The 57,671-nt window shown below is 62.1% G+C and carries 41 protein-coding genes and 2 pseudogenes (2 of these 43 cut by a window edge); 23 read left to right on the top strand and 20 right to left on the bottom strand.

Annotation, left to right across the window (positions count from 1 at the left end; all coding sequences use genetic code 11):
- A protein-coding gene (locus GVL61_RS12550; RefSeq protein WP_159980518.1) for a TonB-dependent siderophore receptor crosses the window boundary here: on the top strand, nt 1–675 show its final stretch. The gene continues 1,443 nt to the left of window position 1, outside the view; only the last 675 of its 2,118 coding nucleotides appear in the window; the start codon falls outside the window, past its left edge; its stop codon occupies nt 673–675.
- A gap of 184 nt (nt 676–859) precedes the next feature.
- Here GVL61_RS12550 and GVL61_RS12555 read toward each other — a convergent pair whose 3' ends face one another.
- The gene (locus GVL61_RS12555; protein WP_159980658.1) at nt 860–1,837 is read right to left on the bottom strand and encodes an endonuclease/exonuclease/phosphatase family protein; all 978 of its coding nucleotides are present in this window, start codon (nt 1,835–1,837) and stop codon (nt 860–862) included.
- A gap of 199 nt (nt 1,838–2,036) precedes the next feature.
- Nucleotides 2,037–4,376, bottom strand: coding sequence for a TonB-dependent receptor (locus GVL61_RS12560; protein ID WP_159980520.1), 2,340 nt, complete (start codon nt 4,374–4,376; stop codon nt 2,037–2,039).
- A gap of 345 nt (nt 4,377–4,721) precedes the next feature.
- Between GVL61_RS12560 and GVL61_RS12565 the strand changes: the two genes are divergently transcribed.
- The gene (locus tag GVL61_RS12565; protein ID WP_235037673.1) at nt 4,722–6,965 is read left to right on the top strand and encodes a TonB-dependent receptor; all 2,244 of its coding nucleotides are present in this window, start codon (nt 4,722–4,724) and stop codon (nt 6,963–6,965) included.
- Nucleotides 6,966–7,107: 142 nt separating this feature from the next.
- Here GVL61_RS12565 and GVL61_RS12570 read toward each other — a convergent pair whose 3' ends face one another.
- Together GVL61_RS12570 and GVL61_RS12575 are read right to left on the bottom strand one after the other, a co-directional pair.
- Entirely contained in the window at nt 7,108–8,028 is a 921-nt protein-coding gene (locus GVL61_RS12570) for an SDR family oxidoreductase (RefSeq protein WP_159980522.1), read from the bottom strand.
- A gap of 234 nt (nt 8,029–8,262) precedes the next feature.
- Nucleotides 8,263–9,258 (bottom strand): rod shape-determining protein, encoded by a 996-nt coding sequence (locus GVL61_RS12575; protein ID WP_159980524.1) that lies wholly within the window; start codon nt 9,256–9,258, stop codon nt 8,263–8,265.
- 304 nt (nt 9,259–9,562) lie between these two features.
- Between GVL61_RS12575 and rnk the strand changes: the two genes are divergently transcribed.
- The 6 genes from rnk (at nt 9,563) to GVL61_RS12605 (ending at nt 23,095) form a co-directional block, all read left to right on the top strand.
- Nucleotides 9,563–9,964: a nucleoside diphosphate kinase regulator gene (rnk, locus tag GVL61_RS12580; protein WP_235037665.1), complete on the top strand. Its 402-nt coding sequence runs from the start codon at nt 9,563–9,565 to the stop codon at nt 9,962–9,964.
- A gap of 225 nt (nt 9,965–10,189) precedes the next feature.
- Nucleotides 10,190–12,316: a TonB-dependent siderophore receptor gene (locus GVL61_RS12585; protein WP_200845004.1), complete on the top strand. Its 2,127-nt coding sequence runs from the start codon at nt 10,190–10,192 to the stop codon at nt 12,314–12,316.
- A 667-nt stretch (nt 12,317–12,983) separates the two neighbouring features.
- Nucleotides 12,984–18,467 carry an Ig-like domain-containing protein gene (locus tag GVL61_RS12590; RefSeq protein ID WP_159980528.1) on the top strand — a complete coding sequence of 1,828 codons (5,484 nt, stop codon included), beginning with the start codon at nt 12,984–12,986 and terminating at the stop codon, nt 18,465–18,467.
- Nucleotides 18,468–18,505: 38 nt separating this feature from the next.
- The gene (locus GVL61_RS12595; RefSeq protein WP_235037666.1) at nt 18,506–19,738 is read left to right on the top strand and encodes a TolC family protein; all 1,233 of its coding nucleotides are present in this window, start codon (nt 18,506–18,508) and stop codon (nt 19,736–19,738) included.
- Nucleotides 19,735–21,915, top strand: a complete 2,181-nt coding sequence (locus GVL61_RS12600) for a type I secretion system permease/ATPase (protein ID WP_159980530.1) — start codon at nt 19,735–19,737, stop codon at nt 21,913–21,915. The genes GVL61_RS12595 and GVL61_RS12600 overlap by 4 nt, the downstream gene beginning before the upstream one ends.
- A complete protein-coding gene (locus GVL61_RS12605; RefSeq protein ID WP_159980532.1) occupies nt 21,905–23,095 on the top strand; it encodes an HlyD family efflux transporter periplasmic adaptor subunit in 1,191 nt (396 codons plus the stop codon). The genes GVL61_RS12600 and GVL61_RS12605 overlap by 11 nt, the downstream gene beginning before the upstream one ends.
- Here the strand turns inward: GVL61_RS12605 and GVL61_RS12610 are convergent.
- Both GVL61_RS12610 and GVL61_RS12615 read right to left on the bottom strand, forming a co-directional pair.
- Nucleotides 23,092–24,618, bottom strand: coding sequence for an MFS transporter (locus GVL61_RS12610; protein ID WP_159980534.1), 1,527 nt, complete (start codon nt 24,616–24,618; stop codon nt 23,092–23,094). The genes GVL61_RS12605 and GVL61_RS12610 overlap by 4 nt on opposite strands.
- Before the next feature lie 189 nt (nt 24,619–24,807).
- Nucleotides 24,808–25,386, bottom strand: coding sequence for a TetR/AcrR family transcriptional regulator (locus GVL61_RS12615; protein ID WP_159980536.1), 579 nt, complete (start codon nt 25,384–25,386; stop codon nt 24,808–24,810).
- 76 nt (nt 25,387–25,462) lie between these two features.
- Here GVL61_RS12615 and GVL61_RS12620 point away from each other — a divergent pair, with 76 nt between their 5' ends.
- Nucleotides 25,463–26,203: a siderophore-interacting protein gene (locus GVL61_RS12620; RefSeq protein WP_159980538.1), complete on the top strand. Its 741-nt coding sequence runs from the start codon at nt 25,463–25,465 to the stop codon at nt 26,201–26,203.
- A 74-nt stretch (nt 26,204–26,277) separates the two neighbouring features.
- Entirely contained in the window at nt 26,278–27,123 is an 846-nt protein-coding gene (locus GVL61_RS12625) for a hypothetical protein (protein ID WP_159980540.1), read from the top strand.
- Between the two features lie 44 nt (nt 27,124–27,167).
- Here the strand turns inward: GVL61_RS12625 and GVL61_RS12630 are convergent, their stop codons facing one another.
- Nucleotides 27,168–27,866 (bottom strand): pirin family protein, encoded by a 699-nt coding sequence (locus GVL61_RS12630; protein WP_159980542.1) that lies wholly within the window; start codon nt 27,864–27,866, stop codon nt 27,168–27,170.
- A gap of 114 nt (nt 27,867–27,980) precedes the next feature.
- Between GVL61_RS12630 and GVL61_RS12635 the strand changes: the two genes are divergently transcribed.
- On the top strand, nt 27,981–28,910 hold the full coding sequence (locus GVL61_RS12635; RefSeq protein WP_159980544.1) for a LysR family transcriptional regulator: 930 nt from the start codon (nt 27,981–27,983) through the stop codon (nt 28,908–28,910).
- Between the two features lie 10 nt (nt 28,911–28,920).
- On the opposite strand, the gene GVL61_RS12640 is transcribed toward GVL61_RS12635, so the two are convergent.
- Nucleotides 28,921–29,817, bottom strand: a complete 897-nt coding sequence (locus tag GVL61_RS12640; protein WP_159980546.1) for a pirin family protein — start codon at nt 29,815–29,817, stop codon at nt 28,921–28,923.
- 66 nt (nt 29,818–29,883) lie between these two features.
- Complete coding sequence (locus GVL61_RS12645; RefSeq protein ID WP_235037667.1) at nt 29,884–31,620, bottom strand: diguanylate cyclase; 1,737 nt, start codon at nt 31,618–31,620, stop codon at nt 29,884–29,886.
- A gap of 321 nt (nt 31,621–31,941) precedes the next feature.
- On the opposite strand from GVL61_RS12645, the gene GVL61_RS12650 reads away from it, so the two are divergent.
- The 5 genes and pseudogenes from GVL61_RS12650 to GVL61_RS12670 all read left to right on the top strand — a co-directional run.
- The gene (locus tag GVL61_RS12650) at nt 31,942–32,688 is read left to right on the top strand and encodes a MucR family transcriptional regulator (RefSeq protein ID WP_159980550.1); all 747 of its coding nucleotides are present in this window, start codon (nt 31,942–31,944) and stop codon (nt 32,686–32,688) included.
- A 264-nt stretch (nt 32,689–32,952) separates the two neighbouring features.
- Nucleotides 32,953–34,638: an acid phosphatase gene (gene acpA / locus GVL61_RS12655; protein WP_159980552.1), complete on the top strand. Its 1,686-nt coding sequence runs from the start codon at nt 32,953–32,955 to the stop codon at nt 34,636–34,638.
- Nucleotides 34,639–34,787: 149 nt separating this feature from the next.
- On the top strand, nt 34,788–35,408 hold the full coding sequence (locus GVL61_RS12660) for a LysR family transcriptional regulator (protein ID WP_159980554.1): 621 nt from the start codon (nt 34,788–34,790) through the stop codon (nt 35,406–35,408).
- A 69-nt stretch (nt 35,409–35,477) separates the two neighbouring features.
- Nucleotides 35,478–35,690 carry a hypothetical protein gene (locus tag GVL61_RS12665; RefSeq protein ID WP_159980556.1) on the top strand — a complete coding sequence of 71 codons (213 nt, stop codon included), beginning with the start codon at nt 35,478–35,480 and terminating at the stop codon, nt 35,688–35,690.
- Between the two features lie 259 nt (nt 35,691–35,949).
- Nucleotides 35,950–36,086: pseudogene (locus GVL61_RS12670) on the top strand (IS3 family transposase); the annotation flags it as partial.
- Nucleotides 36,087–36,263: 177 nt separating this feature from the next.
- Here GVL61_RS12670 and GVL61_RS12675 read toward each other — a convergent pair.
- The 8 genes from GVL61_RS12675 to GVL61_RS12710 all read right to left on the bottom strand — a co-directional run bounded on the left by GVL61_RS12675 (nt 36,264) and on the right by GVL61_RS12710 (nt 45,249).
- Entirely contained in the window at nt 36,264–36,821 is a 558-nt protein-coding gene (locus GVL61_RS12675; protein WP_159980558.1) for an ankyrin repeat domain-containing protein, read from the bottom strand.
- On the bottom strand, nt 36,821–38,470 hold the full coding sequence (locus GVL61_RS12680) for a catalase (protein ID WP_159980560.1): 1,650 nt from the start codon (nt 38,468–38,470) through the stop codon (nt 36,821–36,823). Before GVL61_RS12680 ends, GVL61_RS12675 begins: the two co-directional genes overlap by 1 nt.
- Before the next feature lie 274 nt (nt 38,471–38,744).
- Nucleotides 38,745–39,776 (bottom strand): 4-hydroxy-2-oxovalerate aldolase, encoded by a 1,032-nt coding sequence (gene dmpG, locus GVL61_RS12685; RefSeq protein ID WP_159980562.1) that lies wholly within the window; start codon nt 39,774–39,776, stop codon nt 38,745–38,747.
- Nucleotides 39,773–40,717 (bottom strand): acetaldehyde dehydrogenase (acetylating), encoded by a 945-nt coding sequence (locus tag GVL61_RS12690; RefSeq protein WP_159980564.1) that lies wholly within the window; start codon nt 40,715–40,717, stop codon nt 39,773–39,775. The genes dmpG and GVL61_RS12690 overlap by 4 nt, the downstream gene beginning before the upstream one ends.
- Nucleotides 40,718–40,723: 6 nt before the next feature.
- Nucleotides 40,724–41,500, bottom strand: coding sequence for a 2-keto-4-pentenoate hydratase (locus tag GVL61_RS12695; RefSeq protein ID WP_159980566.1), 777 nt, complete (start codon nt 41,498–41,500; stop codon nt 40,724–40,726).
- Nucleotides 41,501–41,562: 62 nt separating this feature from the next.
- Nucleotides 41,563–42,417: an alpha/beta fold hydrolase gene (locus GVL61_RS12700; protein ID WP_159980568.1), complete on the bottom strand. Its 855-nt coding sequence runs from the start codon at nt 42,415–42,417 to the stop codon at nt 41,563–41,565.
- Between the two features lie 34 nt (nt 42,418–42,451).
- Nucleotides 42,452–43,402, bottom strand: a complete 951-nt coding sequence (locus GVL61_RS12705; protein ID WP_159980570.1) for a 3-carboxyethylcatechol 2,3-dioxygenase — start codon at nt 43,400–43,402, stop codon at nt 42,452–42,454.
- On the bottom strand, nt 43,399–45,249 hold the full coding sequence (locus GVL61_RS12710; RefSeq protein ID WP_235037675.1) for a bifunctional 3-(3-hydroxy-phenyl)propionate/3-hydroxycinnamic acid hydroxylase: 1,851 nt from the start codon (nt 45,247–45,249) through the stop codon (nt 43,399–43,401). The genes GVL61_RS12705 and GVL61_RS12710 overlap by 4 nt, the downstream gene beginning before the upstream one ends.
- A 24-nt stretch (nt 45,250–45,273) precedes the next feature.
- Here GVL61_RS12710 and GVL61_RS12715 point away from each other — a divergent pair, with 24 nt between their 5' ends.
- On the top strand, nt 45,274–46,077 hold the full coding sequence (locus GVL61_RS12715; RefSeq protein WP_159980574.1) for a helix-turn-helix domain-containing protein: 804 nt from the start codon (nt 45,274–45,276) through the stop codon (nt 46,075–46,077).
- A gap of 89 nt (nt 46,078–46,166) precedes the next feature.
- On the opposite strand, the gene GVL61_RS12720 is transcribed toward GVL61_RS12715, so the two are convergent.
- The 3 genes from GVL61_RS12720 to GVL61_RS12730 form a co-directional block, all read right to left on the bottom strand.
- A complete protein-coding gene (locus tag GVL61_RS12720) occupies nt 46,167–47,540 on the bottom strand; it encodes an amidohydrolase family protein (RefSeq protein WP_159980575.1) in 1,374 nt (457 codons plus the stop codon).
- Nucleotides 47,541–47,867: 327 nt separating this feature from the next.
- Nucleotides 47,868–48,368: a response regulator gene (locus GVL61_RS12725; protein ID WP_200844768.1), complete on the bottom strand. Its 501-nt coding sequence runs from the start codon at nt 48,366–48,368 to the stop codon at nt 47,868–47,870.
- Nucleotides 48,369–49,193: 825 nt separating this feature from the next.
- Nucleotides 49,194–50,672: a hypothetical protein gene (locus tag GVL61_RS12730; RefSeq protein ID WP_235037668.1), complete on the bottom strand. Its 1,479-nt coding sequence runs from the start codon at nt 50,670–50,672 to the stop codon at nt 49,194–49,196.
- Between the two features lie 236 nt (nt 50,673–50,908).
- Between GVL61_RS12730 and GVL61_RS12735 the strand changes: the two genes are divergently transcribed.
- The 6 genes and pseudogenes from GVL61_RS12735 to GVL61_RS12765 all read left to right on the top strand — a co-directional run.
- Nucleotides 50,909–51,289, top strand: coding sequence for a beta-propeller fold lactonase family protein (locus GVL61_RS12735; protein WP_159980579.1), 381 nt, complete (start codon nt 50,909–50,911; stop codon nt 51,287–51,289).
- Nucleotides 51,290–51,663: 374 nt separating this feature from the next.
- Nucleotides 51,664–52,281, top strand: a complete 618-nt coding sequence (locus GVL61_RS12740) for a sugar dehydrogenase complex small subunit (protein ID WP_159980581.1) — start codon at nt 51,664–51,666, stop codon at nt 52,279–52,281.
- A complete protein-coding gene (locus GVL61_RS12745) occupies nt 52,274–53,899 on the top strand; it encodes a GMC family oxidoreductase (RefSeq protein WP_159980583.1) in 1,626 nt (541 codons plus the stop codon). Before GVL61_RS12740 ends, GVL61_RS12745 begins: the two co-directional genes overlap by 8 nt.
- Before the next feature lie 20 nt (nt 53,900–53,919).
- The gene (locus tag GVL61_RS12750) at nt 53,920–55,320 is read left to right on the top strand and encodes a cytochrome c (protein WP_235037676.1); all 1,401 of its coding nucleotides are present in this window, start codon (nt 53,920–53,922) and stop codon (nt 55,318–55,320) included.
- Nucleotides 55,321–55,426: 106 nt separating this feature from the next.
- Nucleotides 55,427–56,758 (top strand): annotated as a pseudogene (locus tag GVL61_RS24970) (carbohydrate porin).
- 117 nt (nt 56,759–56,875) lie between these two features.
- Nucleotides 56,876–57,671: the 5' portion of a carbohydrate porin gene (locus GVL61_RS12765; RefSeq protein WP_159980589.1), read on the top strand. The gene runs 512 nt beyond the window's last position; 796 of the gene's 1,308 nt are visible here — the first part of the coding sequence; the start codon lies at nt 56,876–56,878; the stop codon falls past the right edge of the window.

Here is a 57,671-nt window from a genome sequence, read left to right on the forward strand (position 1 = left end):
TTTTTCAGCTATACGGAAAGCTTCCTGCCGATCGCCGGCGCCGACAGCAACGGCGACGCCTTCAAGCCGCAGACAGGAACCCAGTTCGAGGCCGGCGTGAAGTGGCAGCCGGAGCGCAATACACTTGTTACCGCCACGGCCTTCCACATCAAGGAACGCAATCGCGTCCTTTACCTGCCCAACAATGTCATCGCCCAGTCCGGCGAACTGACGACCAAGGGCTTCGAAGTGGAAGCGAGCCACACCCTGCCCGGCAATTTCGAACTGCTGGTCAATTACGGCTACAACCAACTCAAATCCGAGGTAAACAGCAGCCTCGACTATATGCCGCGCCACACGGCTTCGATCTGGTCGAGCAAGACCTTCGGCGTTTCGGACAATGCGCAGCTACGGCTGGGCGCGGGCGTGGTATATAGCGGCAAGAGCAAGTCGACAGGCCAGATCGATCCCTACGGCCTCAACCCCGCCATCCCCGATGACCAGCTTTACACGGTTGTCACGCCCTCACGCACGACGGTCGATGCGCTGGCTGAGATCAACTGGAACAGCTGGCGTTTCGCGCTGAACGCGACGAACCTGCTCAACAACAAGTACTACGCCTCGTGCCTCGCGCGCGGCGACTGCTTCATGGGCGCGCCGCGCAATGTCATGGCCACGGTCGGCTATCGCTTCTGATCCTTTGCCTTGCGATGTCCCGCGCTTCCGCGAAATCAGGAGCGCGGGATTTCGTGAATGGCAAAAAAACTTCACACAGCTGGCACCAACGACGCAAGGGCAGCGCTCCTCGCCTCATCCCCGCCAGCGTGACACCACGCATCTTCGCTGGAGCAAAGTTGCGCCAGACCAGCCTCTTGCTCAGCTACCGGACGGTGAGATGAGACTTCTCCTGCCAGGTCAGCCTGTAGGTAACGAGGAACCCGTCGTGGTCGGACAGCTCCGGGCCGTTCGGCCCCCCGTCGAACAGGGCTTCCACCCGGATCGGGGCGATATCGACGTTTTCGCCGGCCTCGAAGAACTGGAGGTCCTGCGTATCGACCCACGGTGCATCGCCGTCCCACGACATGCGTACGTCGCACGCCGAGCCAGGCGCCATGCAGGCACGGTGAACCAGCTCCATAGGCTGGTAGCGGGTGAAGTTGTCCCAGCGCCCCTGCGAATGCCGCATGTTGAAGTCGCCACCGAAGACGATCGGGAAGCGGTCATCGTGGCTCCGGTCGATGAAAGCGGAGGCCTCGTTCGCTTGCCGCGTATGGGCTTCCAGATTGCGGAACAGAGGCGCTTTGGACGCCAGTCGCGAATTCATGTGCGTGTCGTAGAGGTCAACCGGCACCGGCACGCCGGGGATCACGATACGGGCCAGCATGACGCCCTTGTTGGCAAGGCAATCGATCCCGGCGCACGACCGGCGTCCATAGGCCTGCCCCCGCGTGAGCTGCACCGGATAGGATGACGCGATCACCAACCCGCTGCCGGTCAGCCGAATTCCCAGTTCGCCCCGCCGCATATTGGCGCGGCCCGGCAGCTTGTCATTGAACATCCTGACATGCGGAGCCGTGCGCCGGGGCCCCGGAACGATCGCCGGATATCCCGTGGCGAGCACGGCCTTCTTGGCCGCGCCGCTGAACACCTCCTGAAACATGACGACGTCGGGCGCCTTGCCCGCCGCACGCAGCGCAGCCAGATGCTCGCCGATCCGGCGCAGGTCATCCGCACGGCCGGACCGCGCCGGCCAGCCAAGGCCCTCGACATTGTACGTGAGCACCGACAGCGTGGTCGTCCGGGTCACCCCGTCGGCTGCCGTTTCGATACGTGCCGGGGGAGCCTGCCCGGGCGCCATATGGCGCAGCGGCGGCGGTGTACCGCAACCGACGACAAGCAGGCATAATACCGCCAGCGCGGGTCTGATGATTCCAACAATGAACACCGGCCATGCTTAGCGCGCAATCGAAAGCAGGAACAGACCGGGCATGGATCCCGGCTCTTCCCCGCGGTTATAGGCGGGGAAGAGCCGGGAATGGCGCCAGCGGGCCGCTCGCTTAGAAGGTGAAGCCGATGGTTCCGAAGACCTGCCGCGGTGCGGAAGAGTGGAACACAACAATGCTACCCGCAGCGTCGTCCGGCGCGAACACACTGTTGTCGAAGTTCGACGCATAGCGCTTGTTGGTCAGGTTCGTGACGTTCAGCGACAGCTTCGCACCCTTCAGGACGCCGATCGTGCCGAAGTCGTAACCAAGGCCTATATCGAACGTGGTGTAACCGCCGAAGCTCTGGTCATTGGTGTAAGTGTAGTAGCGGCGGCCGGTATACTTGCCCTGCAGCGAGGCCGAGAACCCGGCCTGCTTGAGCGTTATCACGCTGGCAAACATCTCCTTGGGCGTATCCACCTGCTGCTTGCCCGCGGTGGCCTTGAGCACGCAAGTGGTCGTGCACCAATTGAGGTCCTCATCGTAGGTAGACTTGTTGTACGAGGCCGAATTGTACCAGTTCAGCCACGGCAGCGGCTTCCACAGCACGCCCAGTTCGACGCCCTTGCTCGTGACGCTGCCGGCGTTGTGGAAGGAATTGCCGCAGCCCGGGTTCTGCTGCTGGTTCGTCGGGCACGGGTTGTACTGCAGCAGGCGGTTGCGGAAATCCACCCAGTAGCCGCTCAAGGCAACCTGCAGCGGGCCGCTGACATAGCGATAGCCGCCTTCGAAACTACGCGAAGTCTCGGGCTTAAGTGTCTTGCCCTGTGCGTCCCAAACGGTCTGCGATACCGACTGCGGACCGAGCTTGAACCCGCCCTGGAACATGGCGATGTTCTCGGCGTAGCTTGCGAACAGTTCATGCCGGGGCGCCACCTGCCAGTGCAAGCCGACTTCCGGGAGGAAGTAGTCCTTGGCGGTCAGCGAGCCCGTCGCGAACTGGCTCGACGCCGGCGGCGGCGCCTTGGCGATACCCGGCAGAGCCTCGGCGTCTGAGCGCGAATACGTGCCTTTGAAGCCGAAATCGATGGTCAGCGCATCGTCGAACAGCTTCACGGTGTCCTGAACGTAGAACTGGCGCGTCTTCCACTTCGTTTCCTGCACCCACTGGGCCGTATCCGGCTGCCCCTTCAGATACTGGCCCAGATCGAACGGCCCGGTGACATTGCTCCAGATGTAGCGCGCGGCGCTGCTGGTGTTGTCTTCCAGCCAAAAACCCGCCTGAAACTGGTTGAAGCCAACATCCCAGGTCAGGCTACCCAGCCCGCCGGTGCGGTTGATAGTATAACGCGTGTCGCGGATCTGCACCGGCACGTCGTCGGCGGTGGAAGCCGTGCCCTGCTTGGACCAGCCGACGATCCAGTTGTTGCCCGCACCCTTGTTCGTGTGATGGTACACCTGCAGGTGCGCGCTGAGGGACTTGGCGATCTCGAAATCGCCGGCAAGGTACAACAGGTTGTCCTTGCGCAGGATCTGGCCATTGGTGAAAGTAACGTCGGAGCGCTTTTCCGGCGCAGTCGAGTTGACGCACTTGGTCGGCGCGGTCGGCCCCGTAACCGAGCAGTAGGCGCGGTCGAGATAAGACTGCCAGTCCGGTGCATAACCGGCCCAGTCCCAGCCGAGGCGGCCCTGCATGTCTTTCGACAGATAGGCGTCATCGGCCTGGTTGGTACGCGAAAGATCGGCGAAGGCCGTGATCGTGCCGCCGGTGAATTCGTACTTGAGCTTGCCGTTGAACTGCTTGCCCGTCGACTTGTTGTAGGCGCGCTGGTTCACGAACAGATCCTGTTCGCTGTACTGGCCCGAAAGATAGGCAGAGAAACCGCCATGTTCGCCGGTGTCGAAACGCACGAACGTACGCAGAGTATCCTCGCTGCCGAAGGTCTGGCTGGCGGCCAGGCCCATCTCCTGCTTAGGATCGCTGCTAGTGTAGATCAGCGCGCCGCCCAGGTTGCTGGTCGATGCGATGGCAAGGCCCGCGATCCCGGTTGCCAGATCGGCACGGCCGAGGTTCTCCGATATCAGGGCACGGCTGATGGTGAGGCCGTTGTAATTGTTGTAGGCGCCGTCGCCCAGCGGCATGCCGTCGAGCGTATAGCCAAGGTGCGTGGTGCTGAAACCGCGCACCTGGAGGGACAGCGACTGCTCATTGACGCCCAGCGCGTCGATCGACTGCGCGCTTACGCCGGGCAGGAAGTTCAGCGCCTTCTGGACGCTGGTGCCGGGCGGCAACACCTCAAGGTTCGACGGCACAAGCGTCGAAACCGAGCGGGTCTGGCCACTGCCGATGACAACGATATCCCCGAATTCACTGTTGTCCGTCTCGCCGGGCGCGGCATCCTGCGCCTTTGCTTGCGCGGATACTGAAAAACTGGCTGCAATCGCCAACGCGACAACGGATTTCTGTAACACTCACGCCCCCATATATTTGAAAAGCGCCGCATGGACTTCTGAGTCCGCGGCGCCGGGACGCGCCTATTCCACCGGATGATGACTCTTTCGCTACAGTTCAGAAATATAAGAGCAAAATTCCAAAACCGTACAGGGAACAGCAGCCACTTCGACGAAACGCAGTCACGCACCTGTTGCCGCAAAGTCACGGGGGCGACCGCTGTTTGCCTGGCCCGCCCGCAAGTCATCGAAATGCCATAGGCCATTCGTACCCGGCACTCAGGCTTTGCAATAAACTGGAAATGTTCCGTGCAAATGAGAGTGCTCGCCAAGAAGACCCTCCACCTCACCTGCGGCCTTGCCGCCATGAGCGTGTCAACCGCGGCTCTGGCACAGGAAGCGGCCCCGGCCGATACCGGCCTTGGCGACATCGTGGTAACGGCTGAGCGCCGCACCGAGAACCTTCAGCAGGTTCCGGTTTCCGTAGGCGTGGTCGCAGGCGACCAGCTGCGCAATTTGCAGGCTGGCGGCGACGACATTCTCGCCCTCTCAGGCCGCGTCCCGGGTCTCTATGCCGAGACCACGACGGGCCGCATCTTTCCCCGCTTCTACATCCGGGGCCTGGGCAACATCGACTTCTATCTCGGCGCTTCTCAGCCGGTTTCGATCATCCAGGATGACGTCGTGCTGGAACACGTCGTCCTGAAGTCCAACCCGGTCTACGACATGGACCAGGTGGAAGTGCTGCGTGGCCCGCAAGGCTCGCTGTTCGGCCGCAACACCACGGCGGGCATCATCAAGTTCGATTCGATCAAGCCCTCCACCGATCGCTGGAGCGGCCGCTTCAATGCCAGCTACGGCGAATACGGCTCGGCCTCGATCGACGCCGGCGTGGGCGGACCGATCATCGCGGATACTCTCGCCGTGCGCGTCTCGGGCCTTTACCAGCGCCGCGACGACTGGGTCGACAACGTCTACGACGGCCCCAGCGCCGACGGCACGGTGTCCCCCAAAAAGAACGCCATGGGCGGCTTCGAGGAACGCGATGCCCGCGTCCAGCTGCTGCTGGCGCCGCAGGGCAGCGCGTTTTCGATGCTTACCAGCTTTCATGCCCGCAAGTACGATGGCACCTCGACGATCTTCCACCGCGCTGCGCTGAAAAAGGGTTCGAACGACGCCAGCGCCGAACCGCGCGACAAAATCGGGCTCGACGAAGCGCACGACAACCCGCAGGCCTATGACACTTACGGCGCCTCCAACCGGATCGCGCTCGATTTCGGCGGCGTCACCCTGACCTCGATCACGGCCTGGGAAACCACTTCGGGCTATAGCCGCGGCGATACCGACGGCGGCGCGGCGGCAAACTATCCGGTCAACGGCGTGCCCAACGGCTACGGCGAATCCCAGGGTAACTTGCGCGATCTCGACCAGCTGACCCAGGAACTGCGCCTGTCGAGCAACGGTGATACCCGCTTCAAGTGGCAGGTCGGCGCAATGTACTTCGACGAGCGCAACATCACCGACTTCTACCAGCGCGCCTTCTTCCTCACCCCGCCTGCGAACAACCCGAACAACTGGGTGCGCCTGCGCAACCAGAACACCAGTTGGGGCTTGTTCGGCCAGGCGAGCTACGAACTGGCGCCGGGCCTGACCGTGACCGCCGGCGGGCGCTTCACCAACGACACCAAGAAGACCCGCCTGCTCAAGACCGCGAACCGTGTCGACGGCTCGGTCAGCTACACCGGCCGCCGCTACGTGCGCCTTTCCGACGAACAGCCAAGCTGGGATGTCAGCGTGCTGTATGAAGCCAGCCCGGAAGTCAGCCTCTATGCCCGCGTGGCACGCGGTTTCCGTGGCCCGACCATCCAGGGCCGCTCGGCCGTGTTCAACTCGGACTTCACCACAGCGGATTCCGAGACGATCCTCTCGGGTGAGGCCGGCATCAAGACCAGCCTGCTGGGCAACCGCGTGCGCTTCAACCTCTCGGGCTTCGCATACCGAGTGAAGGACATTCAGCTCAACGGCAACGACAGCGACGGTAACGGCGTGCTGTTCAACGCCGACAAGGCGCAGGCATACGGCCTGGAAGCCGAACTGGAAGCCCGCCCGATCCCCAACCTCTCGCTCACGGCGGGGCTCAGCCTGCTGCACACCGAGATCAAGGACAAGAACGTCTACGCGCAGGTCTGCGCGCTCAACGGCGTGGTCGTCTGCACGGTGCAGGACCCCACCATCACCGTGGCCGGTCGCGGCGTCTTTGCGCAGATCGACGGCAATCCCCTGCCCAACGCACCCAAGTATACCGCCAATGTTGCGGCGCGCTACGACGTCCCCCTCGGCAATGGCGGCTCGCTTTTCGCCTCGACCGACTGGACCTTGCAGGGATACACCAACTTCGTGCTCTACAAGACCGCCGAGTTCTACTCGCGCGGCGACTTCGAAGGCGGCCTCAAGATCGGCTACACGGCCCCCGGTGGCCGCTACGAGATCGCAGCATTCGCGCGCAACATCACCAACGAGAAGAACCTCAAAGGCGTAATCGAAAACTATATGGCAGCTGTGTTCAACGAACCGCGCGTCATCGGCGGATCGCTTTCGGGCAAGTTCTGAGCCAGAACGGACGTTCGTGATATCGCTTAGGGCTTCTTACTCAAATACGTAATCGAAGGTTGGCGGGGCTGTGAAGCAGTCCTCGCCAACCTTCGACTTATGCGTTCATCACGACATGGAACCCTGACACAAGTTTTATCGTCTAGCGGAATACGGCGCCCGTCAGCCTTTCGGAAGCGGTCCAGAGCTTCGCGGCAACCTCAGCGTCGAGTGCCTGCCTTTCGATGTTGCCCGGCCCCGGCGGTCCCTTCAGTTCTTTCCAACCTTGCGGCCCGAAATACTGCCCGCCTGTCACCTCCGGCATGGTTGCCGCCATCAACTGCGGTAGAGCGCCCTGCGCAGCCGAATGGCCGATCACGTTTATTGCCATCCCCCCGAGCCAAGCCATCAACCCGCCCCCCGCCGCCGGTCCATTTGCGATCAGATCGGTGCTGGCGGCTCCTAGATGCGCAGCAACGCTGGTCAGTTCCCAGCCATTTTCGGCGCTGCGCCGGTCAAGCTCGAGCGCGAACATCAGCATCGCCAGCTTGGTCTGCGAATAGACCGGCCATGGCCTGTAACCCTGTTCGTACTGCAGATCGCCCAGCCGGATCTTGCCGCTGCGATGCGCCATGCTGGAAAGTTGCACGACGCGCGCTTTCGCCGCAGTCAGTAATGGCAGCAGGCGGGCGGTGAGAGCGAAGTGCGAAAGATAATTCGTGCCCAACTGCATCTCGAAGCCATCGACGGTGGTCTCACGCTTGGGCAGCGCCATGACGCCCGCGTTGTTGACCAGAATATCGATCGGTCGCCCCGCCGCCAGCATCCGCCCGGCAAATGCCGTCACCGACGCAAGGCGGGCGAGATCCGCGATCTCGAACCGGACCTGAGCATCTTCATGGCGGCTGCGGATCAGCGCCCCGGCAGCCCGACCTTTTGCTTCATTGCGGCCGACGAGGATCACCTCGGCGCCCGCGGCCGCCAGTTCCAGCGCCGTCTCCAGTCCAAGGCCGCCGGTCGCGCCGGTGACGATGGCCAGCTTGCCGGATTGGTCCGGAATATCCTTCGTGGTCCAGGTTGCCATTGTTGCTATCCTTCGCATCGAGCAAGGATTGGAGTGCATCGGTTGGCGGACGATAAGGCGCCCCGACATATTCCACACGGCCGCTTTCATCGCCTTGCGACGTACTATGGCTCAGGCGTTCGTCTCACGTCTTTGCGCGTAGCGAGCATCGATCACGATGCATCGTAGCGAGTTCACCCGATGGTCACCCGGTGGATGAACGGCGACAACCGCAAGGTTGCCTACCCCCGCAAGTTAATTCAGCAATACGTGTTGCAGGCCCCTGGCAACGCAGCGTTCCGAATATTCAGCGATGATCACCGGCAGGCCGGTTTCTGCCTCTATCATGTCCTTCAAGCACGGCGTGGCAGCGCCTCCCCCGGTGAGCACCACGCCATGAGCATGGATATCTTCACTGAGTTCCGGCGGTGTCATATTGAGTACGGTACGCACGACATCGACGATCTGTCCCGCATGCTTCTCCATGACCCCATCGAATTCGACGAGCGGAATACGGAACAACGCCGGCGCCATCGACACGAGGCTCCGCCCCTTGATCTCAGCAACGGCCTCGAGGCCCGTATTACGGCGCTTCCCATATTCCTGCTTGATCTGGTCGGCCACATGCTCGCCGATCAGGAATTTGTGCCGAAAACGCAAATGGTCGGCGATAGCCTGATTGAGCGCTACGCCGCCCACCCGCACCGAGCGCGTAAGGCAAATACCGCCGAGCGACAGCACGGCAACTTCCGTGGTCCCCGCACCGCATTCGACGATCATCGTTCCACTCGCCTGGAACACGGGCAGCCCTGCCCCCACGGCTGCGGCAAATGGCTCGGAAACAAGCCGGACGGCGCCCAGGCCCGCATCGCGGGCTGCGGTCGAAAGCGCACCGCGCTCCGCCGATGTTGCGTCAGCCGGGACGCCAATGACAGCGCCCGAGCCGACCATGCGTTTGCGGCCAAATGCCCGGTTGACCGCGTATCTGAGCAAATGAGTTGCCGTATCGATGTCCTGAAGCACTCCTCGGGACAAGGCACGCCTTACCGCAAGACCACCGGAAGTGCGCCCGACCATCGCCTGGGCGGCCGTGCCTGCCGCAAGCAGACGGGGCACTCTGTCGAAATTCTCGAAGCAGCACAACGAAGGCTCGTCGAACACTATTCCGTCGTCACGGCGGATGACCCGCAGATTCGCTGTCCCGAAATCGATTGCGAGTTCAGGCCGCCGCCAAGGGAAAATTGATACCACCTGCCGTCACTAGCAATGAAACAGACGCTTGTCGCCCAGAACCGCCAATGCCCGCCCAGCCAGCAACCGTGCGCGTGCAAGCGGGCACCGGCCTTGACTTGTCTCACTGTCATGGACATGATTTTATCCATGCAGCCTCATGTTGTTGATTTTCGATTTCGCCACCATGGGGGGCAACTTCTCGCGGGAGATTAGCCCCGGGTTCTGGTGCGGCACGCCCCGGACTCGGGGCCAGTTCTCGACATTTTGATGAGCCGGGCTGCCGCCTGGTGCCCATCGTCCCACCTGCAGAGAAGCCGCATTCATGATTACCAACACCGGTGGCCGTCGGCCGCCCATCCAGATGATCGATTCCGAAGCAGACGCCTTGGCCAGTCTGGCGATAGCTGCAGAAGGCCGACTTCCCCAGGCAAGCGAACTGCTTCTCAAGGAAATAGCCCGGGCGACAGTCCGTAAGGCGGGTCAGGTTGCAACCAATGTCGTCACGATGAATGCAACCGTTCATTTTGTCGACAAGGCGAATGACAGATGTCACGTCTATCAGCTCGTCTACCCCAAGGAAGCTGACATCTCGGCGGGACGGATTTCCATCCTGACGCCAGTTGGTGCCGGGTTGATCGGGTTGCGCGAGGGGCAATCGATCCTGTGGCCGGATCGCGATGGGCGGGAACGCACGCTCGAAATCGTGAAGGTTACCCCGCCATAGGACGGCTTACGCTGAAATCGGCGAAAAAGGGAGCCTATGTTGAAAGCCGGCAACACCTCAGGCTGAAATTTCGGCATTGATACTTATATTATTGCAAGTGATTCGCAGTCGCTTAACAGTAAGCACTCCCTGCGGTGCGCATAAGGCTCCCGTGGTGAATAAGGTTACTTGAGAATGGCGGCTTTCCTTAATTCTCGCGTGAGCCTGACAGCCCTTATGGCGGGCATGGCAACGATCATTCCCGCAGCTGCGAATGCCCAGACCGAGAGTTCCCAGACCGAGACGGCCATTCTCGAAACAACCAGGCAGGACGATGGCGCGATCATCGTTTCCGCCCCCCGCTTCGTGCCCCAAGGTGCGCTAACGGCCAGCAAGACCAATACGCCCCTCATTGAAACCCCGCAGTCGGTTTCGGTCGTGTCGCGCGACCAGATCGATCTGCTCAACTTCATCGATGTCCAGCAAGCGGTCCGCTACACTTCGGGCATCGTCGGAGAGAACTACGGGCCCGACCTGCGCTTCGATTTCCTGACGCTGCGCGGGTTCATCCCTGTTCAATATATCGACGGATTGCAGGCCCCGGTCAGCTCGACGATTTCCAACGTCGGGGTCGATCTCTACGGTTTCGAGGCCGTGGATATCCTCAAGGGGCCGTCGAGCGTGCTCTACGGAACCACCCCGCCGGGCGGCATATACAACCTGACCAGCCGCCGCCCCTCGGACCGGACCAGCGGCGAGTTCCAGGTGAAGTACGGGACCGACGATTTCAAGCAGGCCGCCGGCACGTTCACCGGCGCCTTGGCCGAAGGGCTGACCGCACGGGTCACCGGCCTTTACCGCGACCGTGACAGCCAGACCGACTATGTAAACGCCAGGCGCGCCTATGTCGCCCCTGCGGTGAGCGCGGAACTTGGCCCCGACACCCGGCTGACGTTGCTCGGATACTACCAGTGGGACCGCGTCGAGGGCGACACCAACGGCTTTCTGCCCGCGGTCGGCGTGCTGGTCGACAATCCGGTCGGCAAGGTGAAGCGCAGCATCAACCTGGGCGAGCCGGATTACAACTTCTACCAGCGCCGTCAGTGGGGCATGGGTTACGAGTTCACCCACAACTTCTCAAGCGCGCTGAAGTTCACGCAGAATCTGCGCTGGGGTGAATACCACGAGTACCAGCAGATCATTTACGGCGCATCGTTGGGGGCGGACAACCGTACCGTGACCCGCAACAACTTCCCGTTCCAGGACGACACGCTGCAGTTCACCGTAGACAGCCGCTTCGACCTGAACTTTGCCACCGGCCCGGTGGAGCACCATGTACTCGCCGGTTTTGACTACCGCAATTACCGCGAGGCCTCGGCCTTTGCGTTCAGCAGCGGCGGCACGATCGACCTGTTCGATCCCGTGTACAGTCCCGGCATCTACTCCGCGCCGTCCACGCTGTTTGCATCCACCGACCAGCGCCTGAAGCAGAAGGGTGCGTATGTTCAGGATCAGGCCCGTATCGGCGATTTCATCCTGACGCTGTCTGGCCGGCAGGACTGGATCAAGATCGACAACTATGCCGCGAATGCAGCAATTCCCGTGGACAAGCAGGACAAGTTCACCTGGCGTGCGGGCGCTACATATGTGACGCAGGCTGGCATCGCGCCTTACGTCAGCTATGCCACCTCTTTCCAGCCTGTCGTCGGCCAGACCCTCGGCGGCGATGCCTTCAAGCCGACGTCAGGCAAGCAGTGGGAAGCCGGCGTCAAATACGACGCCCGCTCGCTCGGCGACAACATCAAGCTGTTCGCCACAGCTGCGGTTTACCGTATCGAGCAATCGAACGTCCTCACCGTCGACCCCGCAAACGTCCTTTTCCAGGTGCAGACCGGTGAAGTCGTATCGAAGGGCGTGGAGCTCGAACTCGTCACGCGCATCAACCAGCAACTGAGCATCAACGCGTCCTATACTTATTCGGACGCAAAAATCACCCAGAGCAACAACCCGGCCGAACTCGGCGCACGGCTTGCAGCGCAGCCCAAGCACAAGGCCTCGATCTTCGTCGATTACACCCACACGTCGGGCATCGGCGCCGGTGCGGGCGTACGTTACCTCAGCGACAGCAACGGTGTCGTGGCGCTGCCGGGTTCCTTCATCACGGCTGGCGGCGTGAGCCTTCCCTCCACCTTCACGAGCCCGTCGACTACGTTGTTCGATGCCACTCTGCATTACGACATTCCAGGATGGCGCTTCGCCGTCAATGGCAGCAACATCTTCGACAAGCGGTACGCCGGCCGCTGCACCGGTGAAGTAAGCTGCTTCTTCGGCCAGAGCCGGCAGATCATCGGCACCGTCACCAAGATGTTCTGAGGGACATGGGCGACAACCGGCGAGTGTGGGGCATAGCACTACTTCGGCGGAAGATTGATTCTTGAGATTCCCTATACATTTGACAGGTAATGCATAAGACGCGCGCGTTGGCGGAGGCTGGCGATCGACGACGGCTGGCAAGCAGGTCTGAAGTGTTGGCTGGAGCCGTATCTGAGAAGTTTAGCTGACCAGACGTCGACCGTGGCAAAGGTCACAGCAGCTCTGTGGGGCACGCAGCTGTGCCACCACCGTCCAAACCGAACGCCTGTCCCGCGTCTTCCGCTACATCAACTTCATCCGTTATCGAGTATCAATTCTCAGCCGGGATTTCGCTAAGCTGCGGAAGCATTTGGTTCCCAAGCAATTCGATCGAAATCGGATCAGTTCCGAATTGGCGAATCCCGTCAAGCCTCTATCCCCTTCCCTACAGAATTCTGACGGCAATCGCGTTTCGCGAGCCGCGGGATGCAGCATTCGTGTGCAAACCGGCAGCGGCAGGCGCCTGAAAATATTGCGAAGTCCGGCACCGACGCGGCCGGATGATGCGGTAGGCTTCCTCGGCCGGGATCGAGGATCTTTTGCCTGTGCCGTATCCAGATCGCGCGTTGCGTTTGCCGTAAAGCGGAAGCGCTCCAATCAAGGTTCGCCTTTCGTGGGAGATCACCAAATGCCTGTCGCGGCCAAGATTTCGTCGACAACCGCCGGTATAAATTCCGCGCCCATACAGGCGGTCGAAGGCACTGTCGCGATTCCCACAGGCGGCAGCGTGGCGCTGAACCTCCCGCCCGCGACGGTCGAGGGCTACACGCGAGAGGGCGCAGACCTGCTGGTGCATCTCAAGTCCGGCGAAGTCGTACGCATCGCGAATTTCTACTTCGACCCCACCAGGGCGTCTCAGTTGCTGTTAGTGCAAGAAGATGAACTTGTGGCGGCCGATGTGAGCCAGGCGGCAAGCGGCAGTCTTTCATCCACCACTTATGTACCGATGGATGCCACTGCCGGTTTCCAGGCGGCTGGAGCAGAAGTCGCAGGTGCTGCCGCCGGGGCCAGCGGGGCGGGATTAGGTGCCGGCGCGATTATTCCGCTTGCGGTCCTTGGCGGTGCCGGCGTGGTGGCTGCAGCGGCGGGTGGTGGAGGTGGAGGAAACGATACCCCCGTCACCCCGCCCGATACCACCTCGCCTAGTGCAGCCACCAAACTTGCGATCAACGCAGCAGGTACCAGCCTGACCGGCAGCGCGGAGGCCGGCGCAACGATTATCGTGGACATCGACGGCAACGGCACGATTGACTATTCGGCAACGGTCGGCGCGAACGGCACCTTCACGGTCATACTTTCCCCGCCGCTCCTGGATGGCGAAACGGTCAGCGTCACGGTTCGGAACGTTGCCGGTAATGTGAGCCCTGCTACCGTCGTGACCGCGCCCGACACCACCGCGCCGCGCCCGGCCGGGGAAGTGGCGATCTCTGCCGATGGGACCAGCCTCACCGGGACCGGTGACCCCGGCAACACAGTAACCGTCGACATAAATGGCGATGAAAAGCCGGACTTCACCGCCGAGATCGGCGCCGGCGGCAATTTTGTCATCCTCTTCACCGTCGCCCTCGACAATGGCCAGAAGATCAGTGTCAGCATTACCGATCCATCCGGCAACACCAGCGCTGCGGTAGTGATCACCGCCCCGGACCTCTCTCCCCCACCGACCACTGCACCTGTAATCGACCCCAGCAACGGCACTCTTTTCACTGGCACCGCGCAGAGCGGAGTTGGGGTCGTTCTTATCGATGCGGCGGGCAATCCTGTCGGCCAGGCCGTCATCGGTGCCGACGGCACATGGTCCATCACGCTGCAAACGCCGCTGCCCGATGGCACTGTAGTCACGGCCGCAGCGATAAACGACCTCGGCGAAGCGGGGCCAGGCGCCACAGTCATCGTAGATGCCCTTGCACCCGCCGCTCCGGTCATCGCGCCTTCGAATGGTACATCGATCAGCGGTATGGCCGAATCCGGCGCGACGGTGCTGCTCTTCGACGTCAACGGCAATCCGATAGGACAGTCCAACGTCGATGCAGGTGGCGCATGGAGTTTCACACTCACCACGCCCCTGACGGATGGAACGGTCGTCTACGCTACGGGTCGCGACGGCGCCGGCAATACCGGCCCTCAGGCCAGTGTCACGATCGATGCCGTGCCGCCGCCTATTCCCACGATCATTCCTTCCAATGGCGCAGCCATATCGGGGACCGCCGAAGCCGGCTCTACGGTGATCCTGACGGACGGCAACGGCAATACCATCGCTCAGGTCACGGCGGACGATCACGGCAACTGGAGCTTCGCCCCGGCTTCACCCTTCGCCGACGGTACAGTGATCAATGCAACTGCGCGCGACGCCGCCGGAAACACCGGCGATCAGGCCAGCGCCACGGTGGACGCCGCGCCTCCTCCCGAGCCCACGATAGCGCCGAGCAATGGCGAAGCGCTGGCCGGCACGGCAGAAGCCGGAGCTACGATCATCCTGACGGATGGCGATGGCAATCCCATCGCCCAGTTCGCGGCGGACGATGACGGCAACTGGAGCTTCTCACCGGCCGTCCCCCTGCCAGATGGCACCGTGGTCAACGCGGTCGCGGCAGATTCAGTCGGCAACGCCAGCCAACCAGCCAGCATCACGGTCGATTCCATCCCCCCCGCAGCTCCGCTCATCGATCCCACAAACGGATCGGTCATATCCGGTTCGGCGGAAACTGGCGCGCTTGTCACCCTTACCGATGGCGATGAAAATGTCATTGGCCAGGCCATTGCAGACGATAACGGCGTCTGGATCTTCACCCCCGGATTCCCGCTGGCCGACGGCACCGTAGTCCATGCCGCCGCGCAGGATGCCACGGGCAACATCGGCGCATCAGCCAGCGCCACGGTAGACGGCGTACCACCGCCGACCCCCACCATAGAACCGACGAACGGGACCATTCTGACGGGCACGGCAGAGCCCGGATCGACGATTAGACTGACCTACGACGATGGCTCCCCGATCGGTGAAGCCACGGTTGACGAAAACGGTGACTGGAGATTTACGCCGGCCCTCCCTTTGCCCGACGGCATCGTAGTCAACGCGCAGGCTCAGGATGCCGCCGGCAATTCCAGCCTCCCGGTCGTAACTACGATCGATGCGGCAGCGCCCGCTGCACCTACGATCGCAGCCAGCAACGGGTCGGCATTTTCCGGCACAGCCGAACCCGATGCGATCGTGACCCTGACGGATGGTAATGGCACCCCCATTGGCCAGACAACTGCGGATGAAAACGGCTTCTGGAGCGTCACGCCGGGATCGCCGCTTGCAGACGGCACCGTCGTCAATGCGTCCGCCCAGGATGCCGCCGGCAACACCGGCCCGCAGACCAGCGTCACGGTGGATGCTTTTCCCCCCGCCCCGCCGCAGATCGACCCTAGCGATGGCACAGAACTTACCGGTAGCGCCGAGGCTGGGGCCCTCCTGATGCTGACCGACGAGGATGGCAATACGCTTGGCCAGGTCACGGTAGGCATTGACGGCAACTGGAACTTCACCCCCACCTCCACTCTGGTCGATGGCTCCACGGTGGTGGCTATCGCCCAGGACGCAGCCGGCAACATAAGCGACCCGTCGAGCAGGGCGATCGATTCCAGCCCTCCCGTCGAACCGACCATCAACCCCACCAACGGCTCAGTGGTTACCGGCACGGCCGAACCAAATTCGACAGTGATTCTGTCCGATGGCACCGGCAACGCATTTGCACGTTCCATCATTCCCAATCTCGGCCTGCCGCTCGGTCAGGTAACCGCAGACGGAGAGGGCAACTGGACCTTCATACCATTGCTGCAATTGCCTGATGGAACGATGGTCATCGCGATTTCGGTCGATGCCGCAGGCAACGTCAGCAATTCCGTTAGCACCACGGTGGACGGCGTGGCGCCGCTCACTCCGACGATCGACCTCACCAATGGCCTCATGCTGGCGGGAACGGCCGATCCGGGCGTCACGATCCAGCTCACCAATGGACTGGGTGCCTCTATCGGCCAGACCACGGCGGACGATGACGGCAATTGGACTTTCACGCCCCTTCTGCAACTAGGCAACGGAACCCTGGTAGACGCCGTTGCGGTAGACGAAGCTGGCAATGTCAGCCCTCCAGCCAGTACCATCGTCGACTCTATCCCACCGGGAATACCCTCAATCCATGATAGCAACGGTGTTATCCTGGCCGGCACAGCCGAACCCGAATCCACCGTCATATTGACCAATGCTCTGGGGGGAACGATCGCCGAATTAGTAACCGACAGCAGCGGCAACTGGAGCTTCACACCCGCAATCCCGTTGGCGAACGGCACGCTCGTCATCGCGGTCGCCCACGATGAAGTGGGGAATATCAGCGCCCCGGCCAACATCACGATCGATTCCATCCCCCCTGGCATCCCGGGATTGCTGCTATCGTCGGGCGGAGACCTGCTCACCATATCGGCCGAACCTGGCAGCCGGGTCGAAATCGTGATCGACGGGGACTCAGCCAATACGATCATCGTCAACATCAGTCTCACAGGCGTATTTATGCTGCCGCTCAGCCCTGCGCTGATCCTGGCCGAGACGATCAGTGCTGCCGCCACCGATGCTGCCGGTAACCGCAGCCCGTCCTCCACCATCGTCGCACCCGACTTAACTCCGCCCACTGTTGAAGTGAGTGAGGCCATCGACGGCTTCGTCAACGCGGCAGAGGCTTCCAACGGCATTCAGGTCGAAGTGGCGCTGCGCCCGACCATGCAGGCCGGCCAAGCGATAATCGCCCATTTCAACGGACAGGGCGGCTATCAGGCACAGGCGACGCATGTGCTCACCTCCAGCGATCTGCTGGCGGGCGCGGTAGTGCTCAGCATCGTCCCGACGGCCGGGCTGGGTGCGTTCCCCGAAGGCGCTGCAACGATCACCGGAAGCGTCGGCAGCGGCGGCTCTTCCTTACCCATCGCCTTCACTGTCGACACTATTGCGCCGCCAACGCCGGTGCTGATGCTGTCCAACAACCTGCTGACAATCTCGACCGCGCCCGGCACGGAACTGACGATCAATACCGTTGCGGGCGGGACCAGGGTCAGCACCTCAGTCACCGCCGACAACAACGGATCGGCAACGCTGGATCTGCTGACCGGTCTTGGTGCGCCTCTTGGCTGGAACCAATTGCTGAACACGCAACTTTCCGTCACCGGTGCGGACCCCGCCGGCAATACCAGTAACGTCACCACGATCGCAGTTGGGCCTAACATCGAGCAGCCGGTAACGGTCGGCAATTTCGCCCTGGACGTCAGCCTTAATCCGCTGAACCCGCGCTTTGGCTTTACCGGTACGACCGAGCCAAATTCGACGGTAGAGGTTCGCCTCATCACCCCGGCCCTAAATCTGGCGTTGCTGCCGGTGGCGGCTGACGGCAGCGGCCATTTCTCAGTCAATCTGCTCTCCACCGCAACGCTGACCCACTTGGGGCTGAACATCACCGACATCCTAAATCTGGGGGCGGAGATATCGTTCGGCGTGGTATCTGTTGACCAGCAGGGCAACGAAAGTGCTGCCTATCTGCTGGACCTCACCCCGAGCGGCCTCTCGCTGAACCTGGGCCAGATCGACGTGAACGGCACCATCGGCGACGATGTGATGGCCGGCACTCCCACTGTCGAGCACATCAACGGCGGAAGCGGTGACGACCTAATTCTCAACGTCGGATCGGGCGATCACGTGGCGGCCGGGCCCGGCGACGACACCATCCAGCTTACCGCTACGAACTTCGTCAGCGTCGACGGGGGAACTGGCTTCGACACGGTGCTGCTCGCAAACGGTATAGACCTCGACTACGGGGTCGGGGTCGGCGCGTTCACCAATGTCGAGCGGATCGATCTGGGCACCGGCGATCCTGGCAGTACGCTGACGCTGACCGCACCTGAAATCACGGCGATCACCGATGCCAACAACGCGCTTCAGATCACGGGCGAAAGCAACGACGTGCTGAGCATCGTCGGTGCGAGCGACACTGGCGCGGCGCAGACGATCAATGGCGTGGTCTACGATGTCTACACATTCGGGGCGAACACCGTGTTGGTTGAGGACAACACCGTACAGGTTCTTGTGTGAAGACGGCGCGTGGCGCGCACAGGCAAAAGTGGCAGACCATGGCGCAAACAGCTCTGCTGATCTTTGCGCCATGGCCCTTGCCCAGCGCCGCCATGACCGTGGAGGAAGCCGTCGCGGCGGGGATCGAGCACCATCCTGAACTTGCCGCGGCCCGGTCGGAAGTGCAGGCAGCGAAAACCGACGTTTCCGTTGCAAAGGCCGGATACCTGCCCTCGGTTTCCGTTTCCGGCGGACCGCAGGACACCACACCGGAAAAATGGGCCTACGAGGTGACGGCGGCGCAGATGGTGCATGACTGGGGCCAGGTCAAAAGCCAGCTTCGCGGCGCCCGAGCATTGCAGCGGCAGGCTCGGGAGGGATGGTTGGTGGCGCGAGATGAGGCCACGCTGGACATCGTCGAGACCTATCTCGACGTCCTGCTGGCCCGCCGCCAGCGCGAGGTAGACCTGGCGCAAATCGCCACGTTGGAGGGTTTCGCTCAGATGACCGGCCTGCGCGCTCAAAGCGGCTATGCCGACCGCAGCGAGCCCGACCGATCGCAACTGGAACTGGCCCGCGCACGTCAGCGACTGGCCAGCGATGAAGGCCAGATCGCCGATGCGGCCGGACAGTTCGAAACACTGGTGGGCACGGCGCCCGACGACCTCGCCGAACCCGCGCCCCGATCCATGATCCTTTCCGTCGCGGGGCAGGACATGGGTCCGCTGATCGACGCCGCCCCGCTGTACCGCAAGCTGGTGGAAGATACGCAATATGCCCGCGCGCAGTTTGATGAGACCCGGTCGTCGATCCTGCCACGCGTCAACGTCGAAGCGACGGCGCTCAGCCGCGAGATCGGCGGACGGATGCAAAGCGACGCGATCCTGGCGCTGCGCCTGCGGATGAACCCGATACGGGGCTTTTCCAGTTTCGACAGAATAGCCGGCGCCCGCGAACGTGTCGACGCCGCGCAGTGGAAAGAAAACGCAGCGCGGCGCGATATCGAACGACGCCTGCGAAACCTGATGACTAACGGCACCGCGCTGGTGCAGCAGGAGCGCGCGCTTGAAAGCCAGGTCGCTGGCGCGGACGAGCTTGGCAGCCTCTACCGCGAACAGTTCGAGGTCGGGCGGCGCGACATCGTCGATCTGATCACCATCCAGCGTGAGCACTACGATGCCCGGCGCTCGCTGAACGAGGTCCACCTGCAACTGATACGCATCCAGTACCAGATCGCAGCGCAGCTAGGTCGTCTGGCCGACCTTGTCGAATTGGGAGGCGAACAACCATGAGCGCAGCAGTCGATACTGGCCGCAAAGTTCTCCTGCGTGACCGCGATCCGCTGCGTGAGGGGCTGGTTCTGCTCGCCGGAACCCTTGGGCGCCATACCAGCGCCAGCGAACTGGGCGACGGGCTGCCGCTCGTCGACGGGCTGCTTCCGGTCGACATGGTCGCACGCTCGATGCGGCGGATCGACGTCGCCGCTCAGGTTCGCCGTTCGGACCTTGCCATACCCGGCTATCTGCTGCCCGCGCTCCTGCTTCTGCATGACGGTGAAAGCGCGGTCCTCACCGCGCTCGACGGAAACAGCGCAACCCTGCGCGTCCCCCGCGTGGACGGCGGGGTGCAGAAGATAGCGCTGGCGGACCTCGCGGCGCTTCATTCGGGTCTGACGGTATTCGCCAAGGCCCGCTTCCGCCCGGAGGATCGGGCTGGCGGGCCGGGCTCGGCGTTCGGGCCAGCGACTACCGGGCGACACTGGTTCTTCGGTGCACTGAGGCGCTATCGCAATGCCTATCTCGAAGTCGCGCTCGGGGCGATGATGGCGAACCTGCTGGCGATAGGATCGGCCCTTTTCGCAATGCAGGTCTACGACCGCGTTGTGCCCAATTCCGCATTCGACACACTATGGATTCTGGCTAGCGGAGTCGCGCTTGCCATCATCTTCGAGGCGGGCCTGCGCCACATGCGCGGCCATTTGCTCGATACGATGGGCAAGAGCCTTGACCTCACACTCTCCACGCAGCTGTTTGCCCGCGTGCTGCAAACGCGGCTTTCCGGCCGTCCCGCCTCGCTCGGCGCCTTCACCAGCCAGATCCGCGAATTCGAGGGCGTCCGCGAATTCTTCACTTCTTCCAGCGCGGCAATCGCCAGCGACTTGCCCTTCACCCTGATATTCCTGGCCGTGATTGCTCTGATCGGCGGCGAAGTCGTAGTTGTGCCGGTTGCCGGGATCGTATTGATGATCCTGCCTAGTCTGGTCATGCAGCGCCGCCTCGCCGCACTTTCGCGCCAGAACCTCCACGAAGGAGCGATCAAGAACAGCATTTTGATCGAGGCGGTCGAGAACCTCGAAGCCATTAAGGCCGGGCGCGGCGAAGGGCGCGCGATGATGCTGTGGGAAGCGCTGACTGCCCAACTCGCGGAAACCGCAAAGCGGACGCATTCGCTGGCCAGCGGACTTACTTACGGCGCGGCGATGGTGCAGCAGCTGTGCTACGTCGGCGTCGTTGCATTTGGCGTGTACCGGATCAGCGAAGGCGCAATGACTGTCGGCGCGCTGATAGCCTGTTCTCTGCTGGCTGCGCGTGCAATCGCACCCGTGACGCAGGCGGCCGGGATACTCGCCCGGTGGCAACATACGCGGGTCGCCCTCGAAGGGCTTGACCAGTTGATGGCCGCGCCCGTCGAACGACCTGAAAACCGTGCATTCGTTCGCGCCGAGCGGCTGCGCGGCCGTTTCGAGGTTCAGGACCTCGTGATGCGATATGCCGACGAAGGCCCGGCGGTAGTAAACGTCGCGGCGCTGTCCATACGGGCCAGCGAGAAAATCGCTATCCTCGGGGGCAACGGTGCGGGGAAATCGACGCTGCTGCGGCTGCTCTCAGGGTTGGGCGACGCCACTTCGGGCAGCGTAATGCTGGACGGCATGAGCCTGCCCCAGATCGACCCCTCTGACCGCCGCTCCGCCATCGGCTTCCTGCCGCAGGACGTCGCGTTGATGCACGGCACCTTGCGCGAAAATCTCAACCTGGAAGGCCGCGCAATGGATGACGCGGACATGTATTCGGCGCTCGATGACGTGGGACTGGGGCGGTTCGTGCGCGCCAATCCACTGGGGCTCGACATGCCGCTGCTGGGCAGCCGTAGCCTGTCAGGCGGGCAGCGGCAGGCGGTGGGACTGGCCCGCGTGATCCTGCAAGACCCACCGATCGTCCTGTTAGACGAGCCAACCGCCTCGTTCGATCAGGCCAACGAGGAACATGTCGTCTCCCGCCTGCAGACCTGGATGGGAGAGCGCACCTTGGTGCTGACTACGCACAAGCGCACGATGCTCAGCCTCGTGCAGCGCATTGTCGTGATGCGCGACGGCGCCGTGGTGATGGACGGCCCGGTAGAAGGCATGGTGTCGGGTAACCAGGTCAAGGCACCGCCACGGACAGCTAGTGGGGGCGCACATGGCGGTTGATGGCATTTCCGCGCAGGGGCTGCGCCGTGAACTCGACGATCCATTTCGGACCACCGCGCATCCACTCTACCGGCCTCTTCTGTGGGCGGTGCTGGCCTGTATCGCAGTGGCCGTTGCTTGGGCAGCGCTGGCCCGCATCGACGAAGTGACACGAGGTGAAGGGCGCGTGGTGCCAGTCAGCCGGATGCAAAAGATCCAGAGCTTGGAAGGCGGCATTCTGGGTGACCTCCTGGTGCGTGAAGGTGACTTGGTGCGGCGCGGCCAACCGCTGGTCCGGCTGGACCGCACGCATTTCCAGACTTCCTATGAGGAGTCTGCCAACCAGGCCACCGTACTCAAGGCAGCAATTGCCCGCCTCCAGTCGGAAGTGCTGGGCAAGGGCGCGATCACTTTCCCGCCGGAGGTTCCGGCCGACAGTTCGGTCGCCCGATCTGAGCGTGAGTTGTTCGCCTCGCGCCGCAGCAAGCTGGAGGAAGGCCGCAGTACCCTGCACCAACAGATGCGCATCGCACAGGGACAGCTTGCCATCGTCCAGCCCCTGACCGCGCGCAAGGTGGTGAGCGAGATGGAGGCCCTCAAGCTGCAGCAGGATATCGCGACCTACAATGGCAAGCTGGTCGAACTGGAAAATACCTACGCGCAGGAAGCCTATACCGAACTGGCGAACAAGCAGGCGGAATTGAGCGCGATCACGCCAATCGTGAAACAGCGCAGCGATCAGTTGCGCCGTACCGAAATCCGCTCACCCGTACACGGGAGGGTAAACACCGTGCTGATCAACACGCGCGGCGGTGTGGTGCAGCCGGGTGAACCGATCATGGAAGTTACGCCGATGGAAGACCGCCTGCTGATCGAAGCACGCATCCGCCCGCGCGACGTCGCCTTCATCGTCCCTGGCATGCCGGCCAAGGTCAAGATAACTGCCTACGACTACACGATCTACGGCGACCTAAACGGCAAGGTCGAACGGATCGGCGCCGACACCATCGAGGAAGAGACTGTGCGCGGGAAGGAGGCCTATTATCAGGTCCTCATCCGCACCGACGGCGCAAACCTGATCCGCGACGGCAAGCCGCTGCCGATCATCCCGGGCATGGTGGCCGAAGTGGACATCCTCAACGGCAAGCGCAGCGTGCTCAACTACCTGCTGCGCCCGATCCTCAAGGCGCGGCTGCATTAAGCGGCCGAACGTTTCCCCTCGCCCGCTTCTGTCTCCGCGTGGCCGCTGATCTCGGCACCAGCGTCGGGTGCGAAGCGCAGGTTCCATAGCGTGGCGGTCAGCGATATCGCCGTGACCACCCAGAACGCCGCGGAGAAATCGCCCATAGTCGGGGCCGCGTTGCCGTTGACTACCATCGCCAGATGCAGTGCCACCGCCGCCACGCAGATGCCCAGCGACAGCATCAGCTGCTGGAAAGTGGAGTAGAACGCTGTGGCGCTGCTCATATGTTGCTTGTCGACGCCCGCGTAAGCGATGGTGTTGTATGCGGTAAACTGAAACGACATGAAAAAGCCCGAGAAGGCCAGCACGCAGAACATCGCCCATACCGGCCAGGACGCGCTGAACAGCCCGCAGACAGCATAGCCCGCGGTGGCGATCACGCCGTTCCAGATCAGGGCACGGCGAAAGCCGAAACGGCGTAGCACACGCTGCGCCATGCTTTTCATGGCAAGCGAGCCGATGGCGGTCGCCACGGTGATCGTACCGCTGCGCGCCGCCGAAAAGCCAAGACCAACCTGCATCATCAATGGCAGGAGGAAGGGCTGCGCGCCTTGGGTGATACGGGTGATCGAACCCGCGATCACGGCGAGGCGGAACGTCTCGTCCTTGAGCAGACCGAGGTCCAGGATCGCGCCGACGCGGCCGCGCGCATGGTGAATGTAGAACACGCCCGCAATCACGCCGATCGCGACCAAAGTAGCCGCGGTGCGCCCTTCGTCGGGCCGACTGACCATCTCGAAGCCGAACAACAGACAGCCCAGAGAGATACCACTGAGAACAAAACCCTGGGTATCGAAACGGGGCGGCTCGTCCTCACGGATATTGGCGATGAAACGGCCCACCAGCCAGAAGCCGAGCGCGCCCACCGGCAGGTTGATGTAGAAAATCCAGCGCCAGTCGAGATACGTTACGATGAAGCCGCCCAGCGGCGGCCCCACGATCGGGCCGATCAGGGCTGGCACCAGCAGCCATGACATCGCATTCACCATGTCGCGCTTGGCGACCGAGCGTAGCAGCACCAGCCTGCCAACCGGGATCATCATGGCACCGCCGATGCCCTGTATGAAGCGCGAGACGACGATCGTTTCCAGCGTCGGGGATTGGCCGCAGGCAAGGCTGCCCAGCATGAAAAGCAGGATGGCGCTGCGGAATACGGTGCGCGATCCGAAGCGGTCCGCCAGCACACCCGATGCGGGAATGAAGATCGCCAGGGCCAGAAGGTATGATGTCAGCGCGACGCTCATTTCCTGAGGGCGGACGCCGAAATCGCGTGCCATGGTCGGCAGAGCGGTAGCCAGCACGGTGGCGTCCACAAACTCCATGAACAGCGCAGAAGCAATGATGAGCGCGACCAGCCTGTAGTTCGCCCCAGATTCGGGCGGCCCGAGATCCTCCGTGCGGGCAAGTGAGCCGGCCGCCGGGACGATTCCGTCGCGTACTTCGGCATTGACCGAGGCGATGCCGCGCCGACGCGGCCTCATCTTTGGGCCTCTGCGGCGTGGGCTGAAAGATACATGGTCTGCTTCCCGGTTCGAGAATTCTAACATCCGCTCCCAAACCGGGCGGTCCATCTGCGTGGGCGCGCCGCAGGACCCATATAGGCGCGTCCGTCCGCATTGGAACCCTTGCGTCTCTCTCGTACTCGCAGGTCGGGCATCGGCCTTTGCACTCTACGCCTCGATTTCGACGCAGCGTGCCAGTGCAAGCCGCATGAGATCGCCGGCTGTGGGATGCGTCATGAACGTCAGTGCCGGGGCATAGGCAATTTCGTGAAGCAGGGCGCCGGCCGTCTCGGCATCAGCGCCGAGGCCGGGAAGGCGCAGGACGGCGCGCTCCCCCAGATTCCGCCAGTGCCGCAACAGGATTTCGCGCTGGAGCGCCAGCGACGGAGCGCCCTGCCCAGCAAGCCGTGCATGTTCGAGGATGGTCAGCGACCAGATGCCGCTGCGCGAGCGGGTGTCCGCCCATTCCGCCAGCAGTTCGACCACGGCCTGCCCATTCCGCGCGGCGTCGATCTTCGCCACTAGCAGGTCGAGACTCTGCTGACCCTGCTGATCGAGCACGGCGAGGAAGATCGCTTCCTTGGATTCGAAGTTGGAATAGACCGCGCCCTTGCTGAAGCCCGCATGGTCCGCGATGCGATCGACCGAGGTCGCGGCATAGCCATGCCTGCCGAACAGTTCCACCGCTGCCTGCAACAGCCGCTCACGCGTTTGCGCTCGTCGTTCTTCACGCGTCATCCGCGCCATGGTGCCCTCACTTGCCTGTTGACCTCGAAATACCCGATGGTATCTAAATAATCAACGGTATCCCAAGGAGTCACCCATGGAACATCAGATCACCCGCGTTCGCCACGAACTGCGCCGCCGTACCCTGACGGTGCGCCGCACCGAAAGCGTCACGCCGGGGATGCTGCGCCTGTGGCTGGGCGGCGAGGAATTGGCCGGGTTCACCAGCCTTGGCGCCGACGATCACGTGAAACTCTTCGTCCCTGGATCGGACGAAAAGGCCGAAATGCGCGACTATACCCCGCGTCGCTATGACGCCGATGCCAACGAACTGGCGGTGGACTTCGCCCTTCACGATGCAGGCCCGGCAACCAACTGGGCGCGCGGCGCGGCCGTGGGCGACACCATAGAGATCGGCGGCCCCCGCGGCTCGATGGTGGTTTCGCCGGACTTCGACTGGTGGCTGCTGATCGGCGACGAGACCGCGCTGCCCGCCATCGGCCGGCGGATCGAAGAACTGCCTGCCGGAACCGTCGTCACCAGCCTCGTCGCGGTTGCAGGGCTGGAGGAAGAACAGGCCATCACCGCCTCGGCTGCCCATAGCGCCCTGTGGGTGCATCGGCCGCTGGAGCATGCCGACGATGCCGCGCCGCTGCTCAAAGCGCTTTCGGCCATGACCCTGCCTGACGGTGACGGCTTCGTCTGGATCGCAGCCGAAGCACGCGTCGCGCGGGCCTTGCGTCAGCATGTCGTCGAGGAGATGGGCCACCCGCTGCAATGGCTCAAGGCTGGCGGCTACTGGGTCAAGGGAGAGGCCGACGCCCACGAGAAACTCTAAGGCGCGGGCGCGGCATGCCACATTAGCGTAGCATGCCCGCCGTAAATGCCACTGCGACAACGAGGGCCCTTTTCATGAACCGGTTGGTATTTTGCGCGATCAGCCTGTCCGTACTGGTCGGCACACCCGCCGCCCGAGCCCAGTCGACCGCTTCCGCAGAGGCCCCCTCACCGCCGCCCGCCGCCGTCGCGATGCGCATGACCGCAGTGGAAGCGCATCAAGGTGCCGCATCGGACGGCACGTACATATACGCAATCGACAACGACCGCATCGGCAAATACCGCATCGCCACGGGCGCGAAGATTACGCAGTGGCAGGGTGAGCGACGATTGTTTCCTCACATGAACAGCTGCACCGTGGTCAAGACCGAACTGGTATGCGCCGCCTCCAACTACCCCGCAGTGCCGCAGACCAGCGCGGTGGAGGTGTTCGACACCCGCACACTCAAGCACATCCGCAGCGTCAGTCTGGGCTTCGGCCCCGGATCGCTGACGGTGATGGATCGCCATGACGGGAAGTGGTGGGCGGTCTTCGCCAACTACGAAGGCAAGGGAGGCCAACCCGGCCGTGACTATCGCCAGACCATGCTGGTGCGCATGGACGACCAGTTCCGCGCCGAGGCAAGCTGGGCATTCCCCGAGGAAGTACTCACCCGCATGGCGCCCAAGAGCTGCTCGGGCCTTAGTTGGGGCGGCGACGGCCTCATTTACGCCACCGGGCACGACCGCCCCGAAGTCTACGCACTGAGGCTGCCCGAAGCAGGGTCGCGGCTCGAACTGGTGGAAACGCTCGGCATCTCGACACCCGGACAGGCGATCGACTGGGACCCCAAAGTAGCGCGCCGACTCTGGTCGATCGGCCGGGGTGCGAACGAGGTGGTTGCCAGCGACATGCCCGCAGTAGTCGACCCGCACCAATAGAAAAACCATGCCGCCCTTTCAGAGCGGCATGGTTCCATTTCAGGTCAGGCGGCATCGACCAGGACGATCTCGCTATCCTCGATCGCGGTGACCCGCAGCACGTCGAGATCACTGATCGCTGCCCCGTCGCGCGCATTGACGCGCACGTCGTCAATCGTGACAGCCCCGGTGGCCGGCACCAGATAGCCTTTGCGGTCCTTGCCGAGGGGATACTCCGCCGTTTCGCCCGCCTTCAGCGTGGCGGCGACGATACGAGCATCGGTGCGGATCGGCAGGGCGTCGTTGTCGTTCTCGTATCCCGAAGCGAGGGTCACGAATTTACCCGAGCGCTCACCCTTCGGGAATGGCTTGGCGCCCCATGCCGGTGCATCGCCGGTGTGGGTGGGGATGATCCAGATCTGGAAGATGCGCGTGGCGACGTCTTCCAGGTTGTATTCCGAGTGGCGAACGCCGGTTCCTGCAGACATCACCTGCACGTCGCCCGCTTCGGTACGGCCCTTGTTGCCAAGGCTGTCCTCATGGGTGATCGCGCCTTCGCGAACGTAGGTGATGATCTCCATGTCCCGGTGCGGGTGCGGTGGGAAGCCGGTTTTCGGCGCGATGGTATCGTCGTTCCAGACCCGCAGGTTGCCCCAGTTGACGCGTGAGGGATCGTGGTAGTCGGCGAAGGAAAAGTGGTGCCTGGCATCCAGCCAGCCGTGGTTTGCGCCGCCGAGGCTGTCGAAGGGACGAAGTTCGATCATGGTGAGTCTCCGGTGGAGGGACGTATCTCGCGTCCCGTTGAGCCCTGTCTAGACTCCGCTGGCTTTCTCGATCAGAGAGATAAAGTAGCGCAGTTTGTTCGAGGAAATAGAAAAGTGAGCAATCCCGGAACCCCCACCCTGGATCAGCTGCGCATCCTGCTGGCGATCGTCGACACCGGCAGTTTCGCCGCTGCCGGGCGCAAGCTCAATCGTGCAGTTTCGGTCATCAGTTATGGCATCGCCAATCTCGAATCGCAGCTGGGCCTGACCCTGTTCGAGCGCGAAGGCACCCGCAAGCCCAAGCTGACGGTCGCTGGGCGCGCGGTTCTGGCCGAGGCCCGCAGCGTGGCTCAGGGGATCGACGGCCTGCGCGCAACAGTGAAAGGCCTGCTCGACGGGCTAGAGGCCGAAGTCGACCTTGCGGTCGACGTCATGCTGCCTGCCGAGCGGCTCGGGCAGGTTCTGCGCGATTTCGCGGCCCGCTTCCCGACCGTCCAATTACGCCTCCATGTCGAGGCGCTGGGCGCGGTGACTGCCATGGTACTCGACGGGTCGAGCGTGATCGGCCTTTCCGGGCCGCTATCCGCCGGGGTCGAGGGGATCGAGAGCCGGCTGGCAGGGTCCGTGCCGATGGTCCCGGTTGCCGCTCCCGATCACCCGCTCGGCCAGATGACACTGATCCCGCCGGGCGCTGGGCGCGAACACATCCAGTTGGTACTGACCGACCGTTCGCGCTTCACCGAGGGGCAGGACTATTCAGTGGCCAGCCCCAAGACCTGGCGCCTCGCTGACCTTGGCGCCAAACATGCGCTGCTGCGGCAGGGCATCGGCTGGGGCAACATGCCGCTGCAGATGATCGAGGGCGACCTTATGGCGGGCACACTCGTCCGGCTCGTCATGCCCGATCACGTCGGCGGCACTTATCGGTTTTCCGGCATCTGGCGCCGCGACACGCCGCCGGGCCCGGCGGGTTCGTGGCTGCTCGATCGGTTCGTTACGCTCGGTTCGCACGACCTCGAACTGGAGGAAATGGCCGATATCTGACTTCAGGCAATCATGACATCGCCGGCGGCGGTTTCAGGAAGGGATCGTCGGGCAAGGGGATGAATTCCCGATCATCGGCATCGGGCAGTTTCATACGGCCCGCCTGCCAGTCGGCAGCGGCCTGCCGTAGCCGGTCCTTCGAGGACGAAACGAAGTTCCAGTAGAGAAAGCGTTCGCCCACCGGCTCGCCGCCCAGCACCATAACCGTCGAATGCTCGGCCGCCGTCATCCGTGAGGCGTCCGCGCCAAGGACGAGCATCTGTCCTGCCCCGTACCGCTGTCCGTCCAGTTCGACTGCCCCGGTCGCGATATAGACCGCCCGCTCGGCATGGCCGACAGGGATTTCCGCCTGCGCGCCGGAGTCCATGTCGAGGTGGGCGTAGAATAGCGGCGAATGCGTGCGCGCGCTGGCGGTGAGGCCGTAAGCGCTGCCTGCGATCAACTGGCCACGGACCCCGCCATCGCTCCACTGCGGCAGGTCGTCTCCGGCGTGGTGCGAGAAGGACGGCGCGGTTTCCTCGTCGCCATCGGGTAAGGCCACCCATGCCTGGATGCCGTGCAGGTGATCGCCCATACTGCGCGCCTTCTCGAAACGCTCGCTATGGGTGATGCCGCTGCCCGCGGTCATCCAGTTCACTTCCTGAGGCCTGATCGCCTGATGCGAGCCGACGCTGTCACGGTGAACGATCTCGCCCGAAAACAGGTACGTCACGGTCGACAGGCCAATATGCGGATGCGGGCGCACGTCCAGGCTTCTCGGCGCTCCGGCCGCCACGTCCAGCGGTCCCATGTGGTCGAAGAACACGAACGGCCCCACCATCCGCCGCTTCGCGAAAGGCAGTACGCGGCCGACATCGAGCCCTCCGCCAAGGCTGCGCCGACGCTGCTCTATCACCATTTCGATCATCGCTCCGTTCATAGTGCAGGAGCGAGGGAGGTGCCATGCGAAATCGACCCCGCGGGGTCGCCCTGCTTACGCCGCGCCAGCGGACTGGTTCCTGCCCAACTGCTTGGCGCGGTAGAGGGCTTCATCCGCTTTCTTCATCGCGTCGTCGCCGTTCTGTCCGGGAACGAGGCGCGCGATGCCCACGCTCACCGTCGTGCGAATAACCGCGCCCGATGCGTCCTGCACGGCTGTCTGTTCAAAGCGCTTGCGCACTCGCTCACACACCAGGTGCGCCTGATCGCTGGCCATTCCGCCAAGGATCACGGCGAATTCCTCGCCTCCCAGTCGGGCGATCAGATCGCCTTCGCGCATACTGGAGCGCAGGATGGCGACGAAGCGGGCGAGCACGAGATCGCCCGCCATGTGCCCGTAACGATCGTTGATCTGCTTGAAGTGGTCGAGGTCGAACACGGCCAGACAACCCAATACTTCGGCGGAAGCGACCGAGGCGAGCAGCGCCGACAGCGTTTCGTCGAAGGCTCGCCTGTTGTGGGCACCGGTCAGCGGATCGGTCATCGCCTTGCGGGTGAGGTCTTCCATGAGTTTGCGCCGCCCGGTCACCTCGCGGACGATGCTTACTGTGCCCATCACCCGGCCGTGGTCGTCTATCGTCGCGCGCATGTGGCTTTCGACCCAGACCATCGCGCCGTCCTTCCGGATCACCCGGTACTCGGCGATGGCGGTCTCATCCGGATTGGCGAGCGCGCGGCGGCGCGTCTCCAGGATACCGGGCAGATCTTCGGGCGAAAGGAGGCGGAACATTACCCCATCGGTCAGTTCTTCGGGACGATAACCCCAGACGCGCTCGGTCGCGGGCGAAACATAGCGCAGCGTACCATCCAGCCCCAGCCGAATAATGATGTCGCTTGAGCGATCGAGGACCAGGCGGTGCAATGCGTCGACGGCGTGTAACCTGTCGAGCGTCCGGCGCCGGGTCCGCAATTCGGCCGCGAGCGGCAGCAGGATGAGCACGATCGAGGCGAAGTATATCTGCAGGACCTGCAACTTCAGTGCCATGCTGACATGCAGCAGCGTCGTCGGGCCATAACCAGCGAGAGAGAACGATAGCCCAATCGTCAGCAGAATAACAATTGAGGCGACCGCGCCGAACCGCCCGAGCCTGACCGTGGCCGCGATCATCGGCAGGAACGGCACCATCACCACCGGAATCCGGTTCTGCCCGAAAGTGAGCAACGATGCGGCGGCGACCAGCACCAACAGGCCGAAAGCTTCCCACAGCCGCGATTGTCCGGCAGATGCGAGCCACTGGCGCGCCTGCCCGCGTAAGGTCAACAGCAGGGGCGGCGCGAACGCCACGAGACCCAAAGCGTGGCCGGCATACCAGTCCCGCCAGGCCGCGCCATAGGGAATGCCCCGCGCCACCAGCGCACAAAGCGCTCCCATCAAGGCCGAGCAGGCGGGAACCAGCACGCCGGCCACGGCAAGGAAACAGGCCACTTCGGGCACCGACTGGAAACGCCCGAAACGCGGGAACAGTCGCTTCATCAGCCATGCCGCCGCATAACCCTCGGCGATGCATACCAATGGCAGCGGAACCGCGACAACGCCCTGCAGGCCGAACAGAAACGATGCCAGGAGGCCAGCCGGCACGCATGCCAGCGTAATCCCCGTCCAGCGTCGACGCGGCGTGGCGCTCAATTTCGCGAACAGAACCGCCCCGGCCAGCCACACTGTTGCCACACCGCCGTCGAAGCGCGTCAATTGCAGCGCAGCCGATGCGCTTACGAAATAGACCGCCGCCATCAGGACAGCTTCGCGCAAGGCAAGAGCAGATCGTCGAAGGGCGAAACGCGGCATCGTCCATCGATACGTATAGAGGGTTAGAATAACGTAAACCCCGCAGTTTCGTCAGGCGATATTCGACTTGTCGCCGACGTGGCCGGAACGCCCTCCAAGGCTCTCATTACGTGCGATTTTGCACGTTTGAGCCCGTAAGCCGACGCGAATGGTCATTTGCGTTGACGAGCGGGCATATAATGTGCTGGTAACTAATGCTCGTCCGACCAATCGGGTTCGCTGATCGAAATGCAGCAGCGACTATACGGCACATTCCGGGAGAAACTCATGGCAGAAACCGAACAGCTCGATCTTACCACTCTGACGGTACAGCTCCTGAGTGCTTATGTGGCCAACAACAGCGTGGCGAGTACTGACCTTGCAGGGCTGATCCAGACGACCAGGGCAGCGCTTGCCGGCCAGGTGGAACCCGAACCCGCGCCGGTGCCCGAATATGCCCCGGCCGTGACCGTGCGCAAGAGCCTGGCTTCGCGTGATCATCTGCTCAGCCTGATCGACGGCAAGCCGTACAAAACGCTCAAGCGCCACCTTGCCAGCCATGGCCTGACCCCCGCCGAATATCGGGAACGCTACAACCTGCCCAAGGACTATCCGATCGTGGCCCCGGCCTATTCGGAAATGCGCCGGGAAGTTTCCGTGCGCCTGGGCTTGGGCCGTCGTCCCACTTCCGCGTCGCCGGTGACCGCACCGACGCAGGAAGCTGCGCCCGCAGCCAAGGCGAAGGCTGCTCCGAAAACGAGCGCACCGAAGAAGCCGCGCGCAGCGAAGGTCAAGGTAACAGAGGCAAGCGCACCCCCCAAGGCCGAAGCGCCTATATCGACGGACGCTCCCGCAAAGACGCCGCGCGGCGAGGCAAAAACCGCCGCCAAGAGCGTATCTACGAGCGCGCCCGAACCTACGCCCCCGGCCGATGCACCCAAGTCTCGCTCGAAGAAGGCCCCGGCCGATGCCGCGGCAAAGCCGGCCGCACGGCGCGCCCGGATGGCGAGGCCAAAAAACGCACCTGAAGCCTGAGCGACAAGCGCTCCACACGTACCAGGGTAGGGCCCATTTTCGGGCCCTACCCAAGGTTGGGGCAAGTCTTCGCATGTATTGCGAAGCGCGTATAAATTTGTCGATGCGTAGATGTAGACAGTAGGCGAAAGCAGTCGCTCAGCTGCCCCTGCGCCGCCTCACCCGGCCATGACAACGCTTGTGGCATTTGCAATTGACGTAGCCTGTGTCCTCGCCACAAGCGGCTCGCACTGCCTGTAGAGGGCTGCACTGCCGAGGAACGCCATGTCCAAGCACGATTCCGACCACCCAACGCCTTTCAATCCCGCCCCCCTGAAGGCTGACCGGCGCCAGTTCCTCGAGGGCCTGGCTGCACTAGGCGCAGCCGCTGCTGCAGGCGGCCCGGCCGCTGCTGCTCAGGCGCGGGAAACACACGGGAACCGCAAGGCCCCCGCCCGCCCGGTCAGCGACGCAAGGTTGCGCGAAGCGATTGACACGGTGGTGGTAATTTATGCCGAGAACCGCAGCTTCAACAATCTCTTCGCCGATTTCCCGGGGCTTGAGCAGCCACTTTCCTCCGTTCCCGCAGACCGCTCCATCCAGCGCGACCGCGACGGCAAACCATTCGACAAGCTGCCCAAGATCTGGGAAGGTCTGGTCCCGGACAAGCAAGTTGTCGAACACACCGAATACGCCATCGGACCGGACGACCTGCCGCTTCTGCCCAACGCACCCTTCGCGCTGAAGACCCCCGATGGCGATCCACTGCCTCAGGGCGTGGTGACGCGCGATCTCGTTCATGCCTTCTACCAGAACCAGTGGCAGATCAACGGCGGACGCAACGACGGTTTCGTCGCCTGGGGTGATAGCGGCGCGCTGGTCATGGGGCATTACGGCGATAGCCGGGCGCAGCTGCGCCTGTGGCAGACCGCACGCGAATTCACGCTCTGCGACAACTTCTTCATGGGCGCGTTCGGCGGTTCGTTCCTCAACCACCAATACCTGATCGCCGCGCAGCCGCCTTTCTATCCCGATGCCGACAAGGGCCCGCCCGCCAAGAGCATCGCCCAGATCGAGGGCGAAGACCCGGCCGGCATCCGGCTCAAGCTGGCAGCCAAGACGCCCGCCAGCGCGATGGACGGCCCTGCAAGCTTCGCGAGCAGCACCCTGACGCCCGACTTCTGGGCGGTCAACACCATGCTCCCGCCTTACGCGCCAACCTACCAGCTCGACCCCGCAAAGCCGGGTTATGCCGACTGGTCCAGCGGACACACGCTGCTGCCGCAGCAACACAAGACGATCGGCGATGTCCTTTCGGCGCGCGGGATCGGCTGGGCATGGTACGCTGGCGGCTGGAATGCGGCGCTGGGCGGCAAGGGCAACAACATGCAGTTCCCGTCGCGACCGAACTTCCAGCCTCACCACCAGCCGTTCAACTATTACGGCCGTTTCGCGCCGGGCACGAAAGACCGCGAGGAGCACTTACGAGACGCCGGCGAAGGCAGCACCGCACGCACCAACCACTTCCTTGCCGATGCCGAAGCTGGGCGCCTGCCGGCCGCCAGCTTTTACAAGCCGCAGGGCAATCTCAACATGCACGCCGGCTACTCGGACATCGACGCCGGTGACCGACATCTTGCCGCCGTGATCGATGCCCTGCGCGCCAGCCCGCAGTGGGAGCGCATGATGATAGTCATCACCTTCGACGAGAACGGCGGATGGTGGGATCACGTCGCGCCGCCAAAGGGTGACCGCTGGGGGCCCGGCACGCGCATCCCCGCCGTCGTCGTCTCGCCCCACGCGCGCGGCGGAACGGTGGATCACACGATCTACGACACCGGATCGATCGCACGCTTCCTCACCCGCCGCTTCGGGCTGGAGAAGTTGCCTGGCCTCCTCATGCGCGAAAAGGCCATGATCGCGGCGGGCGGCGTCGCCCCGGGCGATCTGACGGCGGCTCTCGACCTGTAAGACTGGCTGCGGGGGGCGGACCGCAAAGTGCCGTCCCCGCGCCTCCTTCCATTCCCGCTGATGTAGGCCTGCGATGCCGTGCCCAAAAAGCGCCATGCGAAGATCGCGTAGCCCATCATCGCGCAGGTATGGCAGCCCCTCAGGCGCCCATGAACCTGCCTGCCCGCCTTCAAAAGGCGCGGAGTGACAGGCACTTCACCCATGCAAATCCATGCCTTGCCGGAAAAACGTTCCGGCATGAACTCGCACCATGGACCTTTGGGCCGATCGCGACAATCAGGGTCCGTACCGCCGCGCTCACCTGGAGCATCCGCCAGCTGGAGGAAAGTCTGGGCCTTTCGCTGTTCGGCCGTGGCCCGTCCGGCATCCGCCCGACCGAAGCCTGCGAAACGCTGGTCGTTCGCGCCCGGCTCATCGTCAACGAACACAACCGCCTTCTCGCAAAAGTGGAGCGAACCAACCGCTCGCAGGTGATCGTCGTAGGCGTTCATCCGGTGCTGCTGAACAGCCAGTTTGCCCATACCGTGGCCGCCTTCCGCAAGCAGGAACCCACTGTCACCCTACGCGTGGTCGAGGCCTATAGCGCCGACCTCATTGCCCTGCTGCGGCGCGGAGAGCTGGATATTGCCTTCTCTGCGACACCGGACAGCGACGATGAAGAGATCGCCTTCGAACCGCTGCCTCGCCAGTATTACTCGGTGTTCGCGCGCGCGGACCACAAGATCTTCGGCGAGATCGCGGACGGCGGCCCGATCGGCGAACATGCCTGAGGCCCGGCGGACACCCCCAATATCGCCGCAGGGCGCCCAGCGAGCACCCTACAGCACGACAATGCCAACATGGTGCTGGAACTCCTCAACCGCTTCGGCATGACCGAAAGCGTGGTGGCGGTGCGTTCAGCCTCAATGCACCTCATCCGCCGCATGGTGCTGGACGGCGGCCTGCTCGGCATGATCCCGGAAAGCCAGTTCGCCACCGAACTGCGTGACGGCACCGCAAGGCAACATCGACGGCCCACCGCTGAGCCTGCTGTGGATCGAAGGCGGTTATGAGACGCTGGCCCGGCGCCACCTGAAATCGGCCCTGCGCATTATGCAAGCGCCGGAACGCCTCGAAATTATACCGGCATCGGATATCGCCGCATAAGGCTCGGTGCGGGGCGATAGAGCCTCGTTGTCACAGTTTAATATTGGTTCTCTGCTCCCACCGCGAAGCTCACCGGCGGACAGGCCTACTGGCGGGAGTAGGTATCCAGTTTCCCATCCCGCCTCCTTTTTGCCTGAAGCCTGATCGAACACGGCGCAAAGTACCGCGCGGCAGCTCAGGCATGAGGATGTTCTGACAGCGCTCGCCGACCTGTTCCGAATAACGGCGGCGAATTTATCGCGACTGCCGGCCTGAAATGGCTGCAACAGATCGGCGTCAAGACGCTCTGCATCGCTCCCGGGGGCGCATTCTCGGCAGTAGCTGCCGCTAAAGATGGGGTGCGTGCCGAAACCGAGAGCCCGGTATCGGGCGAATGCTGCCGCCTGTCAGATTTTCAGAACGGGCGACGACGACGGGGCCAGTTCAATTTCTATTGAGACCAACCACCGTCGCCGCGCCACCCCATTAAAGGCAGACTATCAATTAGTGCGTTTATACTTCGCAATCATGCTCGCCAACCCACCGTTACCTTGGGCCTCGGCGACTGAAGCTGCGGAACGGCCAGACGCATCTAGAATGTCCGGGTCTGCACCACTTTTAAGCAGCATTTCGATTTGCGCCGTGCGATCGAACAGCGACGCCATCATCAACGCTGTCTGACCCGCCTTGTTACGGGCGTTGACGTCGCATTTCTCTTTCAACAAGCGCGCGGCGATCCGGTCGTCGCCCTTGAAGGCAACGCCCATCTGTGCGGTATTGCCCTGCCCGAGATCAGGCTTGCATGCATCCGCTCCGGCTTTGATCAGAGCCTCCACCGCATCGGCCTGGCCGTTATAGGCCGCCAGGATCAACGGCGTGAACCCTCGCTCCTGGTAGCCGTTCACGTCGGCGCCATTCTCAACCAGGAGCGGGATCAGCTCTGTCCGTCCCAGTTTTGCCGCTTCGAAGAGCAACTCCTGCCGCCGCTCTTGCGGCGGCAGGGTCGTGGCTTGCGCAGGCGCGGAAGCCAGAAGGGATGCTACATACAGGGCAAGCATCACTGCTTGCCTGCGTAACGGGCTTCCACTGCGGTCTGATACTCGGCAACCGCGCGGTCGACTTCGCTCATCTGCACATTGACGGCCTTGGCCAAGCGGGCGCCGAGATCCTTGTCAGCCTGCGTGAAGTAGCTGACCATGATCACCCGGGTGCGAACCGAAGTCACCGCACCAAGGTCACCGGCAAGGTTCTTGACGAGGTCAGCCTTGTCCGCCGGCTTGAGCGAGCGATAGAACATGCCGGCCTGATCGAAGGGTTCGGTCTTCGAGATAGGCGCGGTCTGGACGATCGCATCGATCTTGTAAGGCGTGGGTGCAAACGCCGGGTCCACCGACTTGCCCTGCGCCACGGAGGGGAAATAGTTCACCTCGACCTTACCGGTCGCTGCGTCGAGCTGGCCGTCCTGGTAGTTGTTGACCACCGGAACGCGCGGGCGATTGACCGGCAGGTCCATTACGTTCGCACCGATGCGGTAGCGCTGGGTATCGGAATACGAGAACAGCCGCCCCTGGAGCATGCGGTCAGGCGAAGCCTCGACCCCCGGCACCATGTTGGCCGGTGCGAATGCCGACTGCTCGGTCCAGCGGAAGAAATTCTCGGGCACCTGGTTAAGCGTCATCTCGCCGACCTTGCGGAAGGGTGCATCCAACCATTCCTTGGTGTCGTCGAACGGATTGAAGGTCAGCTTGCCGAGTTCTTCCGCAGTCATGGTCTGAACCATGAGATCCCATACCGGGAAGTCGCCAGCCGCGATGGTGCCGTACAAATCATCGGTCAGGTAGTTTGCCGGCGCCTTGGCGGCAGCGTCGCCGTTCAGGCTCTTGACGCCCTGGCGGCTGATCCAGCGAAACTTGGCGAACGTAACCTTGCCGTCCTTGTCAACGAGCTTGAACGCGTGGACGCCGTTGCCATCCATCGTGCGGTACGAAGCGGGCGTGCCCAGGTTCGAATAGACATGGACCAGCATGTTGGTCGCCTCAGGCGTGCCGGAAAAGAATTCGAACGAGCGGTTGGGATCCTGCTTGTTGGTCACCGGCGAAGGCTTGAGCGAGTGGATCATGTCGGGGAACTGGATCGCATCGCGGATGAAGAAGATCGGCAGGTTGTTACCGACGAGGTCCCAGTTGCCCTGGTCCGTGTAGAACTTGACCGCGAAGCCGTGCGGGTCGCGCATGCCTTCAGGCGAGCCCGAAGGGTGGATCACCGTCGAGAAACGAACGAACACCGGCGTTTCCTTGCCGGGCTGGCCGAAGAGCGAAGCCTTGGTTATGTCCGAAAGGTCCGCCGTCGCCCGGAAGACGCCCTGCGCGCCCGTACCGCGGGCGTGAACGACGCGTTCCGGCATACGCTCACGGTCGAACCGGGCCAGCTTTTCGATCAGCGTGGTGTCTTCAAGGAGAACCGGTCCGGTATCCCCGGCGGTGAGCGAATTACGATTGGAGCCGATCGGGGCGCCATTATCGCGGGTCATCTGCGGAACGGGTCCGCTGGGAGCGCTGGCCTGCGTCGGCGCCGGCTTGGGTGCGGCCATCGGCGCAGCAACGGTGGTCATGCGATCTTCGACCTGAGTAGCCGTCTGGCCAATTACCGGCGTGAACGGGGTAATCGAAATGGCAGTAGCAAGCAAAATGGTATTGGAACGCTTCATGGTAACTCTCCTAATGCCGGGCAGCTTTGCACCCTGGACGCCCTGCGCTCCAGCAGCATAGGCTGATTACAGTAATCGGGTAAAACGTTCATCCAGCAGCAAGTTTTCAGCACTGGATACTCGCAAGCCCGGGCGCCACCTCACAAACAGAACCCGGCGGATATGGCTCATATCCGCCGGGTTCTGTTTGTGAGGTGGCGCCTGGCGGATTTGGGCTCAAATCCGCGAATGCCTTGAAGGCCGGCGATGTAGAATAATCGCCGGCCCTATATGCTCAGGCTGACTTTTCCTTCAGCATGTCGAGGGCTACGTCCACGATCATGTCCTCCTGTCCGCCCACCATCTTGCGGCGCCCCAGTTCGACGAGGATCGCACGCGTATCGATCCCATATTCCGCCGACGCTTTTTCGGCATGGCGCAGGAACGAGGAGTAGACCCCGGCATAACCGAGCGTAAGCGTTTCGCGATCGACGCGAACCGGCCGATCCTGAAGCGGGCGGACGAGTTCTTCGGCTGCATCCATCAGGGCATAGAGATCGGCGCCGTGGTTCCAGCCATAACGGTCGGCGGCGGCGATGAAGACTTCGAGCGGAGCGTTGCCCGCACCGGCACCCATGCCGGCCAGGCTGGCATCAACCCGGACCGCGCCATTCTGCACGGCGACAATCGAATTGGCGACGCCAAGGCTGAGGTTGTGGTGAGCGTGGACACCGCGCTGCGTCTCCGGCTTCAAGACCCGGTCGTAGGCCTGAAGGCGGGCAGCATATTCATCCATGTTCATCGCGCCGCCGCTGTCGGTCACGTAGACACAATGCGCACCGTAGCTTTCCATCAGCTTGGCCTGCTGCGCGAGCGATTCCGGATCAGTCATGTGACCCATCATCAGGAAGCCAGAAACATCCATGCCGAGCGAGCGGGCATAATCGATATGCTGCCTGGAAACGTCTGCCTCGGTGCAATGCGTCGCCACGCGAACCGAGCGTACACCCAGGTCATACGCATGCTTCAGGTCGTGGATCGTGCCGATACCCGGGAGCAGCAGCGTGGTGAGAACGCTATGCTCCAGGACTTCCGCAACCGCGCCGATCCAGTCCCAATCAGTATGCGCGCCAAAGCCATAGTTGAACGAACTGCCGGACAGACCGTCGCCGTGGGCCACTTCGATGGCATCGACCTTGGCGCGGTCGAGCGCCTTGGCGATCGCCTGCACCTGATCAAGCGTGTATTTGTGGCGCACGGCATGCATGCCGTCACGCAGCGTGACGTCCTGGATGTAAATCTTGTCGGCGATGGGATTGAAGGTCATGCTGCAGCTCCTTCACGAATATTCAGTGCGATCTTTTCAGCAGTTTTGAGCGCGGCCGAAGTCATGATGTCGAGGTTGCCTGCATAGGCCGGCAGGTAGTGGGCAGCGCCCTCTACTTCAAGGAAGACGCTAACCTTGATGCCCGTGAAGTAGCCGCCCATCTCGGGAATGTGCAGCGGCTGGTTGGAACCGATATGTTCGAACTGCACGGCCTGCTTCATGCGGTAGCCCGGCACATAACTCTGCACGTCCGCGACCATGGCTTCCACCGACTTGGCGATGGCATCAGTATCCGCCTCTTCGCACAGGCAGTAGACGGTATCGCGCATGATCAGCGGCGGTTCGGCCGGATTCAGCACGATGATCGCCTTGCCGCGTGTCGCACCGCCGACAGCCATGATCGCCTGGCTGGTGGTTTCGGTAAACTCGTCAATGTTGGCGCGGGTGCCCGGACCTGCGCTCTTCGAAGCGATCGAGGCGATGATTTCGCCGTAATGGACCTTCGCCACGCGATTGATGGCCGCCACGATCGGAATTGTCGCCTGACCGCCGCACGTCACCATGTTGACGTTGCGGGCATCGAGCGCGCTGTCACCATTTACTGCAGGCACGACGTAGGGACCGATAGCCGCTGGCGTCAGGTCGACGACATATTTGCCGTGCTGCTGCAGGATTTCGTTGTTGCGCTTATGGGCGCCGGCCGAGGTCGCATCGAAGACGATGGCGATCTTGTCGAAATTGGGCATTTTGACGAGGCCGTCAATGCCCTCCGCCGTGATGGGAACGCCCATCCGTGCGGCGCGCTTGAGGCCATCGGATTCCGGATCGATGCCGACGAAGGCACCCATTTCCAGCGTTTCCGACAGCCGCATGATCTTGATCATCAGATCAGTGCCAATATTGCCCGATCCAATGATCGCGACGGGAATCTTACCGCTCATGTCCGTTCAATCCTTGTAGCTGAAGGAGACGGTGCCAAGGCCGCCAATAGTGACCTTGATCTCGTCGCCGGAAAACAGGGGGACCATGGGTCCCAGCGCGCCGGTCAGAATAATGTCGCCTTTGCGCAGTGGCTCGCCGCGCGCTGCCAGCGTGTTGGCAAGCCAGGTTGCCGCCTTGATTGGGTGGCCGAGGCAGGCGGCCCCGGCACCCAGAGATGCTACTTCACCGTTGCGTTCCAGCACCATACCGCAGGACCACAGATCGAGACCCTCCAGCGAGCGGCGCTCCTCGCCCAGAACGAACAGTGCCGACGAACCATTGTCGGCGACAGTATCGGCGAAAGTGATATTCCAGTCGGCGATGCGGCTATCGACAATCTCGATGGCTGCGGCAGCCTCAGAGATGGCCGCAACCATTTCCGCTTCGCTGATCTCGCGGGCTGGCAGGTCCGCACCGATGATGACCGCAATTTCTGCCTCCGCCTTGGGCTGGAGCAGCGTGCTCGGCGACACGTTGCCGCCATTGGGGACATCCATGTCGGCGAAAAGCACCCCGAAATCAGGCTGGTCGACGCCGAGCTGCGTCTGCACGGCCTTCGCCGTCAGGCCAACCTTGCGACCGACAATACGCCGCCCCATGGCTTCCCAGAAGCGTGTGTTGACGGCCTGAATGGCATAGGCGCCATCGGCGTCGGTGGGATCAAGCGTATCGCGAAGCGGCGCGATGGCGCCCTGCGTATAGGCATTGCGAAGCCGTTGGGCGGCGGTGTCAATTTTCGACATTGGCTGTCATCCGATCATTTTGCGAAGCGGGCAAAAATGCCTGGAAAGGCGAGGTGTACGGATCAATGACTCAGGAAATCGAGCACCAGACGGTTGAATTCACCGGCATGTTCCCACTGCGCCCAATGGCCGCACTGGTTGAAGATATGCAGGCGCGAATTCGGAATCCCGGCGACCAGGCGCAGCCCGGTATCCATGGGAACGACCCGGTCCTGACGCCCCCAGATGATCAGCGTCTGAGCGCTGATAGAGGGCAGGCGCGGTCCGAAATCAGGGAACTGGCGCGGGTTGAGTTCCTGCGACTTGATGAAGTTTTCCAGGTGATCGCGGCGCCCCAGCATATTGGCCAGACGGGCCTGCAACAGGTCGTCGGTCAGTACGCTCGCGTCGAAGACGAACACGTCGTTGAACTTCTTCAGGCTCTCAACCGAAGGTGCGCGGTACAGCGCATTCAGCAGCTTGAGGCCTTCCGAGGGCATCGGCGTAAACAGGCTGGCACCGCCGGTGCCGCCGCCCATTAGGACGAGCTTACCGATCTGATCGGGATAGGTGAGCGCAAAGGCAGTCGCGCTGTGGCCGCCCATCGAATTGCCCAGGATATTGATTTTGCCGATACCCAGTGCGTCGATCACACCCTTTACGACCCTGGCGTTGAGGTCGGAGCGCGAACCGGCATTGACGACGCTGTCGCTCTTGCCCCACCCGGGGCAATCGATCAGCAGCACGCGATAGCCCGCTTCGACCAGCGGATCGATATTGCGGTTGAAATTGGCCCAGCCACTGGCGCCGGGGCCGGAACCGTGCAGCATCACCACGACGTCCTGGCTTTCGCCCAAATCGTGATAATGGATATTGAGGTCGGTATCGCCTTCGCGAACTGTGACGAAGCGGCTTGAAGTGGTTTCGTTGGCTGTCATGGTCATGGCTCCAATCGGAATATGGTGAGGGGCGTCAGGCGCCCAGAGGCCGGGCGGAGATCGCCCCAAAGCCCGCGATCCATTCGGGGATCTCGCGATAATAGCGGTGCTCGGCGGCATGGGGCCCGAAACGCGACAGGGCAGCGAAAGCTGCGGCCCAGGTCTTGACCTCATGCGCGGACCGCCCGGCGATCGCGCTGAGCATATCGTTGCCAAGCATATCCAACTCGGTCATTTTCTGGCCTGCGAGAATGTCGAGGAAACCATTGTCCCAAGCCGGGTTGATCGGATGAAGGCTGGTCTGGTCTTCCACGAAAGCACGGGCTGCGTTGATGACCCGATCGGTCCTCGCCGCGCGGGCTTCGGGGGAAAGGTTACGGCCACCGCCGAGCAGCCCCTCGCGAACCTTTTCCGATGCCGTCGCATATTCAGGCACGGGTGGCTGGTGAGAGAGCCCGCCAGAACCGATCAGCAGGACCCGCTTACCGGTACCGCGCGCCCAGTTACCGATTGCTTCCCCAAGCGCACGGGTGCGCTGGAAGGTGGGAAGCGGAGCGCCCACTGCATTGATGAAGACCGGAATGGTCGGCACCCGGTCCAGCCCGCCCAGCAGGAAATCCAGGGGTTGGGCAAAGCCGTGATCGACCTGCATTCGATGCGTGACCGCGACATCAACGCCATCCTCGATAACGGAGGTGGCGCAATCGAGCGCCAGATCGAACGGCACGAGGATTTCGCCTGCCGCCGAACCGAAATCGCCAATCGCATGAGCGGAGGTGCCGATGCAGAAGGACGGCATGATATCGTAGAAGAAGCCGTTGAAGTGATCGGGCGAGAAAAGCACGACCAGTTCAGGCTGGAATGCCGCGATCCGTGCGCGGGCATCGGCGATCATCTTGTTGACCTCGTCCAGCACCGGGCGCGGCGGATCGACAAAACCCACCAGCGGCGTGTGCGAGAGGCACTGCAGCATGATATCGATCATCGCACGGCCTCCTCGATCACGCTACGGGCCATTCCCGAAGCGGCTGGCGTTGCGGCCGGTGCGCGGACGCCCCCGGCTTGTGGCTTGTGAAGGTGCAGCGCAGCGGCGAACAATTCGATGGTTTCGCCGATCTGCTGCGGGGTGCAGGTCGCACCGACGAAGCGATCCGGCCGCAGCAGCACAACCCCTTCGCTACGCCCGTCGAACCATTTCTGCAGCTTGCCGCCCTTGTCGCCGATGACGGTATGGCCGGGCTGCGTGGCGAGTTCGTGAGCAAACTGGGTGCTGGGCACCGCGCGGATCAGGCGGATGCCGATCTGGTCCACGATCGCCTTCGCCTCGGGGCTCAGCCAACGCTCGGGATTGATGCCCCAGGCAAGCAGCGCGAAGTTCGGGCCGATGACATCATCGAGCTTCCGCTCGCCGTCAGCTGTCTGCACATCAGGCTGCGGGAACATCCGCCCGACTGGAGATGCATCGTCGAACCCATTCGCATAGACCAGCGCACCGTCACGGTAGCGCGGCATCGGCTTGAAGCGCATTTCCAGGAAATAGCGCTTCACCGGCGGAATGGCGCCCAGCACCCAGGTGAAGGTATCGCGCAGCTTCACGATCACCGGATTGGTCGGCGAGAAAATCTTGCCCACGGTTTCCGACAGATCGATCATCGCCTTGGCGTGATCGCGGCGTTCGGCCTGATAGGTGTCGAGCAGTTTGTCGTCGGCCAGGTCTTTGACGACCAGCGCCACCTTCCAGCCAAGATTGGCGGCGTCGCGAATGCCGGTGTTATACCCCTGCCCCTGCCACACCGGCATGATGTGCGCGGCATCGCCGGCCAGGATGATCCGGCCCTTGCGGAAGCTGTCGGCAAGACGGGCATTGTGGGTATAGACCCGCGCACGAATGATATCGACGTCATCGGGATTGCTGACGACCTTGGCCAGCATTTCGCGGAGGACGGGTTCCGGGACGGTATCGCCTACGGCCTCGCCATCCTTGAGCATGAATTCAAAGCGGCGCAGTCCGTGGGGAAGCGCGATCGAAACATAAGGGCGCGGGGGCTGGCAGTGGAGATAGGAACCAGGCGTACCGATCGGATCGTTGGCGATGTCGACGACGATCCAGCGGTTAGCGTCGGTTGCTCCCTTGAAGCCGATCTTCAGCGCCTTGCGCGTGGCACTCGCACCGCCATCGCATGCGATGACATAGCGCGCGCTCGTTCCTACCTGCGTGCCGTCGGCGAGCTTGATCGACGCAGCGACACCGTTGGGTGTTTCCGTCAGCTCTTCGACGAAAGCACCGAAAATGAGGCGAACGCGCGGGAAGCGCTTCAAGCCATCAGCCAAGGCGCGATCGACCAGCGGCTGGATGAAACCATTGCGGCGCGGCCAGCCGAATTCATCGGTCCGCGGGTCGAGCGACGCGAAAATGCGGCCTTTGCCGTTGGTGAAATGCATTACCTGATGGGGGCTTACGTGCGGCAGTACCTGCTCGACCAATCCGGCGGACTGGATAGCACGAAGAGTTTCATCATCCATGCCGACGCCGCGGGGATAGTCGATCAATTGCGGCAGTCGTTCGACGACCGTCACGTCCAGACCTTGGGCGCCGAGATAATTTGCCAGCAGCAAACCGACCGGCCCCGCCCCGACGATGATAACGTCACTGGCTTGGTTCAAACTTCGCTCTTTACTCATTTGCAATCCTCTCGACGCCTGATTGTGTGTTTCGCACTTCTCGGGGCGCGTTCGATTAAGGTCGTGACTCCGAAATACCGGGGTCATGTCTGACGCCAATTTGCTCGCCATCGCCGGGGAGGGCAAAGGGGGTGACAATTTTGTGCACACGGTGCACAAGGTGTCATGGTCAAAATGGACGATCGTTATTCGCCGGTACGCGCCCTTTCCCGGGGCCTTGAAGTGTTGGCAGAACTCAACCGCTGCGGCCGGGCAACGCCGGCGCAGATCGCCAAAAGCACCGGAATCGACCGAACGACCACCTATCGCTTGCTCGCAACGCTCGAGCGGGATGGCTATGTCGGTCGAAGCCCTTCCGATGACCGCTATGTGCTCAGCCCCGCTGTTCGTTCCTTGAGCGAGGGATTTAATGAAACCGACGAGATAAGCGGCATCGTCGCGCGTGAACTGGGGATATTGCTAGCGGACGTGCACTGGCCGTCCGACTTCATGACCTTTGAAATGGGGCAGATGATAATCCGGGAAACGACGCATCGTTTCAGCCCCTATTCCATCCATCGCGCAATGGTCGGACGCCCAAGGCCGTTACTGTTCAGTGCTGCCGGACGCGCTGTTCTTGCGGCGAATCCCGAGCGCGAGCGCAATGAAATGCTCTCGGTTGCCAAGGGAACAGGCGCGCTGAGCGGGAGCCAAGCCGAAATTCAGCAGATGGTCGCGTATCTCCTGAACGACTACGAAAAGCGAGGCTACGCCTGGTCCGTCGGCGGCACAGAATCCCATATCAGCGCGATAGCGCTCCCCGTGATACGAGGAGACCGCGTGGCTGGTGGGCTCAACATCGTCTTTTTTCGCAGTGCATTATCGATCGATGCAGCGGTAGAGCGCTTCCTTCCCATTATGCGAGAGCGCGTGAGAGAGATTGAACTGCAACTGCTCGAGGGGAAACCCGCCAATCCCGGTTTCGCGCTCAAAAGTTGAATGTCAGCGGGCTGCCGCCCCGCCCTGCCGCAGGAGCGCTCATCGTAGGTGTGGCGTGAACTAAAGCGAACGCGCGGCACCCATGCGAACTATGCCGGGATGGAGCCGAGCTGGTTTTTCCACACTCTGCCGTCCTTCATGATCACAACCAGATTGCGTTCGTAATCCTGGAGCAGGTTGATATCGCGCGTCGGATCGCCGTCGACCAGCAGCATGTCCGCCCACGCGCCTCGCTCGATCGTACCGAGCCGTGCCTCCTTGTAGGGATTGCGCTCGCCGCTGAGGGCAAAGAGTTCGCAATTGCCCGAGGTGGCGATTTGTAGCGTGCCTACGGCGCCGAACACCTTGGCGAAGCGGGTCAACAGCCGGGACTGCGCGCCGGTGCCTTCCGGTTGGAAAAGAAGATCGGTGCCAAACGCCACGCGGGTGCCGGCCGCCTTGGCCCAGGTCGCGACGCGGTCCCAATGGCTTGTCGGCTCGGCCTTTGCGATCTGTTCCGGTGTGAGCGGATTGTCTCCCGCTTCGAAGGGCTGCAGGCTCAGCCATACGCCCTTGTCGGCCATAACCTTCAGTGTCGGCACATCGACCATGTGGCCATGCTCGATCGAACGGACTCCCGCTTCTATGGCTCGGCGAATGCCTGGCACGGTATAAACATGCGCGCAGACATAAGTGCCCCAGTCGGTGGCGACCTGAACGGCGGTCCTGATCTCCTCCGGCGTATATTGCAGCGAGTCGATCGGGTCGGAGTCGGAAATCACGCCGCCGCCCAGCGCAATCTTGATCTGGCTGGCGCCACGGCGAAGCTGCATCCGCGCCGCCGCCGCCACTTCGGCTGGGCCGTCGGCGATCGTGAAAGCGCCGATCTCCTCGAAACGCGACGGGCGGCCGCCAAGTGGCACAGGGCGGGCATAGGCAGGCCCAAAATCGCCGTGACCTCCGGTTTGCGAGATCAGCGCGCCGCTTGGAAAGACGCGCGGGCCGGGAATGGCGCCGGCATCAATCGCCTGCTTCAGGCCGAAGGTCGGGCCTCCGGTATCGCGGATCGTGGTGAAGCCACGCATGAGCGTCCGCTCCGCCTCGGCCACGGCATAAGCATACATCAGCCCGGTATCGGCTGCCTCCATGTTCGCCAGGGTGTTCGGCGCGAAGACCATGTGCCAATGGGCGTCGGTCAAACCCGGCATCAGCACACGGCCACCACCGTCGATCGTCTGAGCCCCCTCGGGCGGCTGAATCGCCCCGTCCGCGATTTCGGCGATCTTGCTGCCCACGACCAGAACACTCGCATTGCGCAGCGATCCGCTAAGCCCATCGAACAGGCGAATATTGCTGAAACAGATCGCAGCGGGCCGCTCAGGCTGGCGCGCCTGCGCCACCGCCGGCAGAGTCAGCGAACACGCGGTAGATGCCAGGAACAACCGGCGGGAAATCAGGGAATTCGTGCGATCGGTAGTGCTCATTCTTGCCTCCCGGGAGTTCAACGGATCACAGTACGCGCGATAGTCACGCGCCGATTAAAGGGCGCGCTTGACGGGTAATACCTAAACCCATGGTGCCGTTCCACAAAGAGGCTGCGGCTCGGAAAAGGCAGGTCCGGATCCGGACCTTCGGACATTCCGGCGCTGGTTGCACGCAGTTCGTGCGCAAGATCGCACCGACCACCGGCCTAGTACCGAAGAGTTCGGGTTCAGCTGGACCTTTCGTTGCGATAAATTGAACCATCACAAAGAGTTGGCGAGTCCTGCGCTTCGCCAAAATTGAATTACCCGCAGAGCATGGGGGGCAACCTAGCTCTTCCCGACCAGCACGGCTGCTTCGCGGGCTGCAAACGACTCCAGCCGTCGATGTCGCGCTACGTGCTCTGGTTCTGTTTCATCCTGCACACCGACTGCCAGTGCCGGCTCTTCGAACGCCCCGAGCAAATCGTTCAGAACATCGATCAGCACCTGCGGCCGCACGGGTTTCGTAAGGACGATATGTTCCAACATCATCATCAACTGCGCAGGAAGGAGTTGGTAGCCGCTAAGGAAGAGGTACCGAAACGGACGGGCGCGAAGTGTGGCATGCTCCTGAATGCGAGTGACGATCGAAAGACCGGAATCCCTGCCTAACCGGACATCGCAAGAAAGCACCCGTATCGAAGGATTGGCCTGTAGCGCAGTCATGGCATCGTCGAGGTTGGACACCCCTATCGCCATGACCCCGTGGAGGCCCATGAAAGTCAGCATCTCCTCGACGATCGCATCATCGTCGTCGATCAGGAGAACGACCGCCTTTTCATTCCCCATGCAAATACCTCATCTTTCTTTCCCTGGGCGAGGTTACCCCCTTGCTGCCCAGAACGGGGATGGGCGAATCTAGAGCGCTCAAAGGTCTATTCTCACGCGACCTACTCCTTCGAAGGCGGGAGCATTCGCTAAATGAATCTACTCCGACATTTCGATCCTGGAAAATCGCGTCGATCCACCTTCCAACTATTTGTAATAGTTCAATTTATGGCAACAATAGATACCACTTATAATGGACTATTCCGTTACGGTTGAACCACTAATATACTCCGCCTCTCCGGCCAGACACGTCGCCGATAGGTATCGACTCGGCTCAACACGGCCATTGCAGCACCCCACTGGAACATCAATTTGCCAAGCGCGGAATTGTTCTTTGCAGCGGGCATATCAAAGATCAAAGATCAATGCAGTCGATGGCCCATACCGTCGGGGTATGTCTTATAATCGATTGGCGACTTCAGCGCCACATCGCCCGATTTTTCGCTGCTGAAGGTTGAACAATTCCGACACCGGAGCAAGGCTAGATTTTGGCGAAAAAGGCGCTCATCTACGCGCTCTCGCGCGGATTCACCGGTAAGCTACTGTTTGCCTGATACCCTCAGACGCCCGCCCGCCGTCATCCTGACCGGCCGCAAAGCGGCAGATTTCGAAGCGTATTGTGGCTTAATCAGTCCGCCAGCACGCTGGACGCGTTGCTGGCGGACAAGGACTACGGTGCCCTCGCAGCCGACGACGATCAGGTGGCCAACACCTTCCTGGCAATGCTCCATCTCTCTGCCGCCAGATACAGACTCAATTCGGCCCCCAACCAGGCCGCAATGGCCATCACTGGCATGACTGATTAGCTGCACCGGGGACGGTCAGAAAAGTGATCGTTGCCGGCGCAAAGGCCACTTTGCCCGCCGATACCGCCACGCCCTTTAGCGCTGGCAGGCTATCGTTGGGACCGAGCGCAAGCGATTGACCGTTCAGGCGGACGGATTTGCCGTCGAGTTTGACCGCGTCCAAAGTGTATCGTTCGGATGCCAGCGGCAGGCGCAGCGAGCGGGGCTGGGCCTTATCGTTGTTGATGACCAACAGTGTCACGGCGCCGGGGCTATTGCGCTGACATTGGGCGTAGACATGCAGCCCTTCCTGAAGCGGGATGCCCGATTCCAGAATGGTCGTTCCCATCAGCTGACGCCAGAGCAGCGCCGCCCAATAGTTTGGCTTTGGCTCAAGCGTATTTTCATCCAGCAACCCATAGTCACTGGCGACCAGCGTATTATGCGCGACCACTTGGACGCCAGCCTTGGCGAGACGTCCCAATTGATCGAGATAGCGGAAGCTGTCGGTGAAGGTTCCGCCCCAGGGGTTGCCGCCACACGCCGCGTCGGCGACTTCCGTCAACCACATCGGCTTGCCCGGTTCATAACGGTCCCGCAGGCCGCCGTAAAAGGCCAGGGTCTCGCTGGTGCGCCCGAGCCACTCCTCCGAAAGCGCGTCGGACTCCTTGGTCTGGGGCATGCCAGTCGCCAGGCAGCGCTGCGATGCGGCGCCATAATGGTGATAGGAAAAAGCGTCGACGCCCGGTCCCGATGCTGCCAGCATGGCGCCCGTCTTGACGATTTCCATCGTGCCGTATTCCATTGACCAGGGGCCGGGCGTTTCGCCTACCGAACCCGGTCCCAGAATGATCATGTCCGGTGCCGCGCGGTCGGCAAACGCCTTGAACAGCTTGAAATCGCGGCCATAATCGGCGGCATCGTAACCCTTGGGCGCGCCGCCCATCGCAGCCATCGAAGGCTCGTTCATATATTCGGCAGCAGCGATCCGGCCGCCGACTTCGCGGGTGAAGTCAAGCCAGCGCTGCGCCTCGTTGGATGTCCATTTGCCACTGGCATCACGCACACCGGGGCTCGTCGCGAAAGAGGTGACGATTTCGCCATCGACGGCCTTCGCAAAGTCTACGACGCCTTTCCACTGTGCGCGGCTCAGGACGCCGTTATACCCTGCAGGTGGCTTGGACGGCGGCGTATCGGTATCGGCAAGCCATGTCGTATTGGCCCAGGTGCCGCTGACCCGAACATAAGCTGGCCCAAGAGCCGCCGCGAGCGTGCGCAGGCGTGGATTGGTGAGGTCCATGGGCGGGCGATATTGATAGATATTGGGGTCCATGCCGACTGGCGTCGCGGCGTCTGCCTGGGGCGTCGACGTGGTTCCCGTCTTTGCGCCATAGGCTTTCCAGAACGCGCCGCCGGTCACTTCCAGCATTTCGACATTGTAAGATTGGAACCGTTCTCCGACCGTTCCGATCTTACGCATGTCGGCCGGCGAAACAGACGGGGGCGGGGATGTATTCCGGGCTATCGTCTGGCCGCTAGTCAAACAGAGCGCGGCCGCCAGGGCGGTGCCTGTCAAACATTTGATATACATCCTGTGTCTCCTGAGACTGAATCTGGGCTGGCGATGCCGCCCTGTTCCGGATATTCAAGGGCGTAAGGTATACGCTCCGTGCGCACGTAATTCATTGCGCTCGTTTAGGTTCCGGAGGTCGGACCATGAAATACACTTTTCCCCTGGGAACCTTGGGGGCAATCGCGGCTCTAGTGGGAACAGCGGGTACAGTTCAAGCTGAAACAATGATTTATGTCGCTGATGCCGATAGCCAGGAAGTTGGTGTCCTGACCCTTGATGAGACTTCCGGTCATCTGCGGCCTATCCAGCGGATCGCGGTGGGAGGCAATGGCATGGCCGTCAGCCCTGACCGTCGAATGCTTTATGTAGGCTTGCGCTCCGCACCCTATTCGGTGGTCGGGCAGGAATCCAACGGCATGACCAGCTACGCCATCGACGGCTCCAGTGGCGAACTGACTCCTGTTTTTCACATCGCCATGGGTAAGAACCCCAACTGGATCGAAATAATAGACATCCCTGAATAACATCGCACTTCGCTCGACTCGCCCGAAGAGAAATGATGAAGCCATCGCGTAGAGTAGCCCCGCAACTTGTTGGCGGCGCCTTTATCGCGGCAGCATCGGGCAGCGCAGGCCGGGCGAGCGCACAAGTCCCAGACGAAGCCAAGACGAACCGCTGGAAATCGAAGCAGATACGCTAGCGGTAGGTCAGCCGATCATGTATGAACTAGCGGTTGGCGCCCCCCCCACGGCGCGGATGGCGTGATGTAGTATTTCCGCCGTGAACTGACCGACACCATTCTTCATTGCGGAGCCGCGCAGGTTGCAGACCTGAACGGCACACACTTTCGGCATGCCTGAAATGGCCCGCCGGTCGTGGGACTAAAGAAAGAGCCGCCGTGACAACGCCTAGTTCTGAAGAATCCCTCCCCTTTCCGCCGACATCTGGACATCAGGACAAGACGTGGACCGTCGCCCGCCGCGCGCTTCTTGGAGGCCTGTTAGCAACGTCCACGCTGGCCGTGATAACCTGGGCCGCGCCGACACCCTCCCCCACGCCGGAGCGGGGAGCATTCATCGCCCTGTCGTCCCTTCTCGTCGGCCGTCAGACGTTGGATCCGGGACAGGCGGCGCGGTTGTTCGATGCGCTTTTGCAAGACGATCCGGCTTTTTCCCAAAAGACGGCCGGCCTGCTCTCCTTCATCAACGCCCGGTTGATCGCTCCGCTGGAGCTCCAGCGGCTGCTGGACGCGGAAAACTCGCCCTTTGCCACGCTGCCTCGAATAATCGTCACCGCATGGTGCCTGGGCATCGTCGGCACCGGCGATAAGGCGCGATGCCTTGCCTTCGAGACTGCCCTGAACGCGATCATCGTGGCCGATGTGCTCCGGCCGCCCACTTATGCCTATGGCGGCTATGGCAGTTGGGCGGCGCCCCCGCGAACGGTTTCGACGCAAGCCGCCGGCTCGATCGGCAAGCTTCCAGGCTCCCATGCAGAACGGATAACTCATGGCTGATCAAGCGGCAGATTTCATCGTCATCGGCTCGGGCATCATGGGGTCGCTCGTGGCGCGCCGGTTGGCGGAATCGGGCGCTTCCGTGCTTATTCTCGAAGCCGGACCACGCGTTACGCGCGGCGAACTGGTCGCCCGGTTTCGCAATTCCCCGCGCCGCAGTGACTGGATGTCTCCTTATCCGCCATCGCCCTGGGCGCCGCATCCAGTCTATAAGCCGCAGGATAATGGCTATCTGGTCCAGGCCGGGCCCTATCCCTATCCAGCCGAATATATCCGGCAGGTCGGCGGCACGACATGGCATTGGGCGGCGCATGCCTGGCGCAACGTACCCAATGATTTCCGCATCAAGAGCCTCTATGATGTCGGCATAGACTGGCCCTTCTCCTACGACGAACTCGAGCCGTTCTATCAGCAGGCCGAAGAGCTGATGGGGGTGTCGGGCGCACCCAATACGGGCTCTCCGCGCGCGAAGCCTTTTCCCATGGAGCCCGTGGCCGAGCCTTTCGCCATGCGCCGCATCCGCGAACGACTGGCGGGCAGTTTCGACGTCGTCAGCAACACGACGGCGCGCAACAGCCGCAGCTATGACGGGCGGCCGCCCTGTTGCGGCAATAACAGCTGTCAGCCGATCTGCCCGATCGATGCGCAATATCATGGCGGGATCGCAGCAGCTTCGGCAGAAGCGGCAGGCGCAAAACTGCTGCCGGACGCCAATGTCTTTCGGCTGGAGCATGATACCGCAGGTCGCATCGTCGCGGCGCATTATTTTGATCCTGACAAGGGCGCGCATCGGGTTACCGGCGGCACCTTCATCGTCGCCGCCAATGGCATTGAAAGCCCCCGGTTGATGCTGCTGTCCGCCAGCGACAAATATCCTGCCGGCCTGGCCAACAGCAGCGACATGATGGGGCGAAACCTGATGGATCACCCCAGCACATCGCTGACTTTCGACGCAGAAGATGCGCTGTGGCTCGGGCGCGGGCCGCAAAGCCCCAGTTCGATCAACACCATGCGAGACGGCACCTTCCGCCCGGACCACGCGCCCTACCGGCTGGATTTCACCAATATCTCGCGGGTGGACAACGCCACGCGGGCGCTGATCAGCGCGGGCATATATGGCCCGGAATTCGAGAAACGCCTGCGTCAGACCGCCGCCCACGAGATGAACGTAAAGACCGTGCTCGAGGTACTGCCCCATCCCGATCGGCGGGTCACCCTGTCCGACCAGAAGGATGCAATGGGGCTTCGCAAGCCACAGGTCCATTACGCGATCGATGATTACACCCGTCGCGGAAGTGCGAGCGGCAAGCGCGATTTTCAGCGCATCGCCGATCTGATGGGGGGCACTAACTTGCGCTTCAGCAAGGACGGGGACTATGCCAACAACCAGCATATCTGCGGCACGATGAGCATGGGTAACGATCCCCGAACATCGGTGTGCGATGGATATGGCCGGGCGCATGATCATGAGAATCTGTTCTTCGCCAGCACCGGCGTCCTGCCGACCTCCGGCACGTGCAATTCGACCGAAAACGGCGTCGCGGTAGCACTGCGCAGCGTCCATCACATCCTTGGGGCGGTTGCGCCAGTCGCTGCCCGGAATGCGGTGTCGCTATGAAAAGGTCAGGTTATCCGAAGATGCGTATCCAGGCTCTTTTGATCCTGGTCGCCTTGCTGGCCCCTCCCCTCTCACCGGCGCGGGCAGCGGACGATGCAGAGGTGAAACGGGGAGGCTATCTGGCCATCGCGAGCGATTGCACAGCCTGCCACACGGCACCCGGTGGGCAGCCGATGGCCGGCGGCCTGCGGATGGCGAGTCCGCTCGGAACGATCGTCTCCACCAACATCAGCCCGTCCCAGGAGCATGGCATCGGACGATATAGCTTTGCCCAGTTCGATCGCGCCGTGCGGCACGGCATTCGCGGCGATGGGGCCCGTCTTTACCCGGCCATGCCCTATACCGCTTATGCCAAGCTGACCGATCAGGACATGCTTGCGCTTTACGCCTATTTCATGACGGCGGTGAGGCCCGTGGAAACGTCGCCGGAACATACCCGCCTGCCGTTTCCCTTCAACATGCGGCTGTCGATGGCGGGATGGAACATACTGTTTCTGGACAGCGGCACCTTCGTATCCGACCCGAAGCACACCAGCGAATGGAACCGCGGCGCTTATCTGGTTCAGGGCGCCGCCCATTGCGGCAGCTGCCACACGCCCCGCGGCTTCCTGATGCAGGAGAAGTCCGGTCAGCCAATGGCGGGATCGGCGCTCGGCGGTTGGTTTGCGCCCAACATCACATCGGACGCCATCAGCGGCATAGGCGGCTGGAGCGTCGAGGAACTCACCACCTATCTGCGCACCGGACATGCCCCCGGCAAGGCCCAGGCTGCAGGCCCCATGGCGGAGGCCATCGACGCAAGTCTGCGCCATATGAACGAGGCGGACCTGCGAGCGATAGCAGTCTATCTCAAATCGGTGGCGCCGGTGCGTAACAGTGCCGACAGCCGCCCGGCTTTCGCGTGGGGAACCGCCGGCGACGATCTACCCTCGATCCGCGGGGTCGGCCTGCCTGGAAATCTCGACGAAATGACCGGCCCGCAACTGTATGACGCGCATTGCGCATCCTGCCATCAGTCCCAAGGCCAAGGCAGCTTCGACGGCGCTTTGCCCTCGCTGTTCCACAACGCGGCCCTGGGGCGTTCACGCGCCGACAATCTGGTGATGGTCATATTGAACGGCCTGCGTCGGCACCCCGATGTGAATATGCCCGCCTTCGGCCACGCGCTTTCCGACATACAATTGGCAACTCTCTCCAATTATCTGACTTCGAAATGGGGTAATCCGCAAACGCAGATCACCGCCAAGGAAATCGGGACCCTGCGGGCGGGCGGGGCACCCAGCCCACTGCTGCTTCTGGCGCGCGGCGGCATGCTGCTGATCGCCATCCTGCTCATCGTCGCACTCGTCTGGTGGCAATATCGCCGCCTATCGAAGCGACAGCCTCAGGCCATCGACCCCGCCCATACGCCCGGAGAATAGGCATGGCGAACGGCCCGACTCGCTTTGCACTAGCGGCCCAGCACAGCCATCGAGCGGCGGCATCGCCGGGTCCGTCGCCACCGGCATGCACGGCTCCGGCACCATGATGACGAAAGTCTTGTCTGCCCGCATTTTCTACCCGGCGGTCGCCTGTCTATTGACCGCCTGCCTGTTCGCGAAACCATTACCAGCGGCAAGCCACAGTCCATTCGCATCGCAAGAGGCAGATGACACTGTCGCACCTGCTTTCCCCGAAATTGATTCGCAGCGAGAACGTCCGGCGGCGACGGTCGATCCGTTCTTCAATTTCGTAACGGAATCAGCCTGGAATCCAATCGGGGGGCGCAAGGAAGGCACCGCCTACAACCAGCAGGTCGACTTCGGCGCCAACGTCGATCTGGACACGCTGCTCGGGGTTCCCGACACGAAGTTCCACCTACGACTTTCAGACCGCGTCGGGCAAAGCCTCTCGCTCAATGCAATCGGCAGCGATTTCAGCGCACAGGAAATCTACGGTGCCGGCCAGACGTTCCGCCTCTCGATCATGAATGTGTCGCATGCCTTCGCTGGCGCGCCCATCGTCGCAAAAATCGGCTGGTCGCCATTGGGTTCGGATTTCCAGACCAGCGACGGGTGCGGGTTTCAGATCAATTTCTTCTGCGGCCATGCCAATGTGCTGACAAAGAATAGTGGCGCACATAATTTTCCAACGGGCGACTGGAACGTCTAGGTGAAGGGTCAGTTACGGCCGAACCTGACGCTCGCCACGGGCCTGTACCGGATCAATCCTGAAGCCAGTGAGACGGGCCATGGCTTTGACCTGTCGTTCAAGGGGACCGGCTTCATCAGACCCTTGGAACTTGTCTGGCGCTCGCCGACCAAGCAGTCGGGACGCACCGAAATCAAGCTGGGCGGCTACTACAACACTTCGCAAACGCCAGACGTCTTTACCGACGTAAATGGAAAGCCGGCAGGCATTACCCGCGACCCGTTTGAAGAACGCGACGGCCGCTGGGGCGGGTACCTCCAGGCCAAGTCGATGATTTATCGTGAAGCAGATAACCCTTCCTGCGGAATTGTCATATTCGGAATAATTGTCGTGGGTGATCCGCACACAGCGAAATATGGTCACTCTTTCGCACTTGGCGCCAGATATCAGGGCACATTTCCAGGCCGAGACAAGGATTCCATTTCATTTATAATTGGCAGGGCTGACATTAACGGTCGCCTGACCGCCTATCAGCGCGACCTCAATGTCATGGCGATACCTAAGATCGCGCCCCAGACAGCGGAAACACTTGCCGAAATCAGCTACAATACTCAGCTAACCGAGACATTCGCGGTTCGCCCCAATATTCAATATTTTTCCAGGCCAGGCGGAAGAGGAGACATTCCGGCGGCATTGGTTTTCGGCTTTACCACAAGACTGTCTCTTTGACATACCACAAATCCAAATAAACGCATCAAGACGTGATGTAACCGGAACATCAATTTCATGATGAACAACGAATTTTCAGAGGCACTGTCGCTGAAGTTCAGTTCAAGGAATTGATTTATGAGAGAATTGCTAAAATATATATGGCTTCTCTCGGCGACCTTGTTGCTATGGCCGGTGCTGGCTCATGCCGACGACCAGCCCAAGCCAGTGGACCAGAGACTGACGCAGGACTGGGGCGGGCTTAGGACGTCGTTGGAAGACAAGGGCGTGAAGGTAATGGCCCAATATCAGTCAGAGACCGCAGGCAATCCGGTGGGCGGCGAAAAACAGGCGGTGCGTTATACGCAGCAGATCGTCCTGTTCCTGACCGCCGATCTTGACCGATTGATAGGCGTAAAGGGGGGCTCATTCCGGTTCGCGATTGAAGATCGCAAGGGGAAAAGCCCGAGCAACGACGCTGTTGGAAATTATTTCTCCGTTGAGCAGCTTTACGGGGCAGGAATGAATTTCCGTTTGTCGGAAATGAGTTACCAGCAGGATTTCAACGATGGGCGCGGGGAATTACAGGCCGGCTGGTTTCCGCTGGGCAATAATTTCGCGTTGAATCCCTATGGATGCTATTTCCAGAATAACGGGATTTGCGACAAGCCGATCGGAATTACTCAGGTCAGCCAAGGCGCGCATAATTTCCCGGTTGCGCAATGGGGCGCGCGCGCAAAAGTCTACGTCGCCAAGGACATATATGTCACCGGGGGCGTGTTTCAGGTTAACCCGCACCTTTCCGATCCGGACCATGGCTTCAATCTAAGTTTCAGCAGCACAGGCGTGATCATGCCGTATGAAATCGCATGGACCCCAAAATTAGGCCGGGACGAACTGCCCGGTGAATATAAGGTCGGCGGGTTCTACAACA

Origin of the sequence: Novosphingobium sp. 18050 (assembly GCF_902706195.1) — a bacterium.
In the GTDB taxonomy this organism is placed as follows: Bacteria; Pseudomonadota; Alphaproteobacteria; order Sphingomonadales; family Sphingomonadaceae; genus Novosphingobium.

Coding starts and splice junctions, on each gene's coding strand:
- GVL61_RS12735 (WP_159980579.1), top strand. CDS start 50,909: ATGAAATACACTTTTCCCCTGGGAACCTTGGGGGCAATCGCGGCTCTA.
- GVL61_RS12730 (WP_235037668.1), bottom strand. CDS start 50,672: ATGCGTAAGATCGGAACGGTCGGAGAACGGTTCCAATCTTACAATGTC.
- GVL61_RS12645 (WP_235037667.1), bottom strand. CDS start 31,620: ATGGCGGCGGTCTATTTCGTAAGCGCATCGGCTGCGCTGCAATTGACG.
- GVL61_RS12720 (WP_159980575.1), bottom strand. CDS start 47,540: ATGAGCACTACCGATCGCACGAATTCCCTGATTTCCCGCCGGTTGTTC.
- GVL61_RS12660 (WP_159980554.1), top strand. CDS start 34,788: ATGAACCTGCCTGCCCGCCTTCAAAAGGCGCGGAGTGACAGGCACTTC.
- acpA (WP_159980552.1), top strand. CDS start 32,953: ATGTCCAAGCACGATTCCGACCACCCAACGCCTTTCAATCCCGCCCCC.
- GVL61_RS12625 (WP_159980540.1), top strand. CDS start 26,278: ATGAACCGGTTGGTATTTTGCGCGATCAGCCTGTCCGTACTGGTCGGC.
- GVL61_RS12615 (WP_159980536.1), bottom strand. CDS start 25,386: ATGGCGCGGATGACGCGTGAAGAACGACGAGCGCAAACGCGTGAGCGG.
- GVL61_RS12630 (WP_159980542.1), bottom strand. CDS start 27,866: ATGATCGAACTTCGTCCCTTCGACAGCCTCGGCGGCGCAAACCACGGC.
- GVL61_RS12705 (WP_159980570.1), bottom strand. CDS start 43,402: ATGATCGATATCATGCTGCAGTGCCTCTCGCACACGCCGCTGGTGGGT.
- GVL61_RS12695 (WP_159980566.1), bottom strand. CDS start 41,500: ATGTCGAAAATTGACACCGCCGCCCAACGGCTTCGCAATGCCTATACG.
- GVL61_RS12680 (WP_159980560.1), bottom strand. CDS start 38,470: ATGAAGCGTTCCAATACCATTTTGCTTGCTACTGCCATTTCGATTACC.
- GVL61_RS12700 (WP_159980568.1), bottom strand. CDS start 42,417: ATGACAGCCAACGAAACCACTTCAAGCCGCTTCGTCACAGTTCGCGAA.
- GVL61_RS12565 (WP_235037673.1), top strand. CDS start 4,722: ATGAGCGTGTCAACCGCGGCTCTGGCACAGGAAGCGGCCCCGGCCGAT.
- GVL61_RS12610 (WP_159980534.1), bottom strand. CDS start 24,618: ATGAGGCCGCGTCGGCGCGGCATCGCCTCGGTCAATGCCGAAGTACGC.
- GVL61_RS12605 (WP_159980532.1), top strand. CDS start 21,905: ATGGCGGTTGATGGCATTTCCGCGCAGGGGCTGCGCCGTGAACTCGAC.
- GVL61_RS12585 (WP_200845004.1), top strand. CDS start 10,190: ATGGCAACGATCATTCCCGCAGCTGCGAATGCCCAGACCGAGAGTTCC.
- GVL61_RS12725 (WP_200844768.1), bottom strand. CDS start 48,368: ATGGGGAATGAAAAGGCGGTCGTTCTCCTGATCGACGACGATGATGCG.
- dmpG (WP_159980562.1), bottom strand. CDS start 39,776: ATGACCTTCAATCCCATCGCCGACAAGATTTACATCCAGGACGTCACG.
- GVL61_RS12675 (WP_159980558.1), bottom strand. CDS start 36,821: ATGCTTGCCCTGTATGTAGCATCCCTTCTGGCTTCCGCGCCTGCGCAA.
- GVL61_RS12650 (WP_159980550.1), top strand. CDS start 31,942: ATGGCAGAAACCGAACAGCTCGATCTTACCACTCTGACGGTACAGCTC.
- GVL61_RS12555 (WP_159980658.1), bottom strand. CDS start 1,837: ATGGCGCCCGGGCAGGCTCCCCCGGCACGTATCGAAACGGCAGCCGAC.
- GVL61_RS12665 (WP_159980556.1), top strand. CDS start 35,478: ATGGTGCTGGAACTCCTCAACCGCTTCGGCATGACCGAAAGCGTGGTG.
- GVL61_RS12690 (WP_159980564.1), bottom strand. CDS start 40,717: ATGAGCGGTAAGATTCCCGTCGCGATCATTGGATCGGGCAATATTGGC.
- GVL61_RS12595 (WP_235037666.1), top strand. CDS start 18,506: ATGGCGCAAACAGCTCTGCTGATCTTTGCGCCATGGCCCTTGCCCAGC.
- GVL61_RS12640 (WP_159980546.1), bottom strand. CDS start 29,817: ATGATCGAAATGGTGATAGAGCAGCGTCGGCGCAGCCTTGGCGGAGGG.
- GVL61_RS12600 (WP_159980530.1), top strand. CDS start 19,735: ATGAGCGCAGCAGTCGATACTGGCCGCAAAGTTCTCCTGCGTGACCGC.
- GVL61_RS12750 (WP_235037676.1), top strand. CDS start 53,920: ATGCGTATCCAGGCTCTTTTGATCCTGGTCGCCTTGCTGGCCCCTCCC.
- GVL61_RS12715 (WP_159980574.1), top strand. CDS start 45,274: ATGGACGATCGTTATTCGCCGGTACGCGCCCTTTCCCGGGGCCTTGAA.
- GVL61_RS12745 (WP_159980583.1), top strand. CDS start 52,274: ATGGCTGATCAAGCGGCAGATTTCATCGTCATCGGCTCGGGCATCATG.
- GVL61_RS12570 (WP_159980522.1), bottom strand. CDS start 8,028: ATGGCAACCTGGACCACGAAGGATATTCCGGACCAATCCGGCAAGCTG.
- rnk (WP_235037665.1), top strand. CDS start 9,563: ATGATTACCAACACCGGTGGCCGTCGGCCGCCCATCCAGATGATCGAT.
- GVL61_RS12590 (WP_159980528.1), top strand. CDS start 12,984: ATGCCTGTCGCGGCCAAGATTTCGTCGACAACCGCCGGTATAAATTCC.
- GVL61_RS12620 (WP_159980538.1), top strand. CDS start 25,463: ATGGAACATCAGATCACCCGCGTTCGCCACGAACTGCGCCGCCGTACC.